Below are 41,926 nucleotides of genomic sequence, written 5' to 3' on the forward strand. Positions count from 1 at the left end.
AGCCGAACAGCCAGTCACGGTGGTCGCGATAAAGCACACCGACCAGCTGCTGATTGCTGGAATCCTGAACCGGCACGCGCACCTCGCGAGATCTAAGTTAAGGTGATAATGATTCGCATATGATTGCAGAGGTCGGGTCAGGGTGCAATCAGGCTTTGGCCTGGCGTGACCGGTGGTGCAGGGGAACGGAAAGGCAGGCTGAATCGGTAGGAGCTCGCTCTGCTCGCGAACACGAGGGTTCGAGGGCTCGCTCCTACGGGTGGCGTGTGACGACGATGCCTAGGTGCGTTCCTGGCGGCTACGTGCCAGGGCATGATTGACGGCCAACCAGCCCTGCACGGCCTCTTCGCCCATCTCGCCGAACACGCGCTGCAACAGGCGCGCCTGTTCGCGGCGCAGGGCCTGTTCCAGCTTGGCGCCCTCGGCAGTGAAACCCAGCACACGCTTGCGCTTGTCGTCCGCGGCTGCTTCGCTCTGTACCAGGTTCATTTCGATCAGTTGCCGCAGTGGCATGTTCAGCGCCTGTTTACTCACGCCCAGGTAACCCAGCAGCTCGGTCATGTTCAGGCCCGGGTACTTGGCGATGAAGAACAGTATGCGGTGATGCACGCGTGACAGCCCGCGCTTGGCCAGCATTTCGTCCGGCTTCGCGGTGAAGGCCTGATAGCCGAAGAAGAAGGCTTCCATAGCAGCCTGTTGAGCTGCGCCGTTCTTGATGACCTGCGCGCCGTGACGGCCGGCCTGCGCGCCCTCGGCGGGCGACGTTAAAAATTTCTCGGAGAAATTTTTTAGGTCAGTCATATTGACGTATCTCTGGTTGGCGGCGTAGTTTCGGTCAAGCAGTTTGACTTAATTCCAATGACTTTTGCACCCCAGGACATCCCATGGCCTTCTCCGAACGCATCGCCCGCCTGAAAAGCTCCCTGATCCGTGAAATTCTTGCCGCGGCGCAGCGTCCGGAAGTGATGTCGTTCGCCGGCGGTCTGCCGGCCGAACCAATGCTGCCGAAGGTGGATTGGGCCGATATGCCGGCGAGCATGGGCCAATACGGCATGAGCGAAGGTGAGCCGGCGCTGCGTGAAGCCATCGCTGCCGAGGCGCGTGCGCTGGGCGTGCCCTGCGATGCCAGCCAGGTGCTGATCGTCAGCGGCTCGCAGCAGACCCTGGACCTGGCCTCCAAGCTGTTCATCGACCCGGGCACCGAAGTACTGCTCGAAGCGCCGACCTACCTGGCCGCGTTGCAGGCCTTCCAGCTGTTCGGTGCCGATTGCATCAGCGTGCCGCAGGAGGCCGATGGCCCCGAGCTGGCGGCGCTGCGCCAGCGTCTGGAAAACCACAAGCCGGCCTTCGCCTACCTGATACCGACTTTCCAGAATCCGTCCGCCACCCGTTACAGCGAAGCCAAGCGTGAAGCCGTGGCGGCGCTGCTCGACGAGTTCGGCGTGACCCTGATCGAGGACGAGCCGTACCGCGAGCTGGTGTTCGATGAAGGCCAAGCCACGCCCATCGTCAGCCGCCTGAAGCAGGCCAGCTGGATCTACACCGGTACCGTGTCCAAGACGCTGCTGCCGGGCTTGCGCGTCGGCTATCTGATCGCCACCAAGGACCTGTATCCGCATCTGCTGCGTCTGAAACAGTCGGCCGACCTGCACACCAACCGCATCGGTCAGTGGCAGGCGCTGCAGTGGCTGGGCAGTGAGCAGTATCGCGGCCACCTGGCCGAGTTGCGCAGCTTCTACCGCATTCGCCGTGACGCCATGCAGGCGGCGCTGCTGGAGCACTTCGGCGACCTGGCCGAGTGGGAGATTCCGCAGGGTGGGCTGTTCTTCTGGCTGACTCTGAAGCAGCCGCTCGATACCCGCACGCTGCTCGATGCGGCGCTGGCGCAGAACGTCGCCTTCATGCCGGGCGAGCCGTTCTTCATCGATCCGGACGCCAACCCCGGCCACTTGCGACTGAACTTCAGTCACGTGGCGCCGGAGCGCCTGAGCGAAGGGCTGCGCCGGTTGGCGGCGGTGATCCGCGATGCGCAGAACCTGTGATTAAGGTTTGCCCCTGTAGGAGCGGCTGGGCGGCATTGCGCTTCAGCTGCGATTTTCGCGGATAAATCCGCTCCTACAAAAGCAGGGGTGATTGGCGGCGAGCGTGCCGCGAGGATAGATAGGGAGGGCAACGCGATGTTCAAGGTTTACGGTGATTACCGCTCGGGCAACTGCTACAAGGTCAAGCTGATGCTGCATCTGCTGGGCAAGGAGTACCAGTGGATTGCCATCGATATCCTCAAGGGCGAGACACAGAGCGAAGCCTTCCTGGCCAAGAACCCCAACGGCAAGATTCCGGTACTGGAGCTGGAAGACGGCACCTGCCTGTGGGAGTCCAACGCCATTCTCAACTTCCTCGCCGATGGCAGCGAATTCCTCCCCAGTGAGCCGCGCCTGCGCACCCAGGTGCTGCAGTGGCAGTTCTTCGAGCAGTACAGCCACGAGCCTTACGTCGCGGTGGCGCGTTTCATCCAGCTGTACCTGGGGATGCCCGAGGAACGCAGCGAGGAGCACGCGCGCTGCCTGAAGCTCGGCTACAAGGCCCTGAAGGTGATGGAGAAGCAACTCGAGCGCACGCCTTACCTGGTCGGTGAGCAGTATTCCATCGCCGATATCGCCCTTTACGCCTACACCCATGTAGCCGACGAGGGTGGCTTCAGCCTGGAAGCCTTCCCCGCGGTTCGCGCCTGGCTCGACCGCATCGCCAGTCATCCACGCCACGTGACCATGCTCGGCTGATCAGGACTCGGCGGCGGCCTGCGTCTTCGTGGTGCAGCGCTGTCGCCACATCAACGGGCTCAGTCCGGTCTCGCGGCGAAAGGTGCGGGTGAAATGCGACTGATCGCAGAAACCGTGGGCATGGGCGATCTGCGTCAGTGGCTGGTCCGTGGCCAGCATCATCTCCCTTGCTGCTTCGATGCGCTTGCGCGCCACATAGGCCAGCGGCGTGATGCCGAACGTCTGCTTGAACACATGCGAGAAATGACTACTGCTGAGGTTGAGCTGAGCGGCCAGGTCGCAGGTGCGAATGGCGGCAGCCAGGTGCTGGCTGATGTAGTGATCCAGGCGCCGCGTCTGCCAATGGGTCAGCCCGCTGCCAGCGTGGCGTGCACCGTAGTCGCGGTAGGCGTTCGCCTGGCGTAGCAGTTCCATGGCTTGCTCAAGACAGGCGTAGGCGTTGTGCGTGTCGTCCTGCAGCGCCATTTCGGCTTCACCGAGCAAGGCGGCGATGCGTGCCAGCAGCTGCGGGTCATGCCCGACGGGGTGCAGGCAGGGCACTGCTGCACGAAATTCTCTCAGTGAGCCCATCGCGAAGCCTCCTTGTCTGACTGATTGCACAGCATGCGCGGCGCTCTCGGCGACGCACAGCTCACAAGGAGGGGGCGGGCAGCAGCACTAAAGTGGGGGGCCGATTTCCAGCACGCCGCGTTGCACGGCGATGGCCACGGCGTGGGTGCGATTGTTGGCGCCCAGCTTGTCCATGATCAGGCGCATGTGGCCCTTCACCGTGTCTTCGGTGATGCGCAGTTGCAGGGCGATATCGCGGTTGGAATAACCCAGGGCTGCCGCCTGCAGGACTTCCACTTCGCGCGGGCTGAGGCACTGTTGGCCGATGTGCTGGGCCAGGTCCGCGGCGATTTCCGCTGGGATGTGGCGTTTGCCGGCGGCCAGGGCGCGGATGGTTTCCAGCAGTTCCTTGCGCAGGCTGCTTTTCAGCAGATAGGCCTGCGCGCCCGCCTGGATGGCGTGCAGCGCGCGCACGTCGCCGCGGTAGGTGGTGAGAATGGCGATGCGGGCATTCGGGTCTTCACCGCGAATCGCCAGGATGCTGTCGATGCCGTTCATGCGCGGCATCTGCAGGTCCATCAGGGTGACGTCCGGGCGCAACTGGCGAAAGCACTCCAGGGCCTCGCGGCCGTCGCTGGCTTCGCCGACCAGGTCGATATCCGTCTGCCCGGCCAGCACCGCAGCGATGCCCTCGCGCAGCAGCGGGTGGTCGTCGGCGACCAGCACTCGGATGGGATTGGCAGCTGTCATGACCGCGAGCTCCTGATCAGTCGTTTCCAGTGTAGCCAGTGCCGCGTGCGCGGTGGCGACTGGCGATAGGCCAAGGGGCCGGCCAGCGTCAGCTGGACCTGGCAGCCCTGGCCGGGGGTGCTGTCGATATTGAGCGTGCCACCGATCTTGGCCGCACGTTCGTACATGCCTTTGAGGCCCCAGTGATCGACTGGCGCCGCGCCCAGCAGGTACTCGGCCAGCATGCCGCGGCCATCGTCATTGACGCGCAGCGAGAACTGCCGGGGGTGGTAGTCCAGTTGTACACGCACATGCTGCGCCGCTGCATGACGGAAGGCATTGCTGACGGCTTCGCGGGCGAGCTGGCTGAGTTCGTCATGCACCACCGGGTGCAGGGCGCAGGGCGTGCCGGCGATCTCCACCAGATAGTCGGTGCCCGGGTGTTCATGCAGTTGATCGAATTCGCGCAACGTCTGCGCCAGGTCACTGGAGGCGTCCTCGGCATGCCGCAGGTTGCGCACCCGCTCGCGGCCTTCGGCGATCACCTGGTCGGCACGATCCAGTGCGTTCTCCAGTTTGTCTCGTATGGGTTGCTCGGCGGGCAGACTGTTCGCTGCAGCCTGCACGTGGAGAATCAGCCCTTGCACGCCCTGCAGCAAGGTGTCGTGCAACTCGCGGGCGATGCGCTCGCGTTCGTCGTGGCGCTCCTCCAGGCGTGTGCGCAGCCTTTCCGCCGCGCGCTGCATGTTACTGCGATAGAGCAGGTGCAGGATCACTAGCAACAGCAGCGCCACGGCCAGGATGAACAGCGGATGGCGGTAGAACACCTGGTCGATACTGAAGCTGAGTTCGGCATCCTGCTCGCTGGCCACGCCGCTCTGATTGAACGCGCGGACGCGAAAGCGATAGTCGCCGGCGTGTAGCCCGGTGTAGGTCGCCTCACGTTGACGTCCGGCGGCGTGCCATTCGTTATCGAAACCGTCGAGGCGATAGAGAAAGTGCAGCCCCTCGGGGGCGGACAGGCTCAGGGCGCCGTAGTGGATGACCAGACGCTTGCTGTCTGCCGGAAGCTTAGGCGGCGTTTGCACTGAAAGGGTCGCGCCATCGACGAGCAGCGAATCGATACGCACCTTGGGCGGCGCGTTGCCGTGCATCTGCTGATCCGGTTTCAAACCCGCCACGCCTTTGCGGGTCACGAACCACAGGCGACCATCGGCCCCTTGCACGGCAGTCGGCAACGCCAGCACCTGTTGCGGATCGTTGGCCAGCCCGCCCTGCAGGTCATAGGTGCGGTAATGGATGTGGTGCTTGGGGTCCTTCAGCGCCTTTTCGATCTCCTCGGCTGGCAGCTGGAAAACGCCACCCTTGCCTTGCAGCCAGAGGTCTTCGCCGCGAGGGCCGCTGACCGGGATGATGGCGTAGAGGTTGTCGAACAGGCCGTTATCGCTGAGTGGCAACTGCTGGAAACGCTCGCCATCGAAGCGTGCCAGACCGTGTTGACCGCCGAACCAGCTGTGGTCTTGCAGGTGGGCCATGGCCGTCACGTGGCCGACGTCCAGCCCTTGCGCGTTGCCCCAGTGACGCTCCCCTTGATCGTCATGGCTGACGATCAGGTTGTTGCGGTAGCCGAACCAGCGCTTGCCGTCAGGCCCAAGGGCAGAACTTACCGGCATCAGCTGCGCCGGATCGTCGCTGGGGGCGGCAAGCTGTTGCCAACTGCCGTCACGCAGCACATAGAGGCCCTGGCGGTTGAGCGACAGCCAGGTCGCGCCCTGATCATCGATCAGCAGGGTGCGCACCGAGGAATCCAGATTGTGATCGACCGGTAGGGTCGCGACTTTCTCCAGCTGGCTACCGTTGCTGCGCCAGAGACCCTGGGAACCGGCCAGCCAGATCGCACCGTGAGTGTCCTTGCTGATGGCGCTGATCGGCGTGCGCAGTGGCAGCTCGTGCACAAGACCCTGTTCATCCAGGCGCATGAGCGGCAGGTTGCTGCTGGCGGCCCAGAGGTTGCCGGCGTCATCGGCGGCAATCGCCAGGTTATGCGCCTGGGGCGCAAAGCCAGCAGGGTGCATGGGACGTTCGCGCAGCCGGTCCAGACCGTTCTGTGTGCCGATCCACAGGCTGCCTTCGCTGTCTTCGTGCAGCGGCCAGGCGAAGTCGGAGCTTAAGCCGTCACGCGAGGAGAATCGCTCGCTATGCTCGAAGCCGCCGGCGCCATGTTCGTTGGGTTTGGCCACGTGCAGCAGGCCACCGCCTGCGGTGCTCAGCCACAGGCAGCCATGTTGGTCGAAGACCATGGCGTTGGCTTCTTCGTCGATGGCAATGTGGGTCGCCTGCAGTTGCGGCTGGTCGATCTTTACTCGCAGCAGGCTCTCGCGGTCACGTTCGACCAACCACAGGGAACCGTCGGCGGATTGCGATATCTGCCGCGTGCGTTGGCTGCGAACGCCGGTGTCCTGCAGCTTCTGGGCGCCAGACGGCAGCACGTAGAGGCGTTGCTCGTCGGCGACCCAGAGACGGTCATCACGGTCGACGAAAACGCTGTAGGCATTTTGCCCAAGAAAGCCCTGCGCGCGGCCCTGTTGTTGCCAGTGCTTGCCGTCGAAGCGCATCAGACCGTCGTTGGCGGCGGCCCAGATGCTGCCGTCTGCGCTTTGCGCCAAGGCGTAGATCACCCCGCGAGCCAGGTCGAAGCTGTCGGGGCGTGCCTCCAGCGACCTGATCAGGTGCACGCCACCGTTGCGCAGGCCGACCCAGAGGCCGGCATCACTGGCCAGCAGGCTGGAGACGATGCCCAGGTCATTGCCGTCGGGCGTGCGGTAGCTGGTGAAGTCGAAACCGTCGAAACGGTAGAGGGAGTCGTGAGTGCCCAGCCACAGGTAGCCGTCGCGGGTTTCGGCCAGCGCGCCGATCTGGCTCGGGCTGTTGTCGTTGAGCGTCCAGCGCCGATGCTCCAGTTGTTGGTCCAGGGCGCTTCGGTCAGCGCGGGCCAGGGTGCTGAACAACACCAGGCAAAGCAGGCCTGTCAGAACGCCGAAGCGAGCTTGCGCGGTGCGGGGTTTAAAAGCGTCCAACGTGGTTCTGTGCCCATTCGATGCTGTAGTCGGCAATTCTCTCCCAACCAGGCTCGGCGATCAGCCAGTGGCTGTAGCCGGGGAATTGCTTGAAGCGGGTGATGGCTGACGAGCGTCGATGGCTGCGATAGAGGGCGGCCACCACGCTGGCGCGAACGGCGCGTGCATTGCCCCCCGCCAGCAGCAGCAGGGGCGCGCGCTCGCCATTGGCGAAGTCGACGGCGTTAGCGATGCCCAGCGCAGTCTCCACGAACACGCGCCAGGGCGCCGGTACGATATGGCGTGCATAGGCGATGTTCTGCTGGGTGGGCGTCAGGGTTTGCGCCATATTGCGCGCGAAATAGTGCGGTGTCATGTGCAGCAGGTCGCGCCAGCCGATCCAGGGCAGTAGCCAGCGCCAGGTGCTGTACAAACCCAACAGACCGGCACGTGGCGGCAACGGATCGAGGGCGATACCTGCCTGGCCCAGGCCGCGGTCGAGCAGCATTTGCACCAGCAGACCGCCGAGGTCGTGGCCGATCAGTAGCGGCGGCTGGTCGAGGCTGCGAATGTGCGCCTCGTAGTGGGCGAGGATCGCCGCGATGCCCGGTTGCCGGCTGCCTTGGGCAGGTGGCCAAGGCGGCGCGGTGCAACTGTAGCCACAGGCACAGAAGCGGCGCTGGAAGGGCTCCCAGATCGTTGGCGTGAGCCAGTTGCCGTGGATGAACAGGGCGTGACGAGGCATGTGGCACTCAGCCTGTCACGCCCTGGCTCGGGCTGCTGCCTTCGTCAGGAGGGGGCATGGGCGGCGTCCTTGGCCGGCATCAGGAAATGCTCGATGTGCACCGGCACATCCGGGGTCTGGAAATGCCGGGCGGCAGCCTCGATGCGTTGCTCGGCGCGGGTGACCCGGCCGTGGTGGCGCAGGTGTTCGAGCCAGGATTCGTCGAAGAAGAACTCCTGCCAGTGCCGCGGATTCTCGCTGTTCTGTACCAGCCCCCAGGAGAACGCGCCGTTACGTCTGCGCATGCGGGCGACTTCGTTCATGGCCTGGCGGAAGGCCGCTGCATGCTCGACGGCGATGTCGTACTGCAGGGTGATCATCACCGGGCCGCGTTCACGATCAGCCTCGTCGGCGAGGATCGGTGCCGGCCAGTGCAGCGAGGGCGCCAGGTCTTCGCTTTCGGTCACCGGCAGGGCGAAGCGCGGCGTCAGCAACAGGCCGAGGACTAGGCAGCCGGAAGCAGCGAGCAGGGCGACGGGAATCGACGCATGGCTGGCGACATAACCCCAGAGTGCGCCGCCGGCGGCCATGCTGCCGAAGAACACCAGGATGTACACCGACAGCGCCCGCGCCCGCACCCAGTCCGGCACCGAGGTTTGTGCGCTGACCTGCAGGTTGGACAGCACCGCGATCCACGCCGCGCCGCTGAGCAGCATCACCGGCAGCAGCACGGCGAAGTCGCGCACCCAGGCCAGGGCCAGCAGCACCAGGGCGTAGAGCACGCTGGCCATCGCCACCAGATGGTTGGCACTGATGCGCTCGCGCAGCTTGGGCAGCAGCATGGCGCCGAGCACCGCGCCGATACCGACGCTGCCGAGCAGCAGGCCGAAGTCACTGGCGCTGCCTTTCAGCTCGCTGCGTACGATCAGCGGTAGCAATGAGGTGCCGGCACTGGCACCAACGAAGAAGGCCGCTGCGCGCACCAGCACCGACTGCAGCGGGCGTGAGGCACGGCTGTAACGCCAGCCGGCACGCATGGCGCCGAGCAGGCGTTCGGCCGGGAAGGCGGCGACCTGGCGCTCGCGTTTCCAGGTCAGCAGCACCGCCATCACCGCGAAGAACGACAGGGCATTGAGGGCGAAGGTCGCCCATGGCCCGCTGAGGCTGACCAGCACGCCGGCGATGGCCGGGCCGAGCGCGCGGGCGACGTTGATGCCAAGGCTCGACAGGGCGATGGCCGAGGGCAGGTCGCGCTTGCTCACCAGTTCCGGCGTCAGCGCTGACCAGGCCGGCATCATCAGCGCGGTACCGACGCCCATGGCCAGGGTCAGGCTGAGCAACAGCCAGACCGTGGTCAGCCCGAGCAGCGTCAGGGTTGCCAGCAGTGTCGCCACGGCGGCCATCCATACCTGCACGATCAGCAGGTAGCGACGCTTGTCGATGATGTCGGCCATGGCCCCGGCCGGCAGCGCCAGCAGGAACATCGGCGCGCTGCCGGCTACCTGCACCAGTGCCACGTGCATGGGATTGCTCGACAGGCTGGTCATCAGCCAGCCGGCACCGACCTCGTGCATCCAGGTGCCGATGTTCGAGGCGATGCTGGCCAGCCACAGCCAGCGGAAGGTGCTGTGCTTGAGTGCGCCCCAGGGCGAGGCTTTTTCGTTGGCCATGTCAGAAGGCAAAGCACGAGCAGCCAAAGGCGCCCCAGAAACCCTGGTGATCGCTGACCGGGATGCTGCTGCGACGGGCGCGGTCGTGCTGGTGAGCATGCACCGCGCAGGAACCAATGCACTGGTGGATGCTAGCAGCCATGGGCGCTGCTGCCGGCTTCCAGTGCCCGGGCACCATGGCCACCGGTGACCAGTCCGGCAGCACCGGCAGCGTTGGCGGGGCGAGTTTGTCGAACTCGCCGGTGCCATGCACCACCTTGCCGCCGACCACGGTCAGTACCGATTCCAGCCACTTGATCTGCTCTTCCTCGATGCTGAAGAAGTCCGCGCTCAAGGCCACCAGATCAGCCAGTTGGCCGACCTTGATCTGCCCCTTCTTACCCTGTTCGCTGGAGAACCAGGCGCTGCCGTGGGTGAACAGCTGCAACGCGGTGGCGCGCGACAGACCTTGCGGGGTGAGCGTGGTGCCGCCGACGGTTTTGCCGCTGACCAGCCAATACAGCGCCGTCCACGGGTTGTAGCTGGCTACGCGGGTGGCATCGGTGCCGCCGCCAACCGGAATGCCCTCGGCCAGCATGCGCTGGATTGGCGGGGTGGCTTCGGCGGCCTTGGCGCCGTAGCGGTCGATGAAGTATTCGCCCTGAAAGGCCATGCGGTGCTGGATGGCGATGCCGCCGCCGAGTGCGCGAACTCGTTCGATGTTACGCGGGCTGATGGTCTCGGCGTGATCGAACAGCCAGGGCAGGCCGTTGAACGGCATGTCGCGGTCGACCTTCTCGAACACATCGAGCATGCGCGAGATGGATTCGTCGTAGGTGGCATGCAGACGGAATGGCCAGCGCTGCTCGACCAGATGCCGCACCACCGGCTCCAGGTCGGCCTCCATGCTCGGCGCCAGATCCGGGCGCGGCTCGACAAAGTCCTCGAAGTCGGCAGCGGAGAACACCAGCATTTCACCGGCGCCGTTATGGCGGAGGAAATCATCGCCCTGGCGCAGCTTGACGCTGCTGGTCCAGTTCTTGAAGTCGGTCAGCTCTTCCTTGGGCTTCTGGGTGAACAGGTTGTAGGCGATGCGCACAGTGAGCTGATCCTTGTCGGCCAGCTCCTGGATCACCTGATAGTCGTCCGGGTAGTTCTGGTAGCCGCCGCCGGCGTCGATGGCGCTGGTCACGCCCAGGCGGTTGAGCTCGCGCATGAACTGGCGGGTGGAATTGACCTGATACTCCAACGGCAGCTTCGGCCCCTTGGCCAGGGTGGCGTAGAGGATCAACGCATTGGGCCGGGCGATCAGCATGCCGGTGGGCTCGCCGCTGGCATCACGCTGGATTTCGCCACCGGGCGGGTTCGGCGTGTTCTTGTCGTAACCGACGGCACGTAGTGCGGCGCGGTTGAGCAGGGCGCGGTCATAGAGGTGAAGGACGAACACCGGGGTGTCCGGCGCGGCTCGGTTCAGCTCATCCAGGGTCGGAAGGCGTTGTTCGGCGAACTGGAATTCGGTCCAGCCTCCGACCACGCGTACCCACTGCGGCGTCGGTGTGCGGTCGGCCTGGTCCTTGAGCATGCGCAGGGCGTCTGCCAGCGACGGCACGCCCTCCCAACGCAGCTCCAGGTTGTAGTTGAGCCCGCCGCGAATCAGGTGCAGGTGCGAGTCGTTGAGGCCGGGGATCACTGTGCGCTTTTGCAGGTCGATGACGCGAGTGGAATCACCGCGCAAGGCCATGGCCTCGGCGTCGCTGCCGACGGCGACGAAGCGCCCGTCCTTGATGGCCACGGCGCTGGCTTGGGGTTTTTCGCGGTCGACCGTGTGCAGGCGACCGTTGTAGAGAATGAGATCGGCGCTCATGTTGCCTCCTGATGAACTGACGGATGAGTCGCTGGCCATGGCCGCGAAGGGCAGGGCAGACCACAACGCGCCGGCGGCGCCAAGCACGCTACTGGTGGCGAGAAAATGGCGGCGTTTCGGGTCGGAGGGGTCCTGGCTCATGATCGATTCTCGTCAACGGTTGGATTCAGCCAGGCGTCGAACAGGCGCGTGGCCATGGGCATGAACAGGTACACCACGAGCAAGACGATGCTCAGGGTGATCAGGGTGTTGCTTGGCAGATAAGCGCCCAGCCAGGGAGCAAGGTGAAACAGCGGTTGCCAGAGCAGCGGTATCAGCAGGCTCAGCGGCAGGATCACCAGAAAGGTGACGCACGCCTGTTTCCAGCGGGGCGGTGGCGCCTGCGCGTTTTCCGGCACGAACCAGAATTCCTTGTTCTCGGCGATTTCCAGCTGATCACCGGCGCGTAACAGCGGCTCGACTTCGGCGATCAACTGGCGTCGTTGTTCCGATTCGATCCAGTTCTGCAACTGCTGCAGGCTGGCGAAGCGCAGCACGCAGGTGAACTGCGCCACAAAGGGCTGACGGCTGCGTACCACGTCCACGCCGAGGTGGCCGGGGCACTGGCTGGCGGTAGCAATGATGCGTCGCAACCAGGCTTCGTAACGCGGTACGTGGCCTGGGCGAACCTGATGGCGTACCACCAGGGTGACGGTTTCCGCTTGCGTCTCACTCATGTTGGAGACTCTGCTCGATGCCTTGGTGTTGTCGAGCCAGCGGCGCGCACTGATGCGCGCTGCTGGTCGAATCGAGGGCGTAGCCGCCGTCACGAGGTCAGATGGGCGCGGCTACAGGGGCCAGGGTCGGACCATGCTCAACGCGCTCAGGTGCCTTGTGCACCATGGTGTAGGCGTAGTCCACGCCCATGCCGTAGGCACCGGAATGTTCCTTCACCAGTTCCATCACAGCGTCGTAGGTGTCGCGGTTCTTCCAGTCGCGTTGCCATTCCAGCAGCACTTGTTGCCAGGTCACCGGCACTACGCCGGCCTGGATCATGCGCTGCATGGAGTAGTCATGGGCGGCCTGCGAGGTGCCACCGGAAGCGTCGGCGACCATGTAGATCTCGTAGCCGGCGTCATGCATGGCCGAGAGGGCGAAGGTGGTGTTGCACACCTCGGTCCACAGGCCGGAGACGATGATCTTGTTACGACCGTTCTTCTTCAGCGCGTCGCGAACCTTCTGGTCGTCCCAGGAGTTCATCGAGGTACGCTCGAGCAGCGGCGCGTCGGGGAACACGGCAAGCAGCTCGGGGTAGGTGTGGCCGGAAAAGCTTTCGGTCTCGACCGTGGTGATGATGGTCGGCACGTTGAAGATCTTGGCGGCCTTGGCCAGACCCACGGTGTTGTTCTTCAGGGTTTGCCGATCGATGCTCTGTACGCCGAAGGCCATCTGTGGCTGCTGGTCGATGAAGATCAGCTGGCTGTTGTGCGGTGTGAGAACTTCGGTTTTTGGATTGCTCATAGCGGTTACCTGTCGGTGGGTCGGTGGTCGATGCACGCATCCCGTCGGTCGTTGCCGTCGGGTAGACGTCGGGACTATTGCAGAGCGTCTGCTGCCTGGATTGGATGTAACTACGGTTCTGGTATCGGGCTGTGGTAGTCAGGTCAGGTGTTCACGCAGGGCCGCGCCGGCCTGTTGCATGGCCGTGCGTACGGCAGGTACCTCGGCGATCACGTTGAGCAGGCCGTAGTCGTGGATCATGCCGTTGTAGCGCACGGCGCTGACCGCCACCCCGGCCGCGCCCAGGCGGCGCGCGTAGGCTTCGCCTTCGTCGCGCAGCACGTCCATCTCGGCGGTCTGCACCAGTGCCGGCGGCAGGCCTTTCAACTGCTCCAGGCTGGCGCGCAGCGGCGATGCATGGATCTCGTTACGTTGCTTGGGGTCGGTGGTGTAGTTGTCCCAAAACCACTCCATCATCGCGCGCGTCAGGAAGTGGCCCTCGGCGAACTGGTTGTAGGACGCGTTGTTGAAACTGGCGTCGGTCACCGGCCAAAGCAGCAACTGGAAGCGCAGCGTCGGCGTTCCGGCTTCCTTGGCCTTGATGGCGACCACAGCGGCCATGTTGCCGCCGACGCTGTTACCGGCTACGGCCAGGCGAGCCCCGTCGATACCGATCTGGCTGCCGTTGTCGGCCACCCATTGGGTGGCGGCGTAGGCCTGGTTGATCGCGGTCGGGTACTTGGCCTCCGGCGACGGCGTGTAGTCGACGTAGATCGCGGCGGTGCCGGAGCCCACCACCAGATCGCGGATCAGGCGTTCGTGGGTCGGGTAGTCGCCTAGCACCCAACCGCCACCGTGGAAGAACATGAAACCCGGCAGGTTGCCTTGACTGCCCGTAGGGCGCACCACCACCAGCTTGAGCGTCTGCCCGGCGATTTCAATGCGCTGCTCGCGAGTCTCCACGCCTGACAGGTCGACGCTTACCGAGGCTTGAGCGCCGGTGAGCACCCCACGAGCCTCCCCGGGTGGGAGTTGTTCGAGCGGTGTACCGCCACCGGCGGCCAGGGCTTCGAGAAAGGACTGGGTGGTGGATTCGACGCCGGGACTACCGGCGCCCAGGTTGGCGATGGGCTGCATGGCGGATGACCTCGTGGTGGCTGAAGATGATGTCGCGCGACTGCGTCGATCATCTTCGGCTCGGGTGCTGAGCCGCGCTTGGATCGGTCTGCCGTTTTGGCATCAGGCTGCTATCGGGCTGCTAGAGTGAGGGCGAAGGCTCAAGCGCGAGGTGCTCATGGCAGAGGAAAGTCGCAAGCTGGGCGTGGGCTCGCTTACGGCATTGGTGGTGGGTTCGATGGTGGGCGGTGGCATCTTCTCGCTGCCGCAGAATATCGCCGCCCGGGCCGATGTCGGGGCCGTGCTGATCGGCTGGGGCATCACCGCGGTGGGCATGCTGGCGCTGGCCTTCGTGTTCCAGAGCCTGGCCAACCGCAAGCCGGAATTGGACGGTGGTGTGTACGTCTATGCCAAGGCGGGTCTTGGCGACTACATGGGCTTCTCGTCGGCCTGGGGCTATTGGATCAGCGCCTGGCTGGGCAACGTCGGCTATTTCGTCCTGCTGTTCTCGACCCTGGGGTATTTCTTTCCGGCATTCGGTGAGGGCAATACGCCGCTGGCCATTGGCTGCGCCTCGGTGCTGCTGTGGTGCGTGCATGCCCTGGTGCTGCGCGGGATCAAGGAGGCAGCGCTGATCAACCTGATCACCACCGTGGCCAAGCTGGTGCCGATCCTGCTGTTCATCGTCATCGTCGGCCTGGCCTTCGACCGCGAGATTTTCACCCGTGATATCTGGGGGCGCAGCAACCCGCAGTTCGGTAGCGTGCTGGAGCAGGTGCGCAACATGATGCTGGTCACCGTGTTCGTGTTCATCGGCATCGAGGGCGCCAGCGTCTATTCTTCACGCGCCGAACGGCGCAGTGATGTTGGCAAGGCCACGGTGATGGGTTTTCTTGGTGTGCTGGCGCTGCTGATGTTGGTCAACCTGCTGTCGTTGGGGGTGATGAGCCAGCCCGAACTGGCAGCGCTGCAGAACCCCTCCATGGCCGGGGTGCTGGAGCATGTAGTGGGGCGCTGGGGGGCGATCTTCATCAGCATCGGCCTGGCAGTTTCGCTGCTGGGAGCGTTGCTGTCCTGGGCGCTGCTGTGCGCGGAGATTCTCTTCGTCTCGGCCAAGGACGGCACCATGCCGGCCTTCCTGCGTCGGGAAAATGCCAACCAGGTGCCGTCCAATGCGCTGTGGCTGACCAATACGATGATCCAGCTGTTCCTCCTGATCATCCTGTTCGCTCAGGGCACCTATCTGTCGCTGATCTACCTGGCGTCGTCGATGATTCTGGTGCCGTACCTGTGGTCGTCGGTCTATGCCTTGCTGCTGGTGCTGCGCGGCGAAACCTACGAGGCGCAGGTCGGCGTGCGCCGCAAGGACCTGCTGGCCGGTCTGCTGGCGACGCTCTATGCCATCTTGCTGCTGTATGCCGGTGGGGTGAAGTACCTGCTGCTCTCGGCGCTGCTCTACGCCCCTGGCGTGCTGCTGTTTCACCAGGCCAAGAGGGAGTTGGGGAATGTGCTGTTCAGGCGCTATGAGTGGCTGATCTTCATTGCTGTGTTGCTGACCGCGCTGCTGGCAGGCTATGGGCTGTACAGCGGGCATCTGAGTCTGTGAACGGGCTTGGAGGTTGCGGGCTGGAGGTGGATAATCGGCGCCTGCATTTTCCCTCTGGCTCTTGTCCTTCCATGTGCAAACGGCTACGTACCGCTCTTGTCTGCCTCTTGATACTGGCCTTGCCGATTCAGGCAATGGCTGCGTTCGGCATGCAGCTTTGCCAGCAGGTGCATGGCAGCAGCGCGTTGCATGGGATGCCCGATCACGGCGCTGAGCATGCCGTGATGATGGATGCCGAGCACTCGAAGCCCGCCCATCACCCGACCAACGCCGCCTCCTGCAGCCTCTGCGCGTTCTGCGTCAGTGCGGTGGTGATCGACCAGCCCTTGGTTTACGCCGGGCAGATACACCGTTCAGAGCCGCCTCGGACATTGAGCGAACGCCTGGTTTCCATCGTGCCGGGCACACCCGAGCGTCCACCCCGTCCGTCTTTCTTCTGACCGAACACCTTTCACTGCGGTACGAGCCTGGCTGTAGCAGCCGGTTTGCCGTGTGCGCCTCGCTGCGCGCAAACGATACGAATGATGGGAGATGGATAGATGAAACGACGTGCTTACACCCTGACCGCTCTGGCACTTGTTGCGCTGCTGACCGCGCTGCACACCCAGGCGCATGAAGACAGTCACGCTGGGCATGGCGCCATGAACATGATGGATCACGGGCCAGAGCAAAAGCCTTGGGGCATTGCCGGGCAGGTCGACCAGGTCGATCGCACCGTGGAGATTCGCATGGGTGACAACATGCGCTTCAGCCCCGAGAGATTGCAGGTCAGGCAGGGTGAGACCATCCGCTTCGTCCATCACAACGATGGCAAGTTGCTGCACGAGTTCGTGCTGGGAACGCGGCAGACGCTGGATGAGCATGCCGCCGAGATGCTCAAGGCTCCGGGCATGGCGCATGGAGAGGCGTATATGGCGCATGTCGCGCCAAAGGCGCAGGGCGAGATGATCTGGACGTTCAACCGAGCCGGCGAATTCGAGTTCGCCTGCCTGATCGCCGGGCATTACCAGGCCGGTATGCGCGGCAGCATCGAGGTGCTGGCTGACTAAGGCGGGGTAGGGGAAGGCCGCGACCCAGGTGGGGTCGCGGCCAGACTCTGAATCAGTTCAGCGCGTCGGTCAGGGCCTTGGCAGGCACCAGCTTGACCACTTTCTTGGCCGCGATCTCGATGCTCTTGCCGGTCTGCGGGTTGCGGCCGGTACGGGCAGGGCGCTCGCTCACTTTCAGTTTGCCGACGCCCGGCAGGGTGATCTCACCGTCGTTTTCCAGTGCGTCGCCGACAATTTCGCCCAGCTGATCGATCAGGGTGCGGACAGTGGCTTTGGGCAGGGAAACGGCCTCGGCCAGGTCGCTGATCAGTTGGTCTTTGGTGATTGCCATGATGTAACTCCGTTTGCAGGTGAGAGGTTCGGCGCGGCAGACACGAGGCTGCACAGCCGAAAACGTGGGAAAGCTAGCACAAAAGGGATGGCTCGGCAGCGCCTGATGGGCTTTACCGATAGGGCTTAGTGTCGCATCAGTCCTGGTGGTTCCAGCGTGCGACCAAAAAACGCAGTCGGCCGCTGATGCCGGGCTCACTGGCGCTGTCAAACGGCACTTCGATCTCCAAGCTTCCATCTTGCTGAATGTTGCCATCGAGTTTGCGGTCTGCGCTGTGCACGCCCTGGTTCTGCCAGGCGTGGCTCACTTGCCAGCCACTGTCGGCGTTGGGTGGGGTTATTTCCAGCACCAGGCTGTTGCGGAACAGATAGCTGCCCTCGAAATGCTGGTTGACCCATAGTTTGCGCTCCACCTCGTAGTCCGGCACCCGAACGTTGAAGGTCAGGGTATAGGCCAGTCCCTTGCGCCTGCTGTTCACGCGCGCCCGTTCGGCAAGAAACAGGCTGCCGAGGTACAGCTTGCCGTTCTCCTGCGGTGCCTTGAGCCAGTGCTGGTGGGCGAGACAGGCCACCGAATCCTCCTCGGCGGTGCGCCGGCTCAGGTACCAGAGCTTGCCTCGCGGGGCGGCGAGTACTTCGAACTGGTACAAGGCGTTAACCGCCTGCCCCTGGCTTTCAGATTTGCGCAGCTCCTTGGGCAGGGTGATGGCGTCGACTTCGGCCCAGATGTCTACACGCACATCGCCGAACAGAAATCGCGTGAGATTCTGGTAAGCCTCCTCACTGTTGACGATGCCGAAGTAGCCGGAATGCGCTCGATAGGCGAACGCCTTGGCGCAGGGCGCTGCCGCTTTGTTGCCAGCGTCCAGGCCGCAGAGGGTCGCGTTGTCGATGCGCACCAGGCCGTCGCTGCCGTGGCCTGCGAAGGTACGCGAGAGGCCGAGGCCGGCTTCGTAGTCCATGCGGTTGGTGCCAACCATGCAGAAGAAACGCTTCGACGGGAAGCGCGCCTCGGGTAGCCAGTCGACGCGCTCGGTGAGCTTGTAAGCGGCTTCCAGATCGAGAAACGTCGCCAGGCGCTGGCGGTTGAAGTTGCTGATGTCGCTTAGGTTCAGCCAACTTGGCGGGTTGATGCCGAGCAGGTCGATACCATTGTGTGGCGTGGCGTAGGTAAACACCTTGTCCACCAGTTTGGCCGCACCACCCGGATCCAGCTTGGCGTTTTGCAGCAGGCCTCGGCAAACCAGGCCACCCATCGAATGGGCCACCAGGTAGCAACGGAAGTCGCTCTTGGTGATGGCGTTCTTCGGGTTGGCGCACACCAGCTCGCGCACCTTGAGAATCAGCTCGCCAAGCTTGTTGGCGAACACCTCCAGGCTCGGTGTGCTGCCGATACCCAGCAGCCGTGAGGCCTCGTCGTAGTAGCGATAGATGATGATCGAGCGGCTTCCCAGCCGGTTATCCGGGTTGGCCGCCCATTCCGGGTCGAGAATGTCGTAGCCGTCTTCGTACACGTCCTGATAGTCGAACTCCGAGGCCAGGCGGATCACCGGCGACTCGAAGACGAACTTGCGTGGCTGGCGGGTCTTTTCCGCTACTGCGCGGTAGACGGTAGAGCCGAGGTTGAAGCCGCAGAAGGGGTCGGCACTGGTCTGGTCGATCTCTCCCGGGGTCATGGCGTAGCCACGTACGTAGATGATCGGATGGAAGGGGCTATGCGAATTGGCCATGGTTGCTCCTGAGGTGGCGTGCGCGTGCCTCGGGAATGCTCATCATGGCCGAACTGCGGGATGCGACGAGTGGCGCGGGTGGTCTTGCAGAAGGTTAGCTCAGCGCTGGAGGTTTTCCGGATTTTTGCGCGCGCAGACGGCGACTTGGCAGGGCTCGACTAAGCTACTGAGACCTGCCTAATACTGGAGTGCCACCATGCTGCGCGCATTCACCGATCTGGGGTTTCGTTGGAAGATAGCCGTACCCATTCTGTTGCTCGCCGCGCTGCTGGTGGCCATGGGGACGCTGGGTATGCGCGGCATTACCCAGGTCGCCGAATCCAGCACCACCCTGACCAATCGTCATTTGCCTGCCATCAGTCTGCTGCTCAATGCTGATCGCGACCTTTATCAGGCGTTTGTCGCCGAGCGTAGCCTGCTCGATGAGGATTCCGGTTCCCACGCTGCCGAGTTGCGCGCCTCGCATGCCGAGAACCTGCAGCAGGCCTATGACCGCGTGCACAAGTTCGCTGCGATGCAGCCAGGCAGTGAGGCGCTGGCGCTGGTGGCGGAGTTCGACCGCGGCTTCGAACGCTGGAAGGCAACCTCGCAACGCGTATTGGAAATGGCCAGCAGCGACCCCAATGCCGCCAGCCGACTGAGTTTCGCAGACAGCGAGGCGCAGTTCGAAGAGGCGCGCAGCGCCATCGACAAGCTCGGTGAGCTGGAAGACAACGCGGCCAATGCCGTTGGCACCGCAGCCATCGCCCGCGGCGAGGCGCTGGCCTGGCAGCAGGGGCTGATCATCGCCATCGGCCTGCTGGTGTGCCTGGTGCTGGTGGTGGGTTTCCCGCTGCTGGTTACGCGGCCGTTGCACAACCTGCTTTACCGTATCGAACAGATTGCTGATGGCGATGGCGATCTGCGCGTGCGTCTGGATGTCATGTCCAAGGATGAACTGGGTAAGCTCAGCCATGCCTTCAACCGCTTTCTCGACAAGTTGCAGCCGTTGATCAAGGAGGTTGGCCGCGTGACCGGAGAGGTGGCGGATTCGGCCAAGAGCCTGGCCGGCATGGCGGCCGCCAATGATCGGCTTATCAGCAGCGAGCATGCCGCGGTCGACCAGGTCAGCACGGCCGCTACCGAGATGAGCGTGGCGGTGCATGAGGTGGCGCGCAACGCGCAGAATGCCGCCGACGCCGCGCGCCATGCCGAGACGCAGTCGCGTGAAGGCGCCCAGGTGGTGGGGGCGACCATCCATTCGATTCGCCAGTTGGCCCAGGAAGTGGAAAGCGCCTCCGACACTATTCAGACCCTGGAGCAGGAAACCGCCAACATTGGCGCGGTGCTGGCGGTGATCAAGGGCATTGCCGAGCAGACCAACCTGCTGGCACTCAACGCCGCCATCGAAGCGGCGCGGGCAGGTGAGCAGGGCCGTGGTTTCGCCGTGGTGGCCGACGAGGTACGGGCACTGGCGGCGCGTACCCAGGAGTCGACCAAGGACATCCAGCAGATGATCGAGCGCCTACAGGCCGGCGTGCAGAACGCAGTCAAGGCCACGCATTCGGGCAGTGCCCGCGCGCGGCAGAGCGTTGAACAGGCGGCCGGCGTAGACCAGGCGTTAAGCGTGACCGGCGACTCGGTGCAGCGTATCAACGACATGGCCGCACAGATCGCTACCGCCTGCGAGGAGCAGAGCAGCGTTACCGAAGAGATCGCGCGCAACATCAGCGATATTCGCGACCTGTCCAACGAAGCGGCGCTGACCTCAGAGCAGAGCACGCGGGCCAGTCAGCACCTGTCCGAACTGTCCCATGGGTTGGCCCAGCTGGTGGGCCGTTTCCGTGTCTAGCGTGGCTGTCACGCGTATCTAAGTGTTTGAAGCAGTTGTAAGTTTACGTTTAGCCGTTACAATGGCGCGGCTCGTCGCAATGGCGGGCAGCGTTATGGTGGCCCTGCCGGTCCCCTCGCAATGATTACCCGTTAACCTGGTCAGGCCCGGAAGGGAGCAGCCACAGCGGGAACATCGTGTGCCGGGGTGTGGCTGGTGGGGTCCACCTCCAGTGACTTAAGTCATTGATTCTGAACGGTTTTTCACTCCAATCCACGCAGTGGTACAAGGAGTGATACATCCGTGTCTACTGTCCCGTCTTACCTTCTCCTGTCGCGCCATTCGGTCTTCTATTTCCGTATCGTGGTGCCTGAAGTCATTCGCCCTTTGTTCCCTCAACGGGAGATACGCAGGTCGCTCCAGACGCGCTGCCGTAGGGAGGCGTTGATCCGTGGGCGTGAGCTTCTGCTGCAGACCCAGCGACTGTTCACAGAGGCGTTCCAGGGGCGTCGGCCATCGTTGGACCTCCTGAAGGGCGCCTGGGAGGCGGGTGGGAAGCGCGTTGCTAGCTGGGCCTCCTGGCTGCGCCAGCAGCAGTTGGTTAGTACCTTCGAGGCCGTGATAGCTAATCCTCGGGAGCAGCCGAGCAGGGGGCCGCAGAAGGCCAATACGGTCCCCATTCGTGACGAGCCGCCGTTGGCGCCATTGTTCTCCAAGGTCGTTGACGAGTACCTGCGTCAGCAAGCTCGGGAAGGTGTCTCTACCAAGACCCTGGACGACAAGCGGGCAATGGCTTCCCTGTTCGTCCGCGTCATCGGAGACCATCCGATAAACCTCATCACCCGCAAGGAGACCCAGCAGTTCCGGGAGACCGCGTTAAAGCTGCCGCCACGGATACACCAGCTGTCCGTCACGTCCCTGGAGCAGGCCATTGCCGAGGCCAAGTCCACCATCAGTCAGACTACGTTCAACAACTACGTGAAGAACCTGACGACGTTCTTCGCCTATGCCATCCGGGAGGGGTACTGCGATAAGAACCCGTTCTACAGGCTTGGCATCAAGCGCAGGGGGAAGGTGAACCAGGAGCGTTCGGCGTTCACTGAAGCCGACTTGAAGGCCCTGTTCGACAGGAGCAGGTACGCGCCTGCAAATGGGCCGAAGCCGAACCAGTATTGGCTACCCCTGTTGGGGCTCTATACGGGCGCACGGCTGAATGAGCTGTGTCAGCTGTACCTGGACGATATCGTGGTCGTTAATGGTGTGGACTGTCTTCACATACGGAAGGGCCGGCCAGACCAGAAGCTCAAGAATGATGGCTCTGAGCGTTTGGTCCCGATTCACTCTCGCCTGAAGGCCCTTGGTTTTATGGAGTATGTCGCCAGCCTGCGTGTAGATGGGCATGCGCGGCTATTCCCGGAGCTGACTCTTCACAAGAAGCATGGCTACAGTGCTGCCCCTTCCAAATGGTTCGCTCGGGTCAGGGCGCAGCTGGGCTTTGAGGGGAAGAAGGACTTCCACAGCTTCCGGCATACATTCGCAGACCACTTGAAGCAGAAGGGGGTGTCTGAGGCGCTGGTCGGCGGTGTGCTGGGGCACCAGACAGGGGGGATAACATTCGGTCGTTATGGGAAAGACTTCAGGCCGGAGGTACTGGTGCCGGTGGTGGAAATGGTAACTCTGAAAGCACCCTAAACAGGGGCCGCTCCCTGGCCCCCTTATCGTCAGGTGGTGTGACAGACGTAAGAGCAGTAGTAGCAGCCATTGGCGGTGGGGTACATGCGGCGAGCCGCGACCACAGCGGTCTGGCAACCGACGTGATAACCAAGGTCTGTACGATTAACAGGGAGGTACTGGCAGGTGGCTTTATGCACCTCATGGTCACCATTTGCCTGCTGACGCTGGTTGACGTAGTAACGTTCCATGATGGTCTCCTCAGCGCTTTTTGTTGCTCTGCGAAACCACCGAGCCAGCCAAGGCCTTGGTGGTGTCACTGGAGCGTGGGTTGCGGAGTGCCTGCGAAGCTTTGCTCTCCATGTCAGCTCCGGTCTCTTTCCCAGTGGTTGCTTGCGCAAGTGCGGAGCCGGCAAGGCTCTTTGCGATTGCAGAAGCATTAGGGTCGCGGAGTGTTTCGGATGCCAACGTAGCGATGCTGGCCGATGTATCTTTGTCGTTCTTCGCCATGATGGTATTACCTCCAATAGGCGATTTCGGTATTCGGCCAGCTGGGGAACCATTCGGCAGATGCGCGTTGACGGAACAACTGTCGCATTGCTTAATTGGCCCCCCGTCAGGGCCGGTTCGTGTAACTACTGCTGAGCTCCCGGTGGGGCGGGTAACTGCGCTGTCGTCTCCACAACTTCAGGCGCAGTTGCTCGCTGACTTCCTTTCACTCGACCTCGCAATGAGGTCTGCAGTACGGGTAGAACACAATATCTTGTGGTGCTCTGCTCCGTGGGCATCAAGATAATGTGCCCAGATAGGCTCTGCAACGCCACGGTGAAGAACAGCCTGTGGATAACGTGTGCGCTAGATGTGGTTGTTTTTTGATCTCCCTTTAGAATCTTGTACTTAGACGTCGATTACCGTTCGTCGGTTTCCGATGTCTTGGTGACTGCTTTTAGTTGATTTCTCTGTAGGCCCCGTCAATTCGGCGATAGCGTTGCCCCTGCTTCAGCACGGTTCATGGTTCCGTCAATTTTCCAACTCTGTGTAACTTTCTTTGGTTAGCCTTGGGCAGGGTATCTCCAAAGCCAGGCGTGGTAGAGGCTTGAAGCCGGTCTTCATGGTCAGGCGTTCGTCGTGATAGAGGTTGACCAGGAGCTGCTGTCCCTTCTCCAGGACGACGATTTTCGAGCGTCCATCGGGTGCCAGTACCTCGTCGAACAGGACGCCCTTGAACTTGTGCCGCACGGCCCAGTGCCCGTCGCGCTTGAACAGGTACTGCATGACCATGAGGTCTTTCTGTACCTGCATGGTGTTGACGCCTTCCAGCTTGCGGGCGAACTCGACGACGCCGATACGGGAGCGCTGGCCGACCGCCTGGCCGACTTCAGCAGCCGGGAGGAGGCGTTGGTTGGTGGCTTCCAGGGCGGCTTTCTCCTGGGCCAGGCGTTCCAGCTTGCGCTGCATGATGCCCATGGCCTTCAGTACCAGCTCGTCCTCGTCCATTTCGCCGGTCGCTACCTTCTCCTCGCCCAGGACATAGGCGCCGTCCTTACGGATGGCTGGCAGGACTACCCGCGTGACCCAGTCCTGGAAGGCGCGGGCTTCGGGCTTGTTGGAGCGCATGACCAGCTTGTATAGGCCGGATTCGCTGATAATGAGGGTGTTCTGCGAGCCGTTGCTCGGGCTAGCAATCTTTTTGCTCCCTTTCTCGGAAGCGTCCAGATAGCCCACGACGCGGCTCGGGGCGTAACGGTAGTTCGTCTTATCCCAGCCGATAGAAAGGGCCGCGCAGACGTCTGCAGCCACGAACCACGGCTGGCCGTCCTGCTCGATGACGCGCAAGTCCATCAGGCCGAAGTTGAATTTCTGTACCTGGCTCATGCCTTCACCTCCTGCAGCTCGACCAGGGCTTCCCGGATGCGTGCTCGATGCTCCCTCATGTCCTCGATGTTCTTGTCCAGGACGAACAGGGCATCGCGCATGGCTTGCTTGGCCTGCTCCAGGCGCTCCTCGATGGTGGGTTGCTGGTTCATTGTTTGTCCCCCTGCAGGAGCGCTAGGCCGCGCTTGGTCAGGTCGACCAGAAAACAGCAGGGGGGAAGACACGCCCGAGCGAACCTTCAGGGAGGGCTCTGCAGGGGCGTGATAGTGGGTTAGACCACGGGGGTTTCTACAGCAGGAATCCGCTTACTGTGCGACTTCTGGAGCGCTGCTGCCTTCGCGGCGAGTGCGTCGACACGTTCATTCTCGATGTGGCCGCTGTGGCTCTTGATCCAGTGGGCGGTGACGCTGTGTAGACCAAGCAGGGTGTCGAGGGCCTTCCAGAGGTCTACATTCTCGACGGGCTTCTTATCTGACTTCCGCCAGTCATTGGCCTTCCATTTCGTCATCCAGGAATTGATGCCTTGGACCACGTAGTTGCTGTCGGTGTAGAGGTCGACCACAGCAGGCTTCTTTATGATCTTTAAGGCCTCGATGGCGGCAGTCAGTTCAGCCCTTTGGTTGGTCGGATGGTGGCCGTCCTTCAGTGGGCCTGCGGCCTCTATGGTGACGCCTTCCGCGTTGCGGATGACGACGCCCCAGCCAGCTCTGGCGATGATGGTGCCGTTGTTGAGGCAGGAGCCGTCGGTGAAGGCGGTGTAGGTACGTGCGGTCATGTGGTGCGTTCCTTGATAGTGAATTTGAGGTGCAACCTTCCCGGCATCCTCAGCGGAGGGCGCCTGGTGGCTGATGGGGGTAGGATGGACAGGGCGGAGCGGACCAATTCCCGACAGAGTTATAGGTGGTTCACTGGTCCGCTCAGGAGGCAGCTTTCAATGCAGCCTTGGGAGCGTTATGTCAGGGGCGGTCGTGGAGGGCGGCAGTAGCGCAGCCGCTGTCGGCTTTCCGAAGAGACCGACCAAGAAAGAAGACCAAGGAGGACGGACAGGGGGGGTAGTCCTTATTCCATCCTCACTTCATTGTTAATGCTCAGGCTTTCCTTGTTCAGACAGCTGATGCACGACTGCCCTGCACACATCTGTCTGGGGTATGGCTACTGTCTGAGGTCAGAGGCATAGCCGATCAAGCTCGACGTCGGTCTTGACGGTTGGGGCATCGTTTGCTGCTGGTCGTCGGGCCAGATGGCCGAGTCGTCCTTGAAGTAGTTCAGCCGTCTCAGCGTTCCGTTGGCACTTGATCTCGACAGGTTCGGCGGACGCTTGCTTGAACGCTAGACTGACCAGCTCTGTGAATACGTGTTTCCTGGACGCACTCGGGAAGAGGGACATGAACTCGGAGGCATACTCCTGGGCTCGGTCGTGGAGGCATCCAGCCATGCTGACCAGTGTATCGTTGGCTGCAACGGGGGCCTGTCGGGGAAGCCACTCGGGTATGAACAACGCTTCTTTGCCTTTGGCGGAGGCTTCTTTCGTGACCTGCTTCTTCAGGTACTGATACTGGGAGTCCGTCATATCGAGCACCCACGTCCCCTTATTACGGTCTAGACGAAGACCATAAAATTCACGTAAGACCGGCCACATCTCAGAGCGACGTACCCCACCTGGTCGTGTGCTCAGCTTCACCAACTCAGCGATGGCGGTTGCACGTGTCATTGTTGTCTGGTGGTCATAAACCAGTGGATTGCCATCGTTGGTCTCCTTCACCTCTTGCTTGATCTTACGTATCTGGCGTCGGGATAGTTTGGTCTGCTCCTCAATGGCGCGTTCGGAGGCTTTGGTCTGCAGTAGCTGGATGACCTGCTGCTTCTGGCTATCGGTCACCTTCTCGGTCGGCTTCATTGTGGTCGCTTCCCGGTATCCAGGGTGGGCGTGACATTAGGCTGCCTGACGATAGGGCCGAGAGCGAGCCAGCAAGGCTCCTCACGGTCGCTACGGCCCAAGTCCAGGAGGTCGTCATCCTCCCAGGACAAGCCCGCTGTCAGGGCCAGTTCCATGGCTTCAGCTAGGCGCGTGTCGCGGCACTTCTTCTTGCCCAAGGCGCAGGCCAGGGTGGTCAGTCGGTCGATGTGGTCAGGGCGCAGGTGCAGGTTCAACCGCACCAGCTTTGTGGTGGTGTTCATTGGATCGAAGTCCTTGGTGATAGAGCGAACGCCAGCGCCCCGCCTGGAGTGTTCCGGGCAGGGGGGCGTAGTCGTCGCGGGGAAGTGGGGGATGGCTACAGCACGTCGCTGTACACTAGGTTGGGCCGCAAATACTTCCCGGCCTCCAGAAGTGCTTCGCGCTGTTCACACAAGGGGTGGCCGCAAATGGCCGGGGATGGGTTTTGCAGGGGGCTGGAGCTGGTTGTTCAATGGGGGGCTGTAAAGGCCTGGAGGAGGGCCGTTAGGGTGGCCCTGCTCGATGTGGTCCCTGCTCCCGGAGCCGCCTGGCGTGCTGCTGGCGTGGCGCTCAGGCCTCGACAGGGTGTGCCCTACAGGCGCGCTTCACAGTGGCCGTAGAGACGCCCCAGTGGTCGGCAGTGGCCTGGATGCTTGCGCCGTTCGCCTTTCTCCAGGAAGCGATAGCGGCGTCGTCGTGCTGCTTGGGTGCGCCCAGCTTGCGCCCGTCGGCCTTGGCCTTGTTGATGCCCGCCATCTGCCTGGCCTTGATGTTCTCCCGCTCCAACTCGGCAACAGCGGCCAGTATGGTCAAGACCATCTTCCCGTGGGGGCCAGCGAGGTCGAAGCCTTCGCGCATGGATATGACGGTGACGTCCTTGGCCTTCAGTGCCTCGACTGTCTCCAGGACGTCGATGGTGTTACGGCCCAGGCGGTCGATGGCTGCGACGATGACGGTGTCGCCCTTCCTGGCAAAGGTGAACAGCGCCTTGAAGCCTGTCCGCTCCAGGGCCTTGGTTGTGCCGCTGGTGGCCTCGTCGGTGAACCATCCATCGTCGCTGACCTTGTAGCGTTGCCCGATAGCGTGGCGCTGGGCCTCAACTGACTGGCCGTCGCTACTGACACGGGTGTAGGCAAGGATAGTGGTCATGGTGCTGGGCTCCGACTGGCTCACAAGGTAGGCTCTCAATCTGCCTTGTGGGTCATTGAAAGTCAACACAATTGAGCTAGGCTGCAGGGCTCATTCCGCCGTGTCGCCGTGAGGTCGCCTGGCATGGCTCACAAGGTGTACTTCCTGAGCCAGGCGTGGCGCGCAGTTAGTAATGTCAGCGCAGCTAGGGAGGGGCTCGCCCCTGACGTGATGTCGATCAAGGCAGCGCTGGTGTATGGGAGACGGTGTGGGGTACGGGGGGCTCTGTCGCGACCATACTTAAAAAAGGTCGCTCAGATTTTTCGTTGAAAAATAGCCTGACTGTAGGGCTACCCCCGCCAGCAATAGCCAGTGGCGAGGGCGTTCCTATGTAATCACTGCTGGAAGGGTTCGATGGCCTTGAATATTCCCGTCTTCGACATTTGTCTGCGCAGATCGAATCGTGTCAGTGCTTCAACGACGTCAATGTCCGACAGGCGGCGAAAGTCAATGTCGCTCCAAGCGCCCCGGTCAACCCGAACGGAGAAAAGGTACTCGTCCGTGATTCTTCCGGTGGTCTTGTCCGGGCGCTGTGAGTAGCCGGAGAGAACGACTTTAGTTGTTTTGGGTAGCGCTGCAAACGTCTCTCCTATGATCCTGAAGGCAATAGCATGGACGTGAGACATGTAGAGCTTCTGGACGGCTGTTGCGGACAGCTCCTTGACCGATAGCTTCAAGCCTCTACTCGGCACACTTGCGGTGGCTGTAGGCATGTCCTCGATCTCAGGAAGGTCGACGTCCAGCACAACGCAGTCTCCGCCGTCCAGTAACTCCAGGGAGATATCGGTCTCTCTCGGCCAGCAAATGTCCTGAAGGGTGTACTCCAGCCACGCTTCCATGTCGGAGGTGGAGTTGTATATACCTTCCTCGACCAATCGTCTTCTGTCCTGCTCATCCCGCAGGTGGTTTGTCCGCTGGCCTGACCAAGCGTTATGGCTTGAAGTGAAGTGCGCATAGGCTTCAGCATTTAACGCCTCAAGACGCTGCATGCGTTTCTTGAGCAGCCTATCCAGCAGGTTCGGTTTACGAGGGTGGGGAGGGGCTGGCTCTGGCTCACTGAATGACACTTCGACATAGACTGGTCTAGAAGTGCAGCTGGGGGTCTCCAAGTGGATGGTGCCGAGAGCAGCGATGTTCCCGTTTATGTCATCGCACTTGCGTTGAATCATCCCAAGGATGTGCTCCTTGTTCTGCTTCTTGGCTGCCTCAATCACATGTTCAGGTAGATCGTTACCGTCAGCGTCGTGGAAGGTCAGCGTACCGTCGTCATGCAGGGCGCAGGTCAGGGACACAAGAGTCGATTGGCTTTTCGGTTGTGCGGGTCTGGCCGGTCTGGAAGGCCCCGAAAGTTTTTGACTGCTGGATAAGCCCATGAAGCTGGTGTTCAGCCGGGCTCCCCGTTTGCCAATTCCTACCGATGCGCCCCGTGGTCCCAGTGTCCAGCCAACGCCTGACCCACTGATATTCATTCTGACGCCAGGGGCTAGCTTGATTGATTTCCTGAATCGCATCGCCATGACGAGCTCTCCTTATTGCTAGCGTCATTATTGTTTTCCAGCGCGAGCCTGGAGAAGCAAGGCAAATTTTGCAAGCCGTTACCTATATTGCCGGCTCTCTCGGGGGGCTTTGAGGCCTGCAGGTGGCAGCAATGGGCGCCTGTACCTGCCCCTCAAGTGGTACAAAAGGGGGGCAAACAGGTGGTACAAAGTGTCTTGCAGGCAGCCCCAGGAGGTCGCCTACAATGGCCTCGATTTCCATTTTTCTGCGTGGTCTGGTGAAGACCGCTTCAGAGGTGGCGCTGACTCATGAAGGCTCTAGAACGGGCTTTTTAGCAGCGTTATGGTGGCCCTGCCGGTCCCCTCGCAATGATTACCCGTTAACCTGGTCAGGCCCGGAAGGGAGCAGCCACAGCGGGAACATCGTGTGCCGGGGTGTGGCTGGTGGGGTCCACCTCCAGTTTTCCAGGCCTCCCTCTATCTCAGTATCCCCAGCGCCTATCTGGCGTTTTTTTGCTGTGCGCAATAAAAAGCCCGCGCTTTGGGCGCGGGCTTTTGGCTGTTTGCAGGCTCAGGCGATGCGGTAATTCAACACGCTGTCCTGTTCCTTGAGCGTCTTGCGCAGATCGGCTGGGATATTGCCGGCCCTTACGGCCAGTTCCAGGCGAATTTCTTCCAGGCTCTGGGCGAAGGCATTCTGGTCGGCGATTTGTGGCTTGGCCAGGACGCGGCTATAGACAGTGCTGTCGCTCTCGTCGAGCAGGGCGAGGATGATGCTGCCATCCGGGCGAGGCGAGCTGAAGCTGGCGCGCAGCGGATTGAACAGGTGATCGACGAGCTGTTGGTTGGTGAGTTCCATGTCCTACTCCATCCTGAGGTTGGTCACCTTCGACCTCGGGATGGCCGATTGGTTCAGGCGATGAGCGACTGGCGGGTGCGTTCGATCACCTGTTGCAGCGAGTCGTCGCTGTACTGGCCAGGGTAGAGTCGCTGGCTGTACTGGGCGATACCGGTCTTGTCGACCAGGGTAAAGCTGAAGCTGCCCTTGCGTGCGGCCTGGATACGGCAGTCGAACGGAGCGAAGGCGTGAGTCAGGGTGCTGATGGCTTTCTGAATTTGATGTTGAGTGTTCATTTTTCTAGGTCTTTCCTTAAAGCATGTGCGCTTCGTTGCGCGTGGTGTAGCTCCATGTGGTTGGCCGAAAAGCGGCCATAGCATGTCAACCGATCGGAGCTTGATTAGCACGATAAAGTTCCATTGTTACGGTTCTTCGGCGTGGTCGGTACGTCGGAGGCAGGCAGAGGAACTGCACCGATAAACGGCGAGTTGGCCTGATCAGTCAGCAGATGGGATCGGGGAGGGCGGCAGTGCGCAGATGCGCTAGACGTTGAACCGGGAAACCAGCGAGGGGGCGCAAAGGCCTTTTTGACTTACAGCGTGGTACGAACGGGGCGGATCATACGCGGTTGTTCAAGAATTGACCAGCGCTATTTATAGAGTCCGTGTGCGACGTCTACAGGGTTCGGTTGGCGGATGCAATTTGCTGGTTGCTCCGCTAGGATTAGCCCACTTTTGCTTTCCTCACATGACGGTTTTCCATGAGTTATCAGGTTCTTGCACGTAAATGGCGTCCGCGCTCGTTCCGCGAAATGGTCGGCCAGACGCATGTGCTCAGAGCCCTGATCAATGCCCTGGACAGCCAGCGCCTGCACCACGCCTACCTGTTCACCGGTACGCGCGGCGTGGGCAAGACCACTATCGCGCGGATCATCGCCAAGTGCCTGAACTGCGAAACCGGCATCAGCTCCACCCCCTGCGGCACCTGTTCGGTGTGTCGGGAGATCGACGAGGGGCGCTTCGTCGACCTGATCGAAGTGGACGCCGCCAGCCGCACCAAGGTCGAAGACACCCGTGAGCTGCTCGACAACGTGCAGTATTCGCCGAGCCGTGGCCGCTTCAAGGTCTACCTGATCGACGAAGTGCACATGCTCTCCACCAGTTCCTTCAACGCCCTGTTGAAGACGCTGGAAGAGCCGCCGCCCCACGTCAAATTCCTCCTCGCTACCACCGACCCGCAGAAGCTGCCGGTCACCGTGCTATCGCGCTGCCTGCAGTTCTCCCTGAAGAACATGCCGCCGGAGCGCGTGGTCGAGCACCTGACTCACGTACTGACCGCCGAGAACGTGCCGTTCGAGGACGACGCCCTGTGGCTGCTCGGCCGCGCTGCCGATGGTTCGATGCGCGACGCCATGAGCCTGACCGACCAGGCCATCGCCTTCGGTGAAGGCAAGGTGTTGGCGGCCGATGTGCGCGCCATGCTCGGTACGCTTGATCACGGTCAGGTCTACGGCGTGCTGCATGCGTTGATCGAAGGCGATGCGCGGGCGCTGATCGAGGCGGTGCGTCACCTCGCCGAGCAGGGGCCGGACTGGAATGGCGTGCTGGCGGAAATGCTCAACGTTCTGCACCGTGTCGCCATCGCCCAGGCGCTGCCCGATGCCGTCGACAATGGCCAGGGCGATCGCGAGCGTGTGCTGCAGCTGGCTCAGGCCCTGCCGGCCGAAGACGTGCAGTTCTACTATCAGATGGGCTTGATCGGTCGTCGTGATCTACCTCTGGCACCCGAGCCGCGTGGTGGCTTCGAGATGGCGCTGTTGCGGATGTTGGCCTTCCGTCCGGCAGGGGCCGACGATGCGCCCAGGGTCACGCTAAAGCCCTTGGGGATCAGCCAGGCCACTGCTGATTCCCAACAGAGTCGAGTGGCCGGCACCGCTATGCCGGCTCCTGCACCTGTGCTTTCTTCGCCAGCGCCGGTGGTCGCGCCGGCAGCTGCTGCGCCTGCCCTGGTGGAGGTGGTTTCGGCCTCGCCAGCGCCTGTCGTTGAACCTGCCGTGAGTGAGCCGGAAGCGCAGGTTGAGCCTCCAGTTGCAGCGACCGCTATCGTTGCCCCTGAGCCTGAGCCTGAGCCTGAGCCCGCAGCGCCTGTCGCTGTCGATGTGCCTTGGGCAACGGCCACACCTGCGGAGCCTGTGGCCGAGCCTGCTCAATCCGTCGCTCCGGCTGTGCCTGAGGTGAAGGCCGCAGAGCCTGAAGCCTTGGTAGCGACTGCGCTTGCCACGCCGAGCGAGCCTGTGCCGCCTGTGGTGGAAGCCGAGGGCGGTGACGATGAGCCGCCGCCCGGCGACTACGACTATGTCGAGATGGACGCCGAAACGCTCGATTACGATTTCGGTCACGCCGAAGCCGAGACGCCTGCGGTCGAAGAACCATTGCCGGCCGCCAAGCCGGCTACCGGTCTGGCGGCCGAGTGGCTGTCACTGTTCCCGCAGCTTGGCCTGGGCGGCATGACCGGTAGCATCGCTGCCAACTGCACCCTGATCGAGGCCAATGGCGACGACTGGCTGCTGCACCTTGACCCGGCGCACAGCGCGCTGTTCAACCCGACTCAGCAGCGTCGTCTGAATGATGCGCTGAACCAGCAGCAGGGGCGCAGCATCAAATTACGCATCGAGCTGTGCAAGCCCGAGCAGGAGACCCCGGCGCAGGCCGCCGCCCGCCGCCGCGCCGACCGCCAGCGCAGCGCCGAGGCGTCGATCCATGCCGATCCGCTGGTGCAGCACATGATTCAGCAGTTCGCCGCGAAGATACGCGACGACAGCATCGAACCTATTGATACTCCCAGTTAATTCAGAACACCGAGGATAGCGACATGATGAAAGGTGGCATGGCAGGCCTGATGAAGCAGGCTCAGCAGATGCAGGAAAAAATGCAGAAGATGCAGGAAGAACTGGCCAATGCCGAAGTCACCGGTCAGTCCGGTGCCGGTCTGGTCAGCGTGGTGATGACTGGTCGTCACGACGTCAAGCGCATCACTCTGGATGACAGCCTGATGCAGGAAGACAAGGAAGTGCTTGAAGACCTGATCGCCGCTGCCGTCAACGACGCCGTGCGCAAGGTCGAGCAGAACAGCCAGGACAAGATGTCCGGCATGACTGCAGGTATGCAGCTCCCCCCTGGCTTCAAAATGCCTTTCTGACAGGCTTCGTGTCGTCCAGTCGACGCACATGGCGGCGTTGCCGGCGAACTCGGAATCCTCATGTGCTCCAGCACACTGCGGTTCCTCGTCCGCCGGCGCCTTGCCCTGCACGCCGCCTGATCGCCACTCTTACTTGTGTTGATCGCATGTTCAGTTCGTAGGGTGGGCTTTAGCCCACCAGATCATTGCTCGCCAACTTTTGCAGGACTTCCATGAGCTTCAGCCCCCTGATTCGCCAGTTGATCGACTCCCTGCGCATCCTGCCTGGCGTAGGGCAGAAGACCGCGCAACGCATGGCGCTGCAGCTGCTCGAACGTGATCGCAGCGGCGGTCAGCGTTTGGCGCAGGCGCTGAATGCGGCGATGGAGGGCGTAGGGCACTGCAAGCGTTGCCGCAGCCTGAGCGAAGACGAGATCTGCCAGTTGTGCCTGGACGAGCGCCGCGACGACAGTCTGCTGTGCGTGGTCGAAGGACCGATGGATGTGCACGCTGTCGAGCAGACCGGTTTTCGCGGTCGTTACTTCGTGCTCAAGGGGCACCTGTCGCCGCTCGATGGCCTGGGGCCAGAGGCGATTGGTATTCCTGCGCTGCTGGAGCGCATCGAGGCCGGTGCGTTCAGCGAAGTGATCCTGGCGACCAACCCGACGGTAGAGGGCGAGGCTACAGCGCACTACATCGCGCAGATTCTTGCTGGCAAAGGTCTGGTTGCCTCGCGTATTGCCCACGGCATGCCGCTCGGTGGTGAGCTGGAGCTGGTCGATGGCGGCACCTTGGCGCATGCACTGGCCGGTCGGCGCCCGATCAGCTTGTAATTCATCAAGCCGCCGCACTCGGAGTGCCTGTGATTAACGACACTCTGCGCCGTATTGCTCTGTTGTTTCTGCTCGCCGCGCCTCTGGTTGCACAGGCTGCTCAATGCCCGACTGGGCAGATCCAGGTTTGCCTGGGGGCTTCCTGTCTGTGTGTGCCGGATCCAGTGCGGGTGCGCGAAGACGGTGTGAACCTGGCTGCTGCCCGTCTCGAGGCGTGGTTGTTGCAGTCGCGCCAGGCAGCGCTACGCGCTGGCACCGAGCCCATTCCTCTGATGATTCGCGCACAGCTCGCGCCGTTTTACGACGATGCGCTGCTCGATGAAGCGCGCTATCGCGTGGGCATTACCGACGAGATGGACGCCGCCACCGTCATGCTGCAGAACCCTGATGTACAGGCCGTGACGCTGGTCGATGTGGTGGTGTTCCGCAGCGCCGATGCCGCAGCGCAGGACGCGGCGCTGTGGGCGCATGAGCTTTGGCATGTGCAGCAGTATCGTGAGTGGGGCACCGATGGTTTCGCCCAGCGCTACACGCGCAATTTCCAGTCGGTGGAAGGGCCAGCCTACGAGATGGGCGAGCGGGTGAGAAAGGCGTTGCGCGAGCAGAAATGAAACGCTCGCTTGAAAACCAAGCAAGCGCTAGGTTAGGGTGGTCAAAACAATAACGGGAGTACCCGCATGGCCGCCTCGCTGTCGTATTTCGATGAATCTCACCAACTGATTCGTGATTCCGTTCGACGCTTCGTCGAGCGCGAGATCCTGCCGTATATCGACGAGTGGGAGGAGGCCGAGGAATTCCCTCGTGAGCTGTACCTCAAGGCCGGCGCCGCGGGCATTCTCGGTATCGGTTACCCGGAACAGTACGGTGGCAGCTACGAGGGTGACGTGTTCGCCAAGGTGGCGGCCAGCGAGGAGCTGATGCGCAGTGGCTCGGGCGGTTTGGTGGCCGGGCTCGGCTCGCTGGATATCGGTTTGCCGCCCATCGTCAAATGGGCCAAGCCTGCGGTGCGTGAGCGCGTGGCGCCGCAGGTGCTGGCCGGCGAGAAGATCATGGCGCTGGCGGTGACCGAGCCTTCCGGTGGTTCCGATGTGGCCAATCTCAAGACCCGCGCCGTGCGAGACGGCGATCACTACCGCATCAGCGGCAGCAAGACCTTCATCACCAGTGGCGTGCGTGCCGATTACTACACGGTGGCGGTGCGCACCGGTAGCGAAGGATTTGGTGGTGTGAGTCTGTTACTGGTGGAGAAGGGCACGCCGGGCTTTAGCGTCGGGCGCAAGCTGAAGAAGATGGGCTGGTGGGCGTCGGATACCGCCGAGCTGTTCTTCGACGACTGCCGGGTGCCGGTGGAGAACCTGATCGGCGTGGAGAACGCCGGCTTTGCCTGCATCATGGCCAACTTCCAGAGCGAGCGTCTGAGCTTGGCGATCATGGCCAACATGACCGCGCAACTGGCGTTGGAAGAGTCCATGAAATGGGCGCGCGAGCGCCAGGCATTTGGCAAGCCGGTGGGCAAGTTCCAGGTGCTCAAGCACCGCCTGGCCGAGATGGCCACGCAACTGGAGGTTTCCCGTGAATTCACCTACCGCCAGGCCGCGCAAATGGCGGCCGGCAGGAGCGTGATCAAGGAGATTTCCATGGCCAAGAACTTCGCCACCGATATTGCCGACCGCCTGACCTACGATGCCGTGCAGATCATGGGTGGGATGGGATATATGCGCGAGTCTCTCGTCGAGCGCCTGTACCGCGACAACCGCATCCTCTCCATCGGCGGTGGCACGCGCGAGATCATGAACGAGATCATCGCCAAGCAGATGGGATTGTAGAGGCGGCATTTGGGCCTCAATGGCGCGAATCCCTAATCGAGCGCCTGTACCGCGACAACCGCATCCTCTCCATCGGCGGTGGCACGCGAGAAATCATGAACGAGATCATCGCCAAGCAGATGGGATTGTAGAGGCGGCATTTGGGCCTCAATGGCGCGAATCCCTAATCGAGCGCCTGTACCGCGACAACCGCATCCTCTCCATCGGCGGTGGCACGCGAGAGATCATGAGCGAGATCATCGCCAAGCAGATGGGGCTCTAGATATCAGGCTCGGGAGAATCCGTAGGAGCGGCCTCAGCCGCGATTAGAGATGGCGCTGAGTCGAGGCGCCTCTCTTTGTCAGGACGCGACTTGATTCTGTGCCGCCTGACGCAAACGGGCGATGTCGCGTTGCGGCGGATCGCCGAACAAGCGGCTGTATTCGCGGCTGAACTGCGACGGGCTTTCGTAGCCCACACGGTAACTGGCCGCCGCTGCTTCGAGGTTGTCGCACAGCATCAGCCGGCGCGCCTCCTGCAGGCGCAACTGCTTCTGGTACTGCAGCGGGCTGAACGCGGTAACGGCCTTGAAACGGTGGTGCAGGGTCGAGGGGCTCAGGTTCACCTCGCGGGCCAGTTCCTCGATGCGCAGCGGCTGGTCGAAGTTCTTGCGCAGCCACTCGATGGCGCGGGAGATGCGCTGGCTCTGGCTGTCGGCGATGACGATCTCATGCAGGCGATGGCCCTGCGGGCTGAGCAGCATGCGATAGAAAATCTCGCGTAAGGCCAATGGCGCGAGCATGGCGATGTCACGCGGGGTTTCCAGCAGGCGTAGCAGGCGAATCACCGCATCGAGCAGGCGTGGGTCGAGGCGATCGAGAAACAGCGCGCGTTGTGACGCGGCATCCGGTGCTGGAATGGGCGGCATTTCGGTGAGCAGGCTGCTGATCAATGCCGGGTCGATCTCCAGTGCCAGGCTCAGGTATGGCGCTTCCGGGCTGGCCTCGATCACCCGGCCGGTGACCGGCAGCACCACCGATGCCACCAGGTAATTCAACGGGTCGTAGACGTAGAGCTCATCGCCGAGGCGGATCTCCTTGCGGCCCTGGGCGATGATACACAGGCAGGGGTCGTAGACCGTCTGCATGGGTAGGCTCGGCGTGGTGGCGCGCGCCAGTTTCAGGCCGGGAACGGCGGTCAGGTGCAGGCCGTCTTCGGGGACGAAGCGTTCGACCAGGCGTGCCATTTCATGGCTCAGTTCGGCAAGGGGAGTCTCGAGATTAGTGGCGGTGTGAATGGGTGACTGCATGGCGCGCCTCCGGAAAGTCAGCGAAGCCTAGCCAGGTTTTTCAGGCAAGTCATGAGGGGCGGCAGGATTAGGCAAATATTTGCCAGTAATGGGCAAATGACCAGTGATACAGAGTATTTCAAGGAATCTTGCGCAGCAGCACACCTACCTGGTGCACATTCAGCTGGTGCAGTTTTAGGCAAGATTTTGCCAGTAATCGACTAACGCCCTGATGACTTCCTGGCTGATCTTTGCAGCCATCGCGCCGTGCCGATGCGTCGGCCCGAGCGCCTGCAGTAGCACTTCACCCGCTGAGCGGTGCCCCATACGTCAATCAAGGAGCAGGCCATGTCCAGCAGATGGCTAATCGCACCGTTGGCCCTGTTGTTGCTCGCCACGGCCTGGCTTGACTCCAGGAGCGTCGACGAAGCGGCTTTGGCAGAGCCGCACGCAGCACCCCATGTTTTGCAGCGAAACGCTGCCGGTATGTACTGATCCATCTCCAGGAGGTTGCCATGAGCATCATTCACCGTATGACCGTTTGTGCCCGCCCCGGCCGTTCGATCCGGTTGGGGCAGTGCCTGGCGCGTTTGCACGAGGTTGGCCGAGATATGCCGGGTTGCGAACGCCTGCGCGTATTCCCGTTGCGCAATGATCCGCTGACTTGGCAGGTAGAAGGGCATTGGTACTCGGCAGCGGCACGCGACACCTTCCTCGGCAGCGAAGGCCTGCGTCGGGTCGTGGCCCAGGCGATAGACGAGGGGCTGTTCACCCATCTTGAATGCGGCATGGAGTTGCAGCAGCAGGTCGCCTGAGGTCGCCCAGGCTTGCCTTTGTGAAATTATCTCTATAGATTTTCATGAAATTAATTATTTTAAATTTCATGAGTCGTCTATGTTTCGCCATGCCAGTGAGCACGTCGACAGCTATTACGCCCATAGCTGCAAGGATCGACTGACGCACCATCCAGTGCTGCAAGGTGATCGGCAGTGCGATGTGCTGGTGATCGGCGCCGGTTTCAGTGGCCTGCACACCGCCTTGCGCCTGGCCGAAGCGGGCAAGCGGGTGATCCTGCTGGAAGCCAGTCGCGTGGCCTGGGCCGCGTCCGGTCGCAATGGCGGGCAGGCGATTCTGGGCTGGTCCTGCGATATGCCACCGCTGGAAAAGGCGCTGGGCCTCGAGCGTACGCGGTGTCTGTGGGGCGGCATGGCCTGGGCAGCCCGTGAGCTGCGTGAACTGCCTCAGCGTCACGGCTTCGACTGCGATTACCGTCACGGCCACCTGTGGACGGCGGTGCTGCCGCGCCGCGTAGCGCTGCTGCATGAGTGGCAGGAGCAGGCCGCCTACAAATGGGGGCACCGTGCGCTGCAGTTCGTCTCCCGTGAGCAGATGCCGCAGTGGGTCGCCAGCGAGCGCTATCAAGCCGGGCTTTACGATCCTGAGGCAGGGCATCTCAACCCACTCAAGTTGGCACTCGGGCTGGCCGCGGCCTTCGTTCGCGCCGGTGGGCAGATCTTCGAGCAGAGTCGTGCGCTGAGCCAGGACGCACATGCTGCTGGCTACCGCGTGCGCACCGAGCAGGGCAGTGTGCAGGCCGACACCCTGGTGTTGGCGTGCAACACCTATGTCGACAGCCTGGCGCCACGTCTGGCCCGGCGCATTCTGCCGGTTGGTACCTACCAGGTCGCCACCGAGCCGCTGGGCGTCGAGCGCGCCGAGGCGTTGTTGCCGCGCAATGCCTGCGTGACCGACAACCAGTTCGTTCTCGATTACTTCCGCCGCACTCCGGATCACCGCCTGCTGTTCGGTGGCGGCTGCACCTACCTCGGCGGCTTGCCAAAGGATATGGCGGCGGCCACCCGGCCTTTCCTCGAGCGCGTCTTTCCGCAACTGGCAGGCGTAGCCATCGACTTCGCTTGGGGCGGGCATATCGATATCACCCGTGCGCGCACCCCGGATGTCGGTGGCGAGAATGGCCGTTACTGGCTGCAGGGCTTTTCCGGCCATGGTGTGCTGCCGACGCTGGCGGCGGCTCGGGCAGTCAGCGACGCGATCCTCGGCAATGACGACGAACTGGCGTTGTATCAGCAATTGCGTAATCCCGAATTTCCATTCGGCGAGCGCCTGGCGGCGCCGCTCGAGGCCATTGGCAAGGCCTGGTACCGATTAAGAGACAGCTTCTGAAATGGACAGCCCAGAGATGGACAAGAATCTGGAAATGGCAGCGCTGGCCGTGCTCATCCACGACCTGCGCAAGCACAAGAAGGTCACCCTCAACGAACTGGCCGAGCGCATTGGCCGCTCGGTGGGCTTTCTCTCGCAGGTTGAGCGCGGTCTGTCGCGCCCGACGGTGGAGGATCTGACCGCCATCAGTGAGGCGCTCGATGTGCCCACCACCTATTTCTACAGCCTGCCCAAACCCAAGGCGCTGGACTGGGTTACTCGCCCGGACGAGCGCCGCACCCTGTACCTGGCCGGTGGCATCACCGACATCATGGCCTCACCGACGCTGCAGGGCGCCTTCATGGTCGTCGACAGTCTGCTCGAGCCCGGTGCCAGCAGTGGCGAACGGCAGATGAGCGACCGCTCCGAGCAGGCCGGCTATGTGCTCGAAGGCCAGTTGACGCTGTGGTTGGGCGAGGATGAAGAGAGCGCCACGCTGTATCCCGGTGATGCCTTCCAGGTCCCGAGTTACGCGCGTTTGCGCTATGCCAACCAGGGCGACACGCCAGCGCGCGTGTTGTGGATCTACACCTAACTTTCCCGTGAACCGGACATGACTCCAATGAACGCCACCCGAGTTGAGCTGCTCGACGAAGTCCATCAATTTCGCCAGGCCCACCCCGAGGTGCGCTTCGTCGACCTGATCTGCCTGGACATTCCCGGGCATTTCTATGGCAAGCGCTACCCCATCGAGATGCTGGAGAAGGTCGCTGCCGGCAGTGCCCTGAAACTGCCGCAGAACTGCGTGCTGCTCGGCGCTCAGGGCGGGCTCTACGAGATCGGTGACTACTGCTTCCACGATGGCGACCCGGACGCGCCGCGGCGCCTGATCCCCGGCACGCTCAAGCTGGTGAACTGGGAGCGTCAGCCGCTGGGGCAGATGTTGATCAGCTCCGATGGCACCGAAGCGCCCATCGAGTTTGAACCGCGCGAGGTGCTGGCGCGCGTGGTGCAACGCCTGGCCGCGCGTGGCATTCGTCCGGTGGTGGCCTTCGAACTGGAGTTCTACCTGTTCGACAAGGCGCTCAAGGATGGCTTGCCGCAGTACCCCCGCGATGACCTGAGCGGCGATGCCGACGACCAACCGAACATGCACATCGAGCGGTTGTCACGCTTCGCTGAGGTGCTCGACGACATCACCGAGACCGCGCGCCTGCAGGGCATCGACACCACGGTGATCACTGCCGAGATCGGCCCAGGGCAGTTCGAGATCAACTTCAGCCACAACGCCGACCCGCTGCAGTCGGCCGACTGGTCGGCGCTGTTCTGCCGGGTGACCCGTGGCGTGGCGCTCAAATACGGCCACCGCGCCAGCTTCATGGCCAAGCCATACCTGCAATATCCGGGCAGCGGCATGCACATCCACGTCAGCCTGTACGACGAGGCCGGCGACAACCTGCTGGCCCGTGACGAGCAGCGCCCGCTGCGGCATGCCGTGGCCGGGTGCCTGGAACTGCTGCCGGAGCTGATGCCGCTCTACGCGCCGAACCACAACAGTTACCGCCGCTTCGGCGCCCAGGTGAACTCGGCGAGCAAGGCCAGTTGGGGCTTCGAGGATCGCGACGCCTGTGTGCGTATCCCCGAGTCGGACGCGCGCAACCTGCGCCTGGAGTTCCGCCTGCCGGGCGCCGATGCCAACCCTTACCTGGTGCTGGCGGCGCTGCTGACCAGCATCGAGCAAGGCCTCGACGCTAAGGTCGAGCCCATCGCACCACTGAATGACGACCGCGAAAGCGGCGTCGACTTTCCCACGGACATGCTCGACGCCGTGCGCCGCATGCAGGCCAGCGAGCGCGTCGCCGCCGGCCTCGGTAGCGAGTTCGTGATGGTTTATTGCGAGAACAAACGCCAGGATCACCTGGCCTTCATGCACGACATCAGCCCGCGCGAATACCGCTGGTACCTGTGATGTCACGGATAGAAGGAGGCGCCATGAACAACGCCGTAAACAACCCCAACACCGCACACTGGCAGGCCCTGAGCAAGGCCCACCACTTGGCGCCGTTCAGTGATTACAAGCAGTTGGCCGAGAAGGGCCCGCGCATCATCACCGAGGCCAAGGGCGTGCATCTGTGGGACAGCGAGGGCAACAAGATCCTCGATGGCATGGCCGGCTTGTGGTGCGTGGCCGTCGGCTATGGCCGCGAGGAGCTGGTCGCAGCCGCCGCCAAGCAGATGTTGCAGCTGCCGTTCTACAACACCTTCTTCCAGACCGCGCACCCGCCAGTGCTGGAACTGGCGCACGCCATTTCCCAGCTGGCGCCGGCCGGCATGAACCATGTGTTCTTCACCGGTTCGGGCTCCGAAGGCAACGACACCATGCTGCGTTTGGTGCGCCACTACTGGGCGTGCAAGGGCCAGCCAAACAAGAAGATCATCATCGGTCGTGACAACGGCTACCACGGCTCCACCGTGGCCGGCGCCAGCCTCGGCGGCATGAAGTTCATGCACGAGCAGGGCGACCTGCCGATTCCCGGTATCGCGCATATCCCGCAGCCGTACTGGTTCGGTGAGGGCGGCGATATGACCCCGGAAGCCTTCGGTATCTGGGCTGCTGACCAGCTGGAGAAGAAGATTCTCGAGCTGGGTGTGGACAACGTGGCGGCCTTTATCGCCGAGCCGATCCAGGGCGCCGGTGGCGTGATCATCCCGCCGGAAACCTACTGGCCGCGTATCAAGGAAATCCTCGGCAAATACGACATCTTGTTTGTGGCCGATGAAGTGATCTGCGGCTTCGGCCGTACCGGCGAATGGTTCGGCAGCCAGTATTACGATTTGAAACCCGACCTGATGACCATCGCCAAAGGCCTCACCAGCGGCTACGTGCCGATGGGCGGGCTGATCGTCAGCGACAAGGTATTCGAGGTGATCGAGGCGCACGGCGACTTCAACCACGGCTTCACCTATTCCGGCCATCCGGTGGCGGCAGCGGTGGGTCTTGAGAACCTGCGCATTCTCAAGGAAGAAGGCATCGTCGAACGGGTGAAAGCAGAAACGGCACCGTATTTGCAGAGTCGTCTACGTGAGCTGGCGGATCACCCGCTGGTGGGCGAAGTGCGCGGTGTCGGCATGCTCGGTGCCATCGAATTGGTGCAGGACAAGGCGACGCGCAAACGTTATCCGGG

At 62.4% G+C, this 41,926-nt stretch carries 43 protein-coding genes, 2 other RNA genes and 1 pseudogene (1 of these 46 only partly in view); 21 read left to right on the forward strand and 25 right to left on the reverse strand.

What is annotated here, in order from left to right; all coding sequences use genetic code 11:
- Positions 1–82, reverse strand: partial view of an RNA polymerase sigma factor gene (locus BM059_RS17070; RefSeq protein ID WP_074940306.1) — the 5' portion only. The gene continues 443 nt to the left of window position 1, outside the view; the window shows 82 of its 525 coding nt (coding positions 1–82); its start codon is at positions 80–82; the stop codon falls past the left edge of the window.
- Positions 83–279: 197 nt separating this feature from the next.
- A complete protein-coding gene (locus BM059_RS17075) occupies positions 280–801 on the reverse strand; it encodes a MarR family winged helix-turn-helix transcriptional regulator (RefSeq protein WP_074940309.1) in 522 nt (173 codons plus the stop codon).
- Between the two features lie 83 nt (positions 802–884).
- Between BM059_RS17075 and BM059_RS17080 the strand changes: the two genes are divergently transcribed.
- The gene (locus tag BM059_RS17080; RefSeq protein ID WP_036999969.1) at positions 885–2,042 is read left to right on the forward strand and encodes an aminotransferase-like domain-containing protein; all 1,158 of its coding nucleotides are present in this window, start codon (positions 885–887) and stop codon (positions 2,040–2,042) included.
- Between the two features lie 135 nt (positions 2,043–2,177).
- Complete coding sequence (locus BM059_RS17085) at positions 2,178–2,780, forward strand: glutathione S-transferase family protein (protein ID WP_036999967.1); 603 nt, start codon at positions 2,178–2,180, stop codon at positions 2,778–2,780.
- On the opposite strand, the gene BM059_RS17090 is transcribed toward BM059_RS17085, so the two are convergent.
- The 9 genes from BM059_RS17090 to BM059_RS17130 form a co-directional block, all read right to left on the reverse strand.
- Positions 2,781–3,350: a helix-turn-helix transcriptional regulator gene (locus BM059_RS17090; protein ID WP_074940312.1), complete on the reverse strand. Its 570-nt coding sequence runs from the start codon at positions 3,348–3,350 to the stop codon at positions 2,781–2,783. It abuts the gene before it with no gap.
- An 87-nt stretch (positions 3,351–3,437) separates the two neighbouring features.
- Positions 3,438–4,079, reverse strand: a complete 642-nt coding sequence (locus tag BM059_RS17095) for a response regulator (protein ID WP_074940315.1) — start codon at positions 4,077–4,079, stop codon at positions 3,438–3,440.
- Positions 4,076–7,069 carry a sensor histidine kinase gene (locus BM059_RS17100; protein ID WP_244154423.1) on the reverse strand — a complete coding sequence of 998 codons (2,994 nt, stop codon included), beginning with the start codon at positions 7,067–7,069 and terminating at the stop codon, positions 4,076–4,078. Before BM059_RS17100 ends, BM059_RS17095 begins: the two co-directional genes overlap by 4 nt.
- 52 nt (positions 7,070–7,121) lie before the next feature.
- Positions 7,122–7,859: an alpha/beta hydrolase gene (locus tag BM059_RS17105; RefSeq protein WP_074940320.1), complete on the reverse strand. Its 738-nt coding sequence runs from the start codon at positions 7,857–7,859 to the stop codon at positions 7,122–7,124.
- Between the two features lie 44 nt (positions 7,860–7,903).
- The gene (locus tag BM059_RS17110; RefSeq protein WP_074940323.1) at positions 7,904–9,508 is read right to left on the reverse strand and encodes an MFS transporter; all 1,605 of its coding nucleotides are present in this window, start codon (positions 9,506–9,508) and stop codon (positions 7,904–7,906) included.
- A 1-nt stretch (position 9,509) separates the two neighbouring features.
- Entirely contained in the window at positions 9,510–11,492 is a 1,983-nt protein-coding gene (locus tag BM059_RS17115; protein ID WP_074940325.1) for an amidohydrolase, read from the reverse strand.
- Positions 11,489–12,067 carry an antibiotic biosynthesis monooxygenase gene (locus tag BM059_RS17120; protein WP_074940328.1) on the reverse strand — a complete coding sequence of 193 codons (579 nt, stop codon included), beginning with the start codon at positions 12,065–12,067 and terminating at the stop codon, positions 11,489–11,491. The genes BM059_RS17115 and BM059_RS17120 overlap by 4 nt, the downstream gene beginning before the upstream one ends.
- Positions 12,068–12,164: 97 nt before the next feature.
- Positions 12,165–12,851 (reverse strand): hydrolase, encoded by a 687-nt coding sequence (locus BM059_RS17125; protein WP_074940329.1) that lies wholly within the window; start codon positions 12,849–12,851, stop codon positions 12,165–12,167.
- A gap of 138 nt (positions 12,852–12,989) precedes the next feature.
- On the reverse strand, positions 12,990–13,967 hold the full coding sequence (locus tag BM059_RS17130; RefSeq protein WP_074940331.1) for an alpha/beta hydrolase: 978 nt from the start codon (positions 13,965–13,967) through the stop codon (positions 12,990–12,992).
- 157 nt (positions 13,968–14,124) lie between these two features.
- Here BM059_RS17130 and arcD point away from each other — a divergent pair, with 157 nt between their 5' ends.
- The 3 genes from arcD to BM059_RS17145 all read left to right on the forward strand — a co-directional run bounded on the left by arcD (position 14,125) and on the right by BM059_RS17145 (position 16,601).
- On the forward strand, positions 14,125–15,552 hold the full coding sequence (arcD, locus tag BM059_RS17135; protein ID WP_074940334.1) for an arginine-ornithine antiporter: 1,428 nt from the start codon (positions 14,125–14,127) through the stop codon (positions 15,550–15,552).
- Between the two features lie 134 nt (positions 15,553–15,686).
- Positions 15,687–15,992, forward strand: a complete 306-nt coding sequence (locus BM059_RS25255) for a hypothetical protein (RefSeq protein ID WP_139220755.1) — start codon at positions 15,687–15,689, stop codon at positions 15,990–15,992.
- Between the two features lie 99 nt (positions 15,993–16,091).
- Entirely contained in the window at positions 16,092–16,601 is a 510-nt protein-coding gene (locus BM059_RS17145) for a cupredoxin domain-containing protein (RefSeq protein WP_074940342.1), read from the forward strand.
- Between the two features lie 52 nt (positions 16,602–16,653).
- On the opposite strand, the gene BM059_RS17150 is transcribed toward BM059_RS17145, so the two are convergent.
- Together BM059_RS17150 and BM059_RS17155 are read right to left on the reverse strand one after the other, a co-directional pair.
- On the reverse strand, positions 16,654–16,932 hold the full coding sequence (locus tag BM059_RS17150) for an HU family DNA-binding protein (protein WP_037004832.1): 279 nt from the start codon (positions 16,930–16,932) through the stop codon (positions 16,654–16,656).
- 136 nt (positions 16,933–17,068) lie between these two features.
- A complete protein-coding gene (locus BM059_RS17155; RefSeq protein ID WP_074940344.1) occupies positions 17,069–18,661 on the reverse strand; it encodes a hypothetical protein in 1,593 nt (530 codons plus the stop codon).
- A gap of 196 nt (positions 18,662–18,857) precedes the next feature.
- On the opposite strand from BM059_RS17155, the gene BM059_RS17160 reads away from it, so the two are divergent.
- The 3 genes from BM059_RS17160 to BM059_RS17170 all read left to right on the forward strand — a co-directional run bounded on the left by BM059_RS17160 (position 18,858) and on the right by BM059_RS17170 (position 22,163).
- Entirely contained in the window at positions 18,858–20,492 is a 1,635-nt protein-coding gene (locus BM059_RS17160) for a methyl-accepting chemotaxis protein (protein WP_074940347.1), read from the forward strand.
- 104 nt (positions 20,493–20,596) lie between these two features.
- Positions 20,597–20,693: signal recognition particle sRNA small type (gene ffs / locus BM059_RS17165), an RNA gene on the forward strand.
- A gap of 81 nt (positions 20,694–20,774) precedes the next feature.
- Positions 20,775–22,163 (forward strand): site-specific integrase, encoded by a 1,389-nt coding sequence (locus BM059_RS17170; RefSeq protein WP_074940349.1) that lies wholly within the window; start codon positions 20,775–20,777, stop codon positions 22,161–22,163.
- Between the two features lie 29 nt (positions 22,164–22,192).
- Here the strand turns inward: BM059_RS17170 and BM059_RS17175 are convergent, their stop codons facing one another.
- The 9 genes from BM059_RS17175 to BM059_RS17210 form a co-directional block, all read right to left on the reverse strand.
- Positions 22,193–22,393 (reverse strand): hypothetical protein, encoded by a 201-nt coding sequence (locus tag BM059_RS17175; RefSeq protein ID WP_074940351.1) that lies wholly within the window; start codon positions 22,391–22,393, stop codon positions 22,193–22,195.
- Positions 22,394–22,403: 10 nt separating this feature from the next.
- Positions 22,404–22,652, reverse strand: a complete 249-nt coding sequence (locus BM059_RS17180; RefSeq protein ID WP_074940354.1) for a hypothetical protein — start codon at positions 22,650–22,652, stop codon at positions 22,404–22,406.
- 510 nt (positions 22,653–23,162) lie between these two features.
- Entirely contained in the window at positions 23,163–24,017 is an 855-nt protein-coding gene (locus BM059_RS17185) for a BRO-N domain-containing protein (protein ID WP_074940358.1), read from the reverse strand.
- Entirely contained in the window at positions 24,014–24,169 is a 156-nt protein-coding gene (locus BM059_RS25420; protein ID WP_167364579.1) for a hypothetical protein, read from the reverse strand. The genes BM059_RS17185 and BM059_RS25420 overlap by 4 nt, the downstream gene beginning before the upstream one ends.
- A 119-nt stretch (positions 24,170–24,288) precedes the next feature.
- Positions 24,289–24,792: a ribonuclease HI gene (rnhA, locus tag BM059_RS17190; RefSeq protein WP_074940362.1), complete on the reverse strand. Its 504-nt coding sequence runs from the start codon at positions 24,790–24,792 to the stop codon at positions 24,289–24,291.
- A gap of 390 nt (positions 24,793–25,182) precedes the next feature.
- The gene (locus tag BM059_RS17195) at positions 25,183–25,914 is read right to left on the reverse strand and encodes a hypothetical protein (protein WP_074940365.1); all 732 of its coding nucleotides are present in this window, start codon (positions 25,912–25,914) and stop codon (positions 25,183–25,185) included.
- Positions 25,911–26,195 (reverse strand): hypothetical protein, encoded by a 285-nt coding sequence (locus tag BM059_RS17200; protein ID WP_074940369.1) that lies wholly within the window; start codon positions 26,193–26,195, stop codon positions 25,911–25,913. Before BM059_RS17200 ends, BM059_RS17195 begins: the two co-directional genes overlap by 4 nt.
- Positions 26,196–26,523: 328 nt before the next feature.
- Positions 26,524–27,102, reverse strand: coding sequence for a recombinase family protein (locus BM059_RS17205; protein WP_074940372.1), 579 nt, complete (start codon positions 27,100–27,102; stop codon positions 26,524–26,526).
- Between the two features lie 374 nt (positions 27,103–27,476).
- Entirely contained in the window at positions 27,477–28,658 is a 1,182-nt protein-coding gene (locus tag BM059_RS17210) for a DUF4236 domain-containing protein (RefSeq protein ID WP_074940375.1), read from the reverse strand.
- Between the two features lie 332 nt (positions 28,659–28,990).
- On the opposite strand from BM059_RS17210, the gene ffs (BM059_RS17215) reads away from it, so the two are divergent.
- Positions 28,991–29,087: signal recognition particle sRNA small type (gene ffs / locus BM059_RS17215), an RNA gene on the forward strand.
- 121 nt (positions 29,088–29,208) lie between these two features.
- Here the strand turns inward: ffs (BM059_RS17215) and BM059_RS17220 are convergent.
- Both BM059_RS17220 and BM059_RS17225 read right to left on the reverse strand, forming a co-directional pair.
- Positions 29,209–29,496 (reverse strand): DUF3509 domain-containing protein, encoded by a 288-nt coding sequence (locus tag BM059_RS17220; RefSeq protein WP_074940379.1) that lies wholly within the window; start codon positions 29,494–29,496, stop codon positions 29,209–29,211.
- 53 nt (positions 29,497–29,549) lie between these two features.
- The gene (locus tag BM059_RS17225; RefSeq protein ID WP_074940383.1) at positions 29,550–29,771 is read right to left on the reverse strand and encodes a hypothetical protein; all 222 of its coding nucleotides are present in this window, start codon (positions 29,769–29,771) and stop codon (positions 29,550–29,552) included.
- A gap of 464 nt (positions 29,772–30,235) precedes the next feature.
- On the opposite strand from BM059_RS17225, the gene dnaX reads away from it, so the two are divergent.
- The 7 genes and pseudogenes from dnaX (at position 30,236) to BM059_RS25885 (ending at position 35,573) form a co-directional block, all read left to right on the forward strand.
- Entirely contained in the window at positions 30,236–32,323 is a 2,088-nt protein-coding gene (gene dnaX, locus BM059_RS17230; protein WP_074940386.1) for a DNA polymerase III subunit gamma/tau, read from the forward strand.
- A gap of 23 nt (positions 32,324–32,346) precedes the next feature.
- Complete coding sequence (locus tag BM059_RS17235) at positions 32,347–32,673, forward strand: YbaB/EbfC family nucleoid-associated protein (RefSeq protein WP_074940389.1); 327 nt, start codon at positions 32,347–32,349, stop codon at positions 32,671–32,673.
- 212 nt (positions 32,674–32,885) lie between these two features.
- Positions 32,886–33,485 (forward strand): recombination mediator RecR, encoded by a 600-nt coding sequence (recR, locus tag BM059_RS17240; RefSeq protein ID WP_074940391.1) that lies wholly within the window; start codon positions 32,886–32,888, stop codon positions 33,483–33,485.
- 29 nt (positions 33,486–33,514) lie between these two features.
- Positions 33,515–34,096 carry an eCIS core domain-containing protein gene (locus tag BM059_RS17245; protein ID WP_074940394.1) on the forward strand — a complete coding sequence of 194 codons (582 nt, stop codon included), beginning with the start codon at positions 33,515–33,517 and terminating at the stop codon, positions 34,094–34,096.
- A 66-nt stretch (positions 34,097–34,162) separates the two neighbouring features.
- Entirely contained in the window at positions 34,163–35,311 is a 1,149-nt protein-coding gene (locus BM059_RS17250) for an acyl-CoA dehydrogenase family protein (protein ID WP_074940396.1), read from the forward strand.
- A gap of 23 nt (positions 35,312–35,334) precedes the next feature.
- Positions 35,335–35,442 (forward strand): annotated as a pseudogene (locus BM059_RS25880) (acyl-CoA dehydrogenase family protein); the annotation flags it as partial.
- 35 nt (positions 35,443–35,477) lie between these two features.
- Positions 35,478–35,573: an acyl-CoA dehydrogenase family protein gene (locus tag BM059_RS25885; RefSeq protein WP_449240074.1), complete on the forward strand. Its 96-nt coding sequence runs from the start codon at positions 35,478–35,480 to the stop codon at positions 35,571–35,573.
- A 78-nt stretch (positions 35,574–35,651) separates the two neighbouring features.
- Here BM059_RS25885 and BM059_RS17260 read toward each other — a convergent pair whose 3' ends face one another.
- Positions 35,652–36,599, reverse strand: coding sequence for an AraC family transcriptional regulator (locus tag BM059_RS17260; protein ID WP_074940402.1), 948 nt, complete (start codon positions 36,597–36,599; stop codon positions 35,652–35,654).
- Between the two features lie 494 nt (positions 36,600–37,093).
- On the opposite strand from BM059_RS17260, the gene BM059_RS17265 reads away from it, so the two are divergent.
- From BM059_RS17265 to BM059_RS17285, 5 genes are all read left to right on the forward strand, one after another.
- The gene (locus tag BM059_RS17265) at positions 37,094–37,393 is read left to right on the forward strand and encodes a putative quinol monooxygenase (RefSeq protein ID WP_074940405.1); all 300 of its coding nucleotides are present in this window, start codon (positions 37,094–37,096) and stop codon (positions 37,391–37,393) included.
- 79 nt (positions 37,394–37,472) lie between these two features.
- Positions 37,473–38,762 (forward strand): NAD(P)/FAD-dependent oxidoreductase, encoded by a 1,290-nt coding sequence (locus tag BM059_RS17270; RefSeq protein ID WP_074940408.1) that lies wholly within the window; start codon positions 37,473–37,475, stop codon positions 38,760–38,762.
- 16 nt (positions 38,763–38,778) lie between these two features.
- Positions 38,779–39,336 (forward strand): helix-turn-helix domain-containing protein, encoded by a 558-nt coding sequence (locus tag BM059_RS17275; RefSeq protein ID WP_017677233.1) that lies wholly within the window; start codon positions 38,779–38,781, stop codon positions 39,334–39,336.
- Between the two features lie 27 nt (positions 39,337–39,363).
- Complete coding sequence (locus tag BM059_RS17280) at positions 39,364–40,710, forward strand: glutamine synthetase family protein (RefSeq protein ID WP_074940411.1); 1,347 nt, start codon at positions 39,364–39,366, stop codon at positions 40,708–40,710.
- Between the two features lie 23 nt (positions 40,711–40,733).
- The coding region (locus BM059_RS17285; RefSeq protein WP_074940414.1) for an aspartate aminotransferase family protein at positions 40,734–41,926 on the forward strand (1,193 nt) is incomplete at its 3' end.

The organism is Ectopseudomonas composti (genome assembly GCF_900115475.1).
Taxonomy (GTDB): domain Bacteria; phylum Pseudomonadota; class Gammaproteobacteria; order Pseudomonadales; family Pseudomonadaceae; genus Aquipseudomonas; species Aquipseudomonas composti.

What these genes read in the sequence shown, in the direction of transcription:
- BM059_RS17235 (WP_074940389.1), top strand. Translation starts at nt 32,347, where the DNA reads ATGATGAAAGGTGGCATGGCAGGCCTGATGAAGCAGGCTCAGCAGATG.
- BM059_RS17120 (WP_074940328.1), bottom strand. Translation starts at nt 12,067, where the DNA reads ATGAGTGAGACGCAAGCGGAAACCGTCACCCTGGTGGTACGCCATCAG.
- BM059_RS17160 (WP_074940347.1), top strand. Translation starts at nt 18,858, where the DNA reads ATGCTGCGCGCATTCACCGATCTGGGGTTTCGTTGGAAGATAGCCGTA.
- arcD (WP_074940334.1), top strand. Translation starts at nt 14,125, where the DNA reads ATGGCAGAGGAAAGTCGCAAGCTGGGCGTGGGCTCGCTTACGGCATTG.
- BM059_RS17220 (WP_074940379.1), bottom strand. Translation starts at nt 29,496, where the DNA reads ATGGAACTCACCAACCAACAGCTCGTCGATCACCTGTTCAATCCGCTG.
- BM059_RS17110 (WP_074940323.1), bottom strand. Translation starts at nt 9,508, where the DNA reads ATGGCCAACGAAAAAGCCTCGCCCTGGGGCGCACTCAAGCACAGCACC.
- BM059_RS17085 (WP_036999967.1), top strand. Translation starts at nt 2,178, where the DNA reads ATGTTCAAGGTTTACGGTGATTACCGCTCGGGCAACTGCTACAAGGTC.
- rnhA (WP_074940362.1), bottom strand. Translation starts at nt 24,792, where the DNA reads ATGACCGCACGTACCTACACCGCCTTCACCGACGGCTCCTGCCTCAAC.
- BM059_RS17180 (WP_074940354.1), bottom strand. Translation starts at nt 22,652, where the DNA reads ATGGCGAAGAACGACAAAGATACATCGGCCAGCATCGCTACGTTGGCA.
- BM059_RS17250 (WP_074940396.1), top strand. Translation starts at nt 34,163, where the DNA reads ATGGCCGCCTCGCTGTCGTATTTCGATGAATCTCACCAACTGATTCGT.
- BM059_RS17150 (WP_037004832.1), bottom strand. Translation starts at nt 16,932, where the DNA reads ATGGCAATCACCAAAGACCAACTGATCAGCGACCTGGCCGAGGCCGTT.
- BM059_RS17155 (WP_074940344.1), bottom strand. Translation starts at nt 18,661, where the DNA reads ATGGCCAATTCGCATAGCCCCTTCCATCCGATCATCTACGTACGTGGC.
- BM059_RS25420 (WP_167364579.1), bottom strand. Translation starts at nt 24,169, where the DNA reads ATGAACCAGCAACCCACCATCGAGGAGCGCCTGGAGCAGGCCAAGCAA.
- BM059_RS17145 (WP_074940342.1), top strand. Translation starts at nt 16,092, where the DNA reads ATGAAACGACGTGCTTACACCCTGACCGCTCTGGCACTTGTTGCGCTG.
- BM059_RS17265 (WP_074940405.1), top strand. Translation starts at nt 37,094, where the DNA reads ATGAGCATCATTCACCGTATGACCGTTTGTGCCCGCCCCGGCCGTTCG.
- BM059_RS25255 (WP_139220755.1), top strand. Translation starts at nt 15,687, where the DNA reads ATGGCTGCGTTCGGCATGCAGCTTTGCCAGCAGGTGCATGGCAGCAGC.
- BM059_RS17205 (WP_074940372.1), bottom strand. Translation starts at nt 27,102, where the DNA reads ATGACCACTATCCTTGCCTACACCCGTGTCAGTAGCGACGGCCAGTCA.
- BM059_RS17225 (WP_074940383.1), bottom strand. Translation starts at nt 29,771, where the DNA reads ATGAACACTCAACATCAAATTCAGAAAGCCATCAGCACCCTGACTCAC.
- BM059_RS17275 (WP_017677233.1), top strand. Translation starts at nt 38,779, where the DNA reads ATGGACAAGAATCTGGAAATGGCAGCGCTGGCCGTGCTCATCCACGAC.
- BM059_RS17090 (WP_074940312.1), bottom strand. Translation starts at nt 3,350, where the DNA reads ATGGGCTCACTGAGAGAATTTCGTGCAGCAGTGCCCTGCCTGCACCCC.
- BM059_RS17200 (WP_074940369.1), bottom strand. Translation starts at nt 26,195, where the DNA reads ATGAACACCACCACAAAGCTGGTGCGGTTGAACCTGCACCTGCGCCCT.
- recR (WP_074940391.1), top strand. Translation starts at nt 32,886, where the DNA reads ATGAGCTTCAGCCCCCTGATTCGCCAGTTGATCGACTCCCTGCGCATC.
- BM059_RS17195 (WP_074940365.1), bottom strand. Translation starts at nt 25,914, where the DNA reads ATGAAGCCGACCGAGAAGGTGACCGATAGCCAGAAGCAGCAGGTCATC.
- BM059_RS17175 (WP_074940351.1), bottom strand. Translation starts at nt 22,393, where the DNA reads ATGGAACGTTACTACGTCAACCAGCGTCAGCAGGCAAATGGTGACCAT.
- BM059_RS17105 (WP_074940320.1), bottom strand. Translation starts at nt 7,859, where the DNA reads ATGCCTCGTCACGCCCTGTTCATCCACGGCAACTGGCTCACGCCAACG.
- BM059_RS17270 (WP_074940408.1), top strand. Translation starts at nt 37,473, where the DNA reads ATGTTTCGCCATGCCAGTGAGCACGTCGACAGCTATTACGCCCATAGC.
- BM059_RS17080 (WP_036999969.1), top strand. Translation starts at nt 885, where the DNA reads ATGGCCTTCTCCGAACGCATCGCCCGCCTGAAAAGCTCCCTGATCCGT.
- BM059_RS17075 (WP_074940309.1), bottom strand. Translation starts at nt 801, where the DNA reads ATGACTGACCTAAAAAATTTCTCCGAGAAATTTTTAACGTCGCCCGCC.
- BM059_RS17260 (WP_074940402.1), bottom strand. Translation starts at nt 36,599, where the DNA reads ATGCAGTCACCCATTCACACCGCCACTAATCTCGAGACTCCCCTTGCC.
- BM059_RS17280 (WP_074940411.1), top strand. Translation starts at nt 39,364, where the DNA reads ATGAACGCCACCCGAGTTGAGCTGCTCGACGAAGTCCATCAATTTCGC.
- dnaX (WP_074940386.1), top strand. Translation starts at nt 30,236, where the DNA reads ATGAGTTATCAGGTTCTTGCACGTAAATGGCGTCCGCGCTCGTTCCGC.
- BM059_RS17095 (WP_074940315.1), bottom strand. Translation starts at nt 4,079, where the DNA reads ATGACAGCTGCCAATCCCATCCGAGTGCTGGTCGCCGACGACCACCCG.
- BM059_RS17130 (WP_074940331.1), bottom strand. Translation starts at nt 13,967, where the DNA reads ATGCAGCCCATCGCCAACCTGGGCGCCGGTAGTCCCGGCGTCGAATCC.
- BM059_RS17115 (WP_074940325.1), bottom strand. Translation starts at nt 11,492, where the DNA reads ATGAGCCAGGACCCCTCCGACCCGAAACGCCGCCATTTTCTCGCCACC.
- BM059_RS17185 (WP_074940358.1), bottom strand. Translation starts at nt 24,017, where the DNA reads ATGAGCCAGGTACAGAAATTCAACTTCGGCCTGATGGACTTGCGCGTC.
- BM059_RS17125 (WP_074940329.1), bottom strand. Translation starts at nt 12,851, where the DNA reads ATGAGCAATCCAAAAACCGAAGTTCTCACACCGCACAACAGCCAGCTG.
- BM059_RS17210 (WP_074940375.1), bottom strand. Translation starts at nt 28,658, where the DNA reads ATGGCGATGCGATTCAGGAAATCAATCAAGCTAGCCCCTGGCGTCAGA.